This is a genomic window from Streptomyces sp. NPDC057900, from assembly GCF_042887885.1.
In the GTDB taxonomy this organism is placed as follows: domain Bacteria; phylum Actinomycetota; class Actinomycetes; order Streptomycetales; family Streptomycetaceae; genus Streptomyces.
In genome coordinates this window covers 1-55,194 of the sequence record NZ_JBHVOI010000004.1, presented here as the reverse complement: position 1 = coordinate 55,194, position 55,194 = coordinate 1, and the positions used below count along the sequence as shown (strand labels likewise).

Here is a 55,194-nt window from a genome sequence, read left to right as displayed (position 1 = left end):
GACGATGTGCGGGCCGCGGTCGGGTCCGCTGCGGCCGTCGCGCACCGTGCGGTGGAAGTCCGCCATGATCCCGGCGTACTCGTGGTCGAGGGAGGACTTGAACGCCTCGAATCCGTCCAGCATGTCGGCGTACAGCTGCCGGCCGTCCTTGAGGTGCACGGTGATGTCCTTGCGCTCACCGGTCTCCAGCGCCCAGTCCAGGTCGACCAGGACCGGGATGCCGTCGTTGGTGGCCAGGTGCAGTTCGGCGCAGAACTCGACGCCGGTGCGGACGTCTCCGATCGTGGCGTCCGTCAGGGTGAGCGGGCCGAGCACGGTCTCCAGGGCGTCCAGCGCGTTGGGGCCGTTGTCGATGACGCAGCCGCCGCCGCAGCGGTCGAGGTCCTGGTACCAGCCCTCGCTGCCGCTGTGCTCCTCGATCTTCTCCTGGTAGCGGCTGGTGACGTGCGAGATCTCCGAACGGTCGGCCAACTGGGCGGCCAGTTCCTGGACATGGGTGTTGTAGCGGCGGTGGAAGGCGGTGAACAGGGTGGTCGCGTGCTCCTCGGCCAGCCGCACCAGGTGGTGGGCGTCCTCGGCGCGGACGGTCAGCGGCTTCTCGCAGCAGACGTGCACACCGGCCCGCAGGGCGTCGGCCACGACCGGGGCGTGCGCGTGGTTGGGCAGGGTGACGACGACGCCGTCCACCAGTCCGGAGGCGAGGAGTTCGCGGTGGTCGGCGAAGACCTCGGTCCCCGGCGCGAATCCGTCCAGTTTCCGGCGGTCCAGATCGCAGACGGCGGTCAGCCGCAGCTCCGGATCGTCCTCGATGGCCTGAAGGAAGAAGGGGGCGATGACGCCCAGGCCGATCACTCCGATACGCATGACGGTTCGGTCCTTTCCGTTTCCCGGGTCGTTGGGGGTCAGGCGGCGGGCGCGAGGGTACGGACGGCCAGCGCGTCCGGCGCGGCCACGGACAGCTGCTCCGCGAGCGCGGCCAGGCCGTCGGCCACCGGTCCCGGCAGCTCGACGCCCTCGCGCCGCGACTGCTCGTACCGCGCGGCCTCCGGGGCTCCCGGGTAGGTGACGCCCCGCGTGGCGTACCCGGCGGCCGGGGAGTTCACGACCGTGTCGAGGAGGCGGCGGTTCTCCGCGGCGATGGCGTGGGCCGAGCCGAACGCCGAGGGGTCGATCACGATCGCGGTGTGGCCCACGTTGTCGTCGCCGGCCGGTTCGCCCTTCAGCACGCCGGGCCGGGGGCCGTAGGCGGCGCCGGACAGCGGGCCGCACAGCAGGTCCACCAGCAGGGCGAGGCCGAAGCCCTTGGCGCCGCCGGTCGAGGCGGGCCCGCCGAGCCAGGCGACGTCCGCCTCCTCCGCCATGAAGTCGGCCGGGTCGGAGGTCGGGGTGCCGTCGTGCCGGACCAGCCACTCCTGCGGGACCTGCCGGCCCTCCCGGTGGGCGGCCTTGATCTTTCCGGTGGCGACCACCGTGGTGCTCATGTCGAGGACGAACGGGGCGCCCTCGGTCACCGGCACGGCCGCGCTCAGCGGGTTGGTGCCGAGCATCCGCACGGTGCCGCCCAGCGGCGGGGCGACGCCCTGGGCGCCGCAGTTCGTCATCGCCAGGCCGATCAGCCCGGCGGCCGCCGCCTTCTGCGTGTAGTAACCGGCGCTGCCGAAGTGGGTGCTGTTGCGGACGGCGACCATGCCGATGCCGGTCTGCCGCGCCTTGGCCATGGCGATGTCCATGGCCAGGTCCATGGTGACGAGGCCGAGCCCGCGGTCCCCGTCGAGCAGGGCGGCCCCGGCGGTCTCCTGGACGACGCGCGGGGCGGCCGCCGCGGCTATCCGGCCGTCGAGCAGCCGGGGGGCGTAGATGTTCACCAGGCCGTTGGTGCCGTGGGTGGTGAAGCCGTTCGCGTCGGCGTAGGTGATGACGTCGGCGGCGGTGCGCGCCGACTCGGTGTCCAGGCCGCACTCCGTGAGGACGTCGTTGACGAAGGTGGTGAGCTCGGCGAGGGGGACACGGACGGTCATGGCGAATCCTTTTCTGGGTGAGGTTCTCCGGAGGGAGGTGGAGCGGGAGGACGGGTCAGGCGGCCTGGGCGGCGAAGGCGTGCACCAGCTCCTTGATCCGCCGGGCGTACGTGTCCAGGTCGTCCAGGTGCACGAACTCGTTCGCGGTGTGCGCCCCGTTGGCGTCGAGCTGGCCCGGCCCGCAGGCCACCACGTAGCGGCCGGGGCCGGGCGCCCAGATCGCGTCGCAGGTGAACGCGGAGCCGTCGGCAAGTCCGTCGTGCCGGTGGAACCCGGCCTCGTTCAGGACGAGTTCGGCCTCCGCGTCCCGGTTGTTCAGGGTGGGCAGGCCCTGCTTCAGCCAGTCGAGGCGGACGATGCGGCGCCAGTCCTTCACCGTGCGGCGGCTGAACGGGTCGTGGGCGTGCAGATGCGCGAACTCGGTCCTGGCCTCCTCGATCAGCACCTCCAGGGAGGCGGCGAGCAGTTCGGCCTGCTCGGTCGCCGGGTAGGCGATGTTGAGCAGCAACTGCCCACCGCCGTAGACCCGGTTGTGCGCGGTGCCGGTGTGCAGACCGGAGACGCAGAGCTTGGCTCCCATGCCGTGGGCGAGCGGGCCGAGCCGGCGGGCGAGGAAGTCCGCGAGGAAGCCCAGCAGCACGGTGGCGTTGTGGCCGTCGGCGGGGTGGTCGTCGGTGGAGTCCTGGCCGAGCACCGTGATCCGGGGGGTCATCGCGGCGGTGCAGCCGTCCATGAAGGTGTTGCCGGTGGGCTCCGCGAACACCATCAGGCGCCCGGTGAACCCGGCGTCGACCAGGGCGCGGGTGCCGTACGTGCCCATCGCGCCGCCCTCCTCGCCGGGCACCGAGGCGATCTGCACCTCGATCCGGCCGTCCAGCCCGGGGTCCTCCGCGAAGGCGGCGGCGATCCCGGCGGCGGCGGCGACACCCGGGCCCTTGTCGTCGACGGCGCCCCGGCCGTACAGGATCCGCCCGTCCAGCCGGGGCGGGACGTGCGGGCCGACCGTGTCCACGTGGAAGTTGACGACCAGGCGGCGCTCCTGCGGCTGCGGGGCCCCGTGGGCGACGACCACGGAGGGCTGCCCGGCCAAGAACGCGGGCAGATCGCGGGCGGCCGCCTCCCGGACCGGTGCGGGCACCTCGGGGCGCTCCAGGAGTCCGGGCGCGGGTGCCCGGTGCAGTGCGGTGCGGAATCCGCGCTCGGCGGCACCGGCCAGGAAGACCTGCTGCGCGCGGGCCGCCCCGTCCATGGGGCCGCCCTCCAGCGGCGAGACCGAGTCGACGGCCATCAGCTCGGTCAGCCACTCCAGGTCACCGGCGCCGAGGCCGCCGTGGGTGCGGGTGGTGCGGGCCGTCTCAGCCATGGTGGCTGCCCTCCCAGTACATGGGGCTGTCCGTGGATTCGATGAACGCGCGGCTGTCCGTGGTGTCGATGCCGAGCAGCGATGTGCAGCGCCGGGTGTACTCGCGGTAGCCGTCGGCCAGTGCGGCGGGGTCGCCGGCCAGGCCGAGGTGCGGGATGCGGGCCAGGTGGGGTTCCAGGCTGTAGAAGCCCCGGTAGCCGTGGTGCTCCAGCAGGGCCACGCACTCCGCGACGTGGGCGGTGCCCTCGCCGGGCATCGTGAACTCGGCCTCCGAGCCGGTGCGGACGCCGTCCTTGATGTGCACGTGCTCCACCCACGGCAGCACGCCCCGCAGGAAGTCGAGCGAGTCGTAGCCGTAGGCGAGGCCGTTGCCGGTGTCGAAGAGCAGCCGCAGCCGGGGGCTCGCGACCTCCTCCAGCATCCGCACCGTGTGCGCGGCGCTCTGCCCGGCCCAGCCCTGGCAGTTCTCGTGCAGCAGGGTCACGCCGAGCTGCTCGGCCTCGCGGGCCAGCGTCTTCATCCGGCGCAGCGACTCGGCGCGCCAGTCGCGCTCCGGGCGGCCGTCGCCGGGGTACGACATGACCCGCAGCCGGTCGCAGCCGAGCAGCGCGGCCGCCTTGGCGGAGCGCTCCAGGGCCGCCAGCTCGTCGCTCATGGGGGTGGCGACGGTGGTGGACCAGGAGCCCACCGGGGTGTCGACGACGGGCACCCGCAGCCCGGCGACGATGGTGCGCCGGGCCAGGTCGGCGGCGTCACCCGGCTCCAGCTCGTGCAGGCCGAGGCCGCCGACGGTGCGCAACTCGATCGCTCGCATGCCCAGTTCGTGGTGGATGGCCAGCTGTCCCGCCAGGTCGGGGGCGGCCTCGTCCCCGATCCCGCACAGCCGGTCCGCCGTGATGACCAGGTCCTTCGCTGCCGACATCCTTCTCAACCCCCGGCTCGGCAGAAGCGGTTGACGGCGGCCACGACCCGCTCGGCCGCGCCCGGCGCCATGTCCGGGTGCAGGGGCAGCGCGAGGGACTCGCGGGAGAGCCGTTCGGCCACCGGGAAGTCGCCGGGCCCGTGGCCGAGGTGGGCGAACGCGGGCTGGAGGTGCAGCGGGCGCGGGTAGTAGACGGCCGTCTCGATGCCCTCCCGCGCCAGCCGGTCGCGCAGCTCGTCGCGCTGCTGGGCGCGTACGACGTACGTGTAGACGGAGCGCTCCTCGAAGCCGGCCGGCGGCGGCAGCAGTGCCGGGCCCAGCGGGCGCAGCCCCTCCTCGTAGATCGCGGCGATCTCGCGGCGGCGTTCCAGCAGCCGGTCCAGGTGCGGGATCTTGCGGAGCAGGAAACCGGCGGTGATCTCGTCCATCCGGCAGTTGAAGCCGAGCAGCTCGTGGTAGAAGCGCTTGCCGGCGGGCTGGCCGTGGTTGCGCAGCATGCGTGCGGTGCGGGCGAGTTCGGGGTCGTCGGTGACGATCATTCCGGCGTCCCCGATGCCGCCCGCGGGCTTGGCGGGGAAGAAGGAGTACACCCCGGCGTGCCCGTGCCGGCCGGCGGGCCTGCCGTCGACCGTGGCGCCGAGCGCGATCGCGCTGTCCTCGACCAGGTGCAGTCCGCGCCGGGCGGCGAGCTCTGCGAAGGCGCCCATCTTCGGGGAGTTCGAGAACAGGTAGGCCGGGAGCAGCGCCCTGGTGCGGTCCGTGACGGCGGCCTCGGCGGCGGCCGGGTCGAGCAGGCCGGTCTCGTACTCGACGTCCGCGAAGACCGGGCGGGCGCCGCGCAGGGCGACGGTGGAGGCGGTGGAGACGAAGGAGAACGCGGGGGTGACCACCTCGTCGCCGTCACCGAGGCCGAGGGCGGCCAGGATCACGCTCAGCGCTCCGGTGCCGCTGGCCACCGCGATGGCGTGCGCCGCCCCGGTGCGCGCGGCGATCTCCGACTCCAGGCGCTCGACCCTGGACTTCAGGATGAACTCATCGCTCAGTGCGACCTCTTGGAAGACCTCCACGATGTCGTCGGCCCAGTCGGCCGAGCGGGCGGGCCAGTCGAAGTAGGGGATGGCAGTGGTCACGATGCGGCTCCGTAGAAGGCGAGGATCAGGGCGGCGACGCGGTCGGCCTGCTCGTCGGTGAGGTCGGGGTACATCGGCAGCCCCAGGGCCCGGGTCGCCGCGGCGGCGGCGACCGGGACCGGGTGGCGGGAGCCCGGCAGCGGGGCCAGCAGCGGCTGGTCCGTGAGCGGGCGCGGGTAGTACGCCTCGGTGCCGACGCCGTTCGCTTCGAGGTGGGCGGCCAGCTCGTCCCGGCGGTCGCACTCGATGAGGTAGACGTAGTAGACCTGGTTGCTCGGGGTCTTGGCGGGCGCCATCCAGGGGGTGTCGACCGTCCCGGCCAGCGGCGCGAGCAGCCGGTCGTAGCGGGCGGCCAGCTCGGCGCGCCGCTCCGTCTCCTCGCCGAGCCGCTCCAGGCGGTGCAGCAGGAACGCCGCGTGCAGCTCGTCGCACCGGCTGTTGTAGCCGAGCTCCTGGTAGACGTAGGCGCCGTCCGTGGCGTACGCGCCGTCCGTGCCCTGGCCGTGCAAGCGCAGCCGCCGGGCGGCGGCGGCGATCCCGTCGTCGTCGGTGAGCAGCATCCCCGCGTCGCCGAGCGAGCCCAGCGTCTTGGTGGGGAAGAAGGAGAGGACGCCACCGCTGCCCCACAGGCCCGCGTGCACCCCGCCGGCCCACATGTCGATGCCCTCGGCGCTGTCCTCCAGCAGGATCAGCCCGTGCCGGTCCGCCAGGTCCTTGAGCACCTCCATGTCGGCCATCTGCGAGAACAGGTGGACCGGCATGATCGCCCTGGTCCGCTCGGTGATCGCGGCCTCGGCGCGCCTCGGGTCCATCGCGTAGCTGCCGGGCAGCACGTCGACGAGCACGGGCTCCGCGCCCACGTGCAGGACGGCGGAGGCGGTGGCGAAGAAGGTGTACGCGGGGACGATCACCTCGTCGCCGGGGCCGATGCCCGCCGCCCGGAGCAGGATCACCAGGGCGTCGGTCCCGTTGGCGACGGCCACCGCGTGCCGGGCGCCGGTGCGGGCGGCGATCGCCGCCTCCAGTTCCGCGGTGACCGGCCCGGAGGTGAACCGGCCGGAGGCGGCGACCTCACGGATGCGGGCCTCAAGCCGGGGCCAGTCGCGGCGGACGGAGGCGGCGCCGCTGAAGAAGGGGATGGCGGTGGCGTCGCTCATCGGGTGGCCGCCTTCAGGGAGGAGATCAGCCCCGTGACGGCCTGGCGGCGGCCCGCCGCGTCCCTGGCCGCGCCGATCGCCTGGAGCAGCGCGCTGCCCACGATCACGCCGTCCGTCCTGCCGTGCAGCGCGGCGACGTGGTCCGGGCGGGAGATGCCGAACCCGACGGCCATCGGGGTGTCGCCGGCCGCCCGCACCCGCTCCAGGTAGGCGTCGATGCCGGGGTCGAGCTCGGAGCGGACCCCGGTGACGCCGTTCGCCGCGAGGACGTAGAGGAAGCCGCGGGAGGCGGCGGCGGAGGCGGCCATCCGCTCCGGTGAGCTGCCGGGGGCGGTGAAGAAGGTCTGGCCGAGCTCGGTGGCCTCGGCCTGCGCCAGCCATTCGGCGCCCTCACCGACCGGCAGGTCCGGGACGACGAATCCGTCGGCGCCGGCCGACCTGGCGTCGTCGTACAGCTGGGTGAGGCCGTAGCGCAGGAACGGGTTGCAGTAGCCCATCAGCACGATCGGCGCCTCCACCCCGGCGGCCCGCGCCTCCGCGACCACGTCGAGGGTGGCGGCGGTGGTGGTGCCGGTGTCCAGGGCGGCCTGTCCGGTGGCCTGGATGACCGGGCCGTCGCCGAGCGGGTCGGAGAACGGGACCCCGAGCTCGATCACGTCGGCGCCCGCGTCCACCGCGGCGGAGATCAGGCCGACGGTCTCCCCGAGGTGCGGGTAACCGGAGGTGAGGTAGGCGACGAGGGTGGTCTCTTCCTTGGCCCGGTTGTCGGTGAAGGTCTGTTCGAGGCGCTTCATCGGGTGGTCTCCTCACGCTGCTTCAGGGCGGCCATGGCGGAGGTGAGGTCCTTGTCACCGCGGCCGGAGAGGTTGACGAGGATGGTGCTGCCGGGTGCGGACTCGCGGGCCACCTTCAGGGCGCCGGCCACCGCGTGCGCGGACTCCAGGGCCGGGAGGATGCCCTCCTGCGAGCTGAGCGCGGCGAACGCGTCCAGCGCCTCGTTGTCGGAGGCCGAGATGTACTCGACCTTCCCGGTGTCCTTGTAGTGCGAGTGCTCGGGGCCGACGCCCGCGTAGTCGAGGCCGGGCGCGATGGAGTGGGTCAGCTGGATCTGCCCGTCGTCGTCCTGGAGCAGGTAGGTGCGGGTGCCCTGGAGGACGCCGGGGTCGCCGTAGAGCAGCGGGGCCGCGTGCCCGCCCTGGCCGCCCTTGCCCTCGCCCGCCGCCTGTACGCCGACGAGCCGGACCGGGTCGTCGAGGAAGGCGCTGAACATCCCGGCCGCGTTGGAGCCGCCGCCGACGCAGGCGACGACCGCGTCGGGCAGCCGGCCGTTCTCCTCCAGGAACTGGGCGCGGGCCTCGCGGCCGATGACCGACTGGAAGTTGCGCACGATGGTGGGGAAGGGGTGCGGTCCGACGACGGAGCCGAGCAGGTAGTGCGTGGTGTCGGGGCGGGCGATCCACTCGCGGATCGCCGCGTTGATGGCGTCCTTCAGGGTCGCCGTGCCGAGGTCGACCAGCTCGACGCGGGCGCCGAGCAGCTCCATCCGCTGCACGTTGGGGGCCTGGCGCTCCGCGTCGACCCGGCCCATGTAGATGGTGGCTTCGAGGCCGAGGTAGGCACAGGCGGCGGCCACGGCCACGCCGTGCTGGCCGGCGCCGGTCTCCGCGATGATCTGCTTCTTGCCGAGCCGGCGGGCGAGCAGGGCCTGCCCGACCGAGTTGTTGATCTTGTGGGCGCCGGTGTGGGTGAGGTCCTCCCGCTTGAGCCACAGCTTGACGCCGTTCTCGGTGACGCCGAGCCGGTGCAGCTCGGTGATCGGGGTGGGTCGTCCGACGAACATCTTGAGCAGCCGGTCGAGCTCCGCGTTGAACTCCGGGTCGATCAGGGCCTTGTGGTACTCCTCCTCCAGTTCCTGCAGCGGGCCCACCAGGGTCTCCGCGACGAACTGTCCGCCGTACTCGCCGAATCGGCCGTTCACGAGGCCACCTCCAGAATCGGGACCCCGGTGAAGGACCGCAGCTGGGCGGCGGGGTCGGGGCTGCTGAGCAGGGATTCACCGATCAGCGCGGCGTCGAAGCCGTGCGCCGCGATGCGTTCGATGTCGGGGCGGCCGCCGAGGCCGCTCTCGCTGACGGTCAGCACGCCGCGCGGGATGTCGCGGCGCAGCCTGGCCGAGTTGTCGAGGTCCACGGAGAAGGTCTGCAGATCCCGGTTGTTGATGCCGATGATGCGGGCCCCGGAGCGCAGCGCCCGGTCCACCTCGTCCTGGGTGAAGGTCTCCACCAGTGCGTCGAGGCCGAGTCCGTGCGCGGTCTGCACCAGATCGGTGAGCAGCGCGTCACCGACGGCGCGGGCGATGATCAGGACGCCGTCGGCGCCGCTGTCGTGGGCCAGGTGCATCTGCCGGATGTCGACCATGAAGTCCTTGAACAGGACGGGGACGGTGACGTCCGGGTGTTCCGCGACGGTACGGACCAGCTCCGGCGAGCCGCCGAAGAAGGGCGTGTCACCGAGTACGGAGATGGCCGAGGCCCCTCCGTCGATGTACTTCCCGGCCATGGGGACCGCCATCGCGGGGTCGAGCAGCTGTCCCTTGGAGGGGGACTTCGGCTTGATCTCGGCGATGACCGAGATCTCGGGGCCGCTCAGTGCGGCGGCGAACCGGCCGGGTACGGCGGCCGTACGGCGCCCTCTGGCGGCCGCGTCGGCTGCCGCCGGGCCGCTCCAGGCGGCGCGTTTGGCGGCGACTATCTCGTCGAGGTGCGTGGCCATCAGAGGCTCTCCCGGGTGGTCGAGGTGCGGTCGGTGCGGGCTGCGGGCCCGGCCGGGGCGGGCTGCCGCGCGGCGAGCCGGGCGGCCAGTTCGGCCGGTGCTCCGCGCTGTACGGCGTGCCGGGCGAGGTCGAGCGCGGCGGGCAGGTCCGGTGCCTGCCCGGCGAGGTGGAGCACGGCCGCCGCGTTCAGCAGCACCGTGTCGAGCAGCGGGCGGGGCGCCGTGCCGGCCAGGACCTGGCGGGCGAGGACCGCGTTGCGTGCCGGGCCACCGCCCGCCAGTTCGGCGCGGCCCGCCGGGCGCAGGGGCAGCCCGGCCGGGTCCACGGTGGACTCGGTGACGTCGCCGCCGTCCACCTGGAGGACCCGTGCGGGGCCCGCCGTGGTGAGTTCGTCCATCCCGTCGTAGCCCTGGATGACCCAGGTCCGCCGGTAGCCGAGGAGTGCCGCGGCCTGTGCCATGACCTCCTGGTCCTGCCGGGTCGCGGTGCCGATGAGCCGGCCGGTCAGGGGTACGGGGTTGGCGAGCGGCCCGGACAGGTTGAACAGGGTGCGGAAGCCGAGCCTGCGGCGGACCGGGGCCAGCCGGCGCAGCGCCGGGTGGAGCGCCGGGGAGAAGAGGAACGCGAACCGGTCCGCGTCCAGCAGCTCCCCGATGCGCTCCCCGGGGTCGAGCTCGATGCCCAGGGCCTCCAGCAGGTCGGCGCTCCCGCACTGCGAGGTCGACGCCCGGTTGCCGGCCTTGGCGACGGTCGCCCCGGCGGAGGCGGCGACCAGGGCGGCCAGCGTGGAGATGTTGACCGAGCCGCTGCCGTCACCACCGGTGCCGACCACATCGACCGCCGGGCCCGTCCAGCCGACCGGCCTGGCCACCGCGAGCACCGCCCGCACCGTCGCCGCCACCAGGACCGGGGTGGCCCCGCCCACCGCGACGGCGGTCAGGAAGGCAGCGGCCTCCACCTCGTCCGTCGTCTCGTCCAGCAGCTCCGCGACCGCGTCCTCGGCCGCCTGCGCGGAGACCGTCCGGCCCGCGACCGCGTCCCTGGTGACGGCCGGGAGGGCACGGCCGCCGAGCAGGGTGGCCGCCATCAGAGCACCGCCACATTGCTGGCCGCCTCAAGCTTGTTGTGGGTGTCCAGGACGACCGGCGGGATGCCCCACAGCAGGTCCTGCTCCAGCCCGGGTACGGCGGTGACCATGACCGCGGCGTCCAGCTGCGCCAGCTCCGCCGCCGCCCACGCGGCGGCCGCGACCGGCTCCCCGTCCACGACGAGGTCCGGGACCAGCGGGTCGTGGTAGGAGACGGTGGCCCCGGCGGCGCGCAGACCCCGGATGACGTCCAGGGCGGGGGCGTTGCGCAGGTCGGCGACGCCGGATTTGTAACTGACCCCGACGACGAGGACCTTGGCGCCGCTCAGCGTGGAGTCGCGGGCCCCGATCAGCTCCGCCAGCCGCTCCACGACCTGGCCGGGTCGCTTCTCGACCCGGTCGAACGCGGCGGCCACCAGCTTCATGTCGGTGCCGAGGCGGTCCGCGGCCTCGCGCAGGAACAGCGGGTCGACCGGGATGCACTCGCCGCCCACGCCCGGTCCTGGGTAGTGCGGGAGGAATCCGTAGGGCTTGGTGGAGGCGGCGTCGATCACCTCGCGGACCGGTATGTCGAGCTGGCGGCAGAGGTCGGAAAGCTCAAGCGTGAGGCTGATGTTGACCAGTCGGAAGGTGTTCTCGAAGACCTTGGAGAGCTCGGCGACCTCGGTGCGCGAGACCGGCACCACCGTCTCGCAGACCAGTCCGAACAGGGCGGCGGCGCGGCGGGTGCACTCCTCGGTGAGACCGCCCACCACCTTGGGGGTGTTGGTGAGGTTCCAGCCGTTGGTGTTGGCGGGGTCGACCCGCTCCGGGGCCATCGCCACGTGGAAGTCGGTGCCCGGCTCCAGGCCGGTGGCGTCCGCGAGGGCGGCCGCGGCGGCGGCGGTGGTGCCCGGCGGGACGGTGGACTGGAGGATCAGCAGCGTCCCCCGGCGCAGCAGCGGCGCCACCGAATCCATCGCGGAGTTGACGTAATCCAGGTTGGCCTGCTGGTCGCCGGTGACCGGGGTCGGCACGCAGACGATCAGCACATCCGAGCCGGCCAGCTCGCCCGGCTCCGTGGTGGCGCTCAACCGCTCGCTCACCGAGGCCAGTTCGGCGTCGCTCACATCCGGCAGATAGGAACTGCCGCGCGCCACCCGGTCGACCCGCTCGGCGTCCGTGTCCAGCCCGCGGACCGAAAGGCCCGCCGTGGCGAAACCGAGACCGAGCGGGAGACCGGTGTAGCCGAGTCCGACGATTCCCACGCGCAGGGTACGGCTCTCGATCTTCTCGTCGAAGACCTGTGCGCCGTCCCGCCCGTGAATCGCGGGAGCGATTACGCCAGTCATTGCAACCATGGGATTCTCCCTCTGAGTGCTATAAATAAAGGCCGTTGGCGTGATCAATTAGGCCAGTGGGCCGGGGGGACCACCCAGACCACTGCGGGGGAGACGGAGCAGACCAGATGGCCTGGTACCTGTCGGTCCAAGTGGACCGAGACTCGGCTGTACCGCTCACCGCGCAACTGCAGAACGCCATCAAGAGCCGGGTCGAGGACCGGGTTCTGCACCCCGGATCACGATTGCCTTCGAGCCGTCAACTCGCCCTGGACCTGGGGCTTTCGCGCAGTGTGGTGGTCGAGGCGTACGAGCAGCTGATCGCCGAGGGATACCTCGACGCGGTCCGCGGCTCCGGCACCCTCGTCGCGCGGAAACTGCCCGAGAGCGCCGGCGACACCTCGCTGCTGGATTCCCGTCCGGCGACAAGTGCCCGCTGGGACCTGCGGGTAGGGATCGCGAACCTCTCGAATTTCCCGCGCCAGGAGTGGCTCAACTCCTATACGAAGGTGCTCCAGAATGTCGGCCGGGAAGGCATGGACTACCCGCCGGTCGCCGGGATCGCGGAGTTGCGCAATGAACTCTCCGCCTATCTGGGCCGGGTGCGCTCGGTGCACACGGAGCCGGGGCAGGTGATGGTCACCGCGGGATTCGCCCAGGGCCTCGCGCTGCTGGCCGACTCCTTCCAGCGGCTCGGCATCCATGAGCTGGCCATCGAGGAGCCGGGGCACAACGGACAGCGCCGGTTCATCCTGGACACCGGGATCACCCCGGTGGGGGTGCCGGTGGACGAAGAGGGCCTGATCGTCGAGGCGCTGGAGCGCACGGGCGCCCGCGCGGTCCTGGTCACCCCCGCGCACCAGTTCCCGACCGGGGTGATGATGTCGCCGGAGCGCAGGCAGCAGCTGCTGGCCTGGGCGCGGGCGCGGGACGGCTGGATCATCGAGGACGACTACGACGGCGAGTTCTGGTTCGACCGGGGGGCCAGGCCCACCGCGCTCCAGGAGGGCGACCCGGAGCGGGTGGTGTACGCGGGCACCACCAGCAAGGTGCTGGTGCCGGGACTGCGGCTGGGCTGGCTGGCGATACCCCCGAAGCTGTACCCCCTGATGGAACGGGTCCGCTCCCGCCAGGACCAGGGCTCCGACACCCTCACCCAGCTGGCCTTCGCCGAGCTGATGCGCAGCGGACTGCTGGACCGGCACCTGCGCCGGGTCCGCTCCCGCTACCGCTCCCGCCGCGAGGCACTGGCGGCGGCGGTCCACGAGTCCCTGCCGGAGGCCCGGCTCATCGGCTGCGCGGCCGGACTGCACAGCTACGCCGTACTGCCCCCGGGCACCGACGAGGCGGCCGTGGTGCACGGCGCCCAGCGCCGCTCGGTCCTGGTCCGCAGCGGCCGGCAGTTCCGGTTCAGCGGGATGCCCGGCGCGCCGGGGCTGCTCCTGGGGTACGGCTCGCTGCCCCTCACCGGCATCTCGGACGCCATCGAGGCGATCGGCGCGTCCTACCGCGAGGCCGCGCGCGGCTGAAAGCGGCTGAGACTACGGGACCTCAGCGCATCGATCGGCCGCGCGGGGCGGCGATCAGCTTCTGGGCCAGCGCCTTGTTCACCGCGTCGATGCGCGAGACAGCTTCCAACTTGTCGAAGATGTTGCGCAGATGACGCTTGACGGTGCCTTCTGTGATGCCGAGCCGGGCCGCGATCTGCCGGTTGCTCATGGCCTCCGCGACGCACGTCAGCACCTCGCGCTCGCGCGGCGAGACCGGTCCGGCGTCCTGCTCCTGGGACTGGTACCCGCCCGATGTGTAGCCCGAGCGCGGCACCAGGATGGTGATCTGGTCGTCCTCCCGCGCCGCGTTGCGCACCGCGCTGAGCAGCGCCGCGCGCGACACGCTCTTGTGCAGATAGCCCCGGGCGCCCAGCTGGAGCAGTTCGTGCACGAGCGGCTGGTCGTCATACATCGTCAGGATGATGATGCGCAGGCTCGGGAAACGCTCCAGGAGCCCGCGTACGGCCGCCCTGGGGTGGTGGTCCGGCATCTCCACGTCGAGCAGCACCACGTGCGGCTGGTGGCGCTCCACCAGCTCGACGAGGCCCCGCCCGCTGCTCGCCTCCGCCACGACCTGGAGGTCGTCCTCCGCGTTGAGCAGTTCGGCCAGCGCGGTGCGCAGCAGGGTGTGGTCGTCGGCCGCGAGGATGCGGATCAGTTCAGGTCGCGCGTTCAACGGAATCACCTGGGAGGTCCATCAGGGGGATCGTGATCGTGACCCGGGTGCCGACGGCATCGGGAGCGCTGGTGAACAGGATGGTCCCGCCCAGGAGTTCGACCCGTTCGGTGGCGGAGGCGATGCCGTTGGCCTTGCCCGCGACAGCGACCGCCGAGACGTCGAACCCCCGGCCGTCGTCCTCGATCAGGGCCTGCAGTTTGTACGGGGCGATGTCGATCGCCGCGAGCACGTGCTCGGCCTCCGCGTGGGCCAGTGAGTTGCGCAGGCACTCCCGCACTACGAGGAACACCTCGTCGAGGACGTCCTGCGGGGCCCACTCCTCGCTGCCGTTGACCTGGATGCGCACCTTGGAGGGGGTGATCTCCATCGACTCCAGGAACGCGGTGAACGCGGACTCCAGGGTGCCCTCGCGGTCGGCCCGGCGCAGCTGGGTGACCAGGTCGCGGATGATCCCGAGCGACTCGGTGAGGGTGTCCTTGACGGAGCCGATGCGGGCGGCGACCTCGTCGGGTCTGGACTCCCAGGTCAGTTCGTGCAGTTCGATCCGGCGCAGGGCCAGGCTGACGTGGTTGCCCAGGTGGTCGTGGATCTCGCGGGCCAGCTGCCGCTGGGTGGCGGCGTTGACCTCGCGCACGGTGTTCAGCAGGTAGGTGTCGTGCCCCAGCGCGCCGGCCTCCAGCCGCCTGCCGATCCCCCGTTGCAGGGTGCGCACCCCGGCCTGGAACCCGTCGAACGCGGAGGGCGAGTTCACCATGGCCTTGCCGAGCGCGTCGAAGACGATGTCGAAGAGGAGCAGCCCGGCCCGGATGGAGTGCACGGCGTCGATGCCCTGGGTGGCGCGCTGCACCCCCAGCCCCGCGACCTGCTGGATCAGCGTGTCCCGCACGTCGGCCCGGCCGTGCTGCAGGCTGTCCGCGCAGTCCCGGATGATCCGCTCGGCCTGCAGCGCGCACGTATGCCACGCGCCGTCAGTCGCGACCAAGGGGCTTTTGATCTCTTCGAGCCGGCTCCGGTAGTCGGACAGTAATTCCGGAGTCCGAGCCAGAAGTTGTTCGGCTGTGTCGGATTCAATAAAACCTGAATGCATCATTAAAGAGCCCCCACCCTCACCAGAAACCGACCCTCGGATCATCATCGTACGGTTACGGCATGTCAACACGGCTCCTCCCGTCCCACATCCCGGACTCAGTCTTCCGGCGGCCATGAGAATGCGCTTACTTCGGCCCCGGGCATCGCAGTGGCGACGGATCCGACGTATCCATCGGGGCAGTCCACAGCGTGTACGTACCACTCGACCGGATCGCCGGAACGGCGCGCGCGACGCAGCCCGTCCGTTCCCGGCTCACCGACGGAGACCGGGGTCCGGAGTCCGGTTCCGGCGGCTTTGCCCACAGCTTCAATCGCCGTCCACATTCGGAATCCGTTTATCCGGTCTTTTTTTCCCACCTCCGGCACCCGCCGCCAGTCGAACACCGGGCGGACCCGCTCGACGTCCACCCCGACCGGACCCGGCGGCCCCGTCACACCCACCAGGGCGGCCGCCCCGGAGTGCGACAGGCTGAACCCGAGGTCCGGCCAGGGCCCGTCCACGAGCACCGGCCGGCCGCGGCCGCAGTCGCCGCACACCTCCGGCTCCGGGCAGCGCCGGGTGAAGCGCGGCAGCTCCGGAGGGACGCCGAGATATCCGGCGAGCACGGCGCGCAGGGCGAGATGCGCGCGGCGGTAGCGCCACTGCGCCACGGGGTGCCGGATCCGCGCCGCACGGGCGCGTTCGGCCAGGTCGAGGACCGTGTCCGCGCCATCGGGCGGGACCCGGTCCAGGGAGACGGACCAGACATGGATCTCGTCCGGCGCGAGGAGCGCGCGAGCCGGACTCAGGGACAGGGGCGTAGGGGTATGCATGTCGGCTTCCCGGGGTCGGAAATGGACCAGGGCTGCCAACGGCCCGTTACGGGAAGCGGGGTGCCGGAAAGGACGGCGCCCGCCTGCTCACCAGCGAAGCGCTGGGGCGGGGCGGGCGGGGGGTCCACTTCGGCGGTGGTCCGGCGTACCAGAAGGGCGCAGCCGCCTCCCGGACGGGGAGAACGGCCGGGACGAACGGGACACCGGGCGCGGGGTGCGGGACCTGGGATTATTCGGAATCCGACCAACCGGTCTTGCGTGCCTCTTTAGTGGTAGCCATGGCTCATTTGCGGAACAGTCAGGGCGGACCGCTAATGCCTAGGCTCCTGGACATGCCTACGGCGACGATACGGCCACTGCCTGTGACTGCACCCAGCGGCCCGAAGCACGGAATTCCTCGAAATCCTCGGACTCCTCGAATTACTCGAACCAGTCGGATCGCTCGGACTTCCCGGATTCTTCGGCTCTGCTTCGAGGAATCGCGCCCCGCCGTCCTGGCGGCATTTCAGCTCCGCTATTTCGCCGGAACAGCCCTGGCGATCGCATCGGTCCCGGAGATCAGCGGCCGCTCCGTACTCCAGGCGGTATTCGGTTCCGCGGCATGGTTCGGCGCCATCTTCTACACGTACCTCTACAACGGGTGCATGGACTACCGGGAGGACCGGGTCAACGGCTCGGCCCGGCCGATAGCGAGCGGCCGGCTGTCCCGCGGTACCGCGCTGAACGTGGCACGCTGCTCCGCCGCCGCCGCACTGCTGTCCGCCGCGGCCGCCGGCCTCGGCACGCTGGTGCTCTGCGCGGCCATGCTGCTCCTCGGGCACGCCTACTCCTCGCCGCGCACCGCCTGGAAGAACCGGACTCCGTCCGTGATGGCCGTGGTGTTCGTGTCCGGGCTGCTCACCTACGCCGCCGGTCCGCTCACCCTCGGCGTCCAGCCCCAGTCCCCGGCCCTGCTCCTGACGGCCCTCGCCATGTCCCTGTGGATGGCGCTGGTCGGGGCGGTGGCAAAGGACTTCTCCGACATCGCGGGCGACGCCGCGGCGGGCCGCCGGACATGGGCGGTCGCGCTGGGCGAACGCCGCACCCGCGTCCTGGTCGCGCTGGGCGCCTGCGCCGTCGGCGGCGGCTTCACCGCCGGAGCGCTGCGCTGGGCCCCGGAACAGCTGCCGACCGCGTGCGTGGTCCTGGTGGGCGGGCTCGCGCTGTCCGCCGTGACGCTCGCGGGCCGCGCCACCGACAGCCGCCACCAACGGCGGCGCCCGTACCGCTACTTCATGGTCACGCAGCACGCCGCGCATCTGGCGCTGCTCACCCAGGCCCTCGTCTGACCGGCACGGTCTCCGCCGGTCAGAGGCTCTTCGCGGCCGCCCCTGCCATTCGGCTCAACGCCCGTACCCACCCTGGAAACACAAAGGAACACCGCCCCCGTTCCAAAGGCACATTCACCCACCACTCAAGTGCAACGTACCTGCTGTACGGGGTGGTTGAGGTGATTTCATCACCGGAGAAAGCAACGGATCGCAAAAATGCGGTCCGGACCGCGGACTCCGGGAATGAAAGTGTCGCTGACGCCGGTGGAGAAATACTCGCGTAACGGCGGAGCGGAACGCGCTCCTCACCGTGTGTCAGCACCACGCCCCGGCCGCAGGAAGGAGACGGAAGACGATGACGAGCACCCGACTGGCACTCACATTCCCCGGCCAGGGAGCCCAGCGTCCCGGTATGGGCCTGCCCTGGACCCACACCCCCGGCTGGTCAGTGGTGGCGGAGGTCTCCGAGGCCGCGGGCCGGGACATCGAGACCCTGCTGCTGGACGCCGACACGGCGACGCTGCGGCGCACCGACAACGCCCAGCTGACCACCTTCACCCTGGCGCTGGTCGCCATGACGGAACTGCGCCGCCAGCACCCGCTGGCCACCTTCCCCGGTGCCTGCGCCGGACACAGCCTGGGCGAGTACTCCGCGCTCGTCGCCGCCGGAATCCTGGATCCGCAGGACGCGGTGCGCCTGATCATGGCGCGCGGCGACGCGATGCGGGCGGCCTGCGAACGTACCGAGGGCGCGATGGCCGCGGTCCTCGGCCTGGACACCGACCGGGTCCAGGAGCTCGTCGACGAGATCCACGCGACGGGCGGGCAGGTGTGGCTGGCCAACCTCAACTCCCCGCAGCAGACGGTCGTCGCGGGCCGGACCGCCGACGTGGAGCGCTGCTCGCGGGCGGCGCAGCGGGCCGGGGCGGTCAAGGTGGTGGCGCTGACGGTCGACGGCGCCTTCCACACCCCGCTGATGGCCGGGGCGGTCGAGCCCTTCACGGCGGCCCTGGCCACGGCCCGCTTCATGCCCGGCCACTCCGCGGTCGTCGCCAACGTGGACGCCCGCGCCTACCGGGGCGGGCCGCACTGGGCGGAGCTGCTGCGCCGCCAGCTCACGGCACCGGTCCGCTGGTCGGACACGCTCCACACGCTCACCGCCGAGCTGGCCTGCGACCGCCTCATGGAGATCGGTCCCGGCCGGACCCTGACGGGTCTGGCCAAGGCCACCGTCCCCCGGGTACCGCGCGACACGTTCTCGGACCCGACGAAGTCCCTGGCCGCCGCCCCGGCCGTCTGAGAACGACGGAGTGACAACGCGAAGGGCCGCCGGAAACCGCCGGCGGCCCTTCGCGTCGTCGTCGGGTCAGCCGCCGAGCAGCCCCCGCACCCGGTCCGCCCCGACCGCGAGCAGCAGCGTGGGCAGGCGCGGCCCGGTGTCCCGGCTGACCAGCAGCCGGTACAGCAGCGCGAAGAACGACCGCTGCGCGGTCTTCAGCTCGGGCGTCGGCTTGGCGTCGGGCTCAAGCCCGGCCAGCGTCTTCGGCACGCCGTAGACGAGCGTGGTCAGCCCGTCCAGCGACCAGTGCGAGTCCAGCCCGTCCAGCAGCAGCCGCAGCGAGGCGCGGCCCTCGTCGTCGAGCGAGCCGAGCAGCTCCTTGTCCGGCTGGTCCCGGACGATGGTGCGGGCCTCGGCCGGGACCTGGGTGGTGATCCAGTTCTCGGCCCGGTCCAGCCGGGGCCTGGCCTCGTCCAGCGAGGTCAGCGGGGACGAGGGGTCCAGCTCGCTGAGGATGCGCAGCGTCTGGTCCTCGGCCCCTGCGGTGATGTCCGCGACCGAGGCGAGGGTGCGGTATGGCAGCGGGTGCGGGGTGCGCGGCAGCTCACCGGCGGCCGTCCCGATCGCGCGGGCGTGCGCCGCGGCGTCGGCCGGCAGCACGGAGCCGTCGGCGACCTTGCGCTCCAGCGAGTCCCACTCGTCGTAGAGCCGCTGGATCTCCTGGTCGAAGGCGATCTTGAAGGACTGGTTGGGCCTGCGGCGCGCGTACAGCCAGCGCAGCAGCGGCGCCTCCATGATCTTCAGCGCGTCGGCCGGGGTCGGCACCCCGCCCTTGGAGGAGGACATCTTCGCCATGCCGGAGATCCCGACGAACGCGTACATCGGACCGATCGGCTGTACGCCGTCGAAGATCTCGCGGACGATCTGGCCGCCGACGACGAACGAGGAACCGGGCGAGGAGTGGTCGACGCCGCTCGGCTCGAAGATCACGCCCTCGAACGCCCAGCGCATCGGCCAGTCGACCTTCCAGACCAGCTTGCCCCGGTTGAACTCCTTCAGCCGGACCGTCTCCGCGAAGCCGCAGGCCGAGCAGGTGTAGTTCAGCTCGGTGCTCTCGTCGTCGTACGACGTGACCGTGGTCAGGTCCTTCTCGCAGTTGCCGCAGTAGGGCTTGTACGGGAAGTAGCCGGCCGAACCGCCGCTGCCGTCGTCCTCGCTCGCGGCACCGGAGCCCGCCTCTGCCTCCAGCTCGGCCTCGTCGGCCTTCTTCTGCTGCGGCTTCTTGCCCTTGGCGCCCGCCGCCCCGTCCTTCTTGGTGCGGTAGCGGTCCAGGACGGCGTCGATGTCGGCGCGGTGCCGCATCGCGTGCAGGATCTGCTCGCGGTACGTCCCCGCCAGGTACTGCTCCGTCTGGCTGATTCCGTCGTACTCGACGCCCAGCTCGTCCAGCGACGCCAGCATGGCGGCCTTGAAGTGCTCGGCCCAGTTCGGATACGCGGACCCGGCCGGGGCGGGCACCGAGGTCAGCGGCTTGCCGATGTGCTCGGCCCACGACTCGTCGATCCCCGGGACGCCGTTCGGCACCTTGCGGTACCGGTCGTAGTCGTCCCAGGAGATCAGGTGCCGGACGGTGTACCCGCGGCGGCGGATCTCGTCGGCGACCAGGTGCGGGGTCATGACCTCGCGGAGGTTGCCCAGGTGGATCGGGCCCGACGGGGAGAGGCCGGAGGCGACGACGACCGGTTTGCCAGGCGCACGACGCTCCGATTCGGCGATGACCTCGTCCGCGAAGCGGGAGACCCAGTCGGTCTCGGTGCTGCTCTGACTCTGAGCCACGGTCGGCACGTCCTTCTCTCTTGTAGGACTCATAGGGGCAGGGGCCATTCTCCCAGGTACCACCCACAGCGCGAAAACGGCTTTACACACCGTGGGATACTTGGGTCCATCCCTTGTTACTCCTACGGAAACGGCAGCCATCCCATGGCCTCGGTCCATTCCCTCGCTTCCACGCTCCAGCAGCAGCTGGCGGACGCCCTGACGGCAGCCCTGCCGGATGCCGGTACCGCGGACCCGCTGCTGCGCCGAAGCGACCGGGCCGACTTCCAGGCCAACGGCATCCTGGCCCTCGCCAAGAAGCTCAAGGGCAACCCGCGCGAGCTGGCCGCCCAGGTCACGGCCGCCCTCCCGGCGAGCGAGCTGATCAAGGACATCGAGGTCTCCGGACCCGGCTTCCTGAACGTCACGCTCTCCGACAGGGCGATCACCGAGACGCTCGCCGCCCGTGCGGCGGACAGCGAGGACCGGCTCGGCGTCCCGTACAACAGCGCCGCGGGCACCACCGTCATCGACTACGCCCAGCCGAACGTGGCCAAGGAGATGCACGTCGGTCACCTGCGGTCCGCCGTGATCGGTGACGCGATGGTCAAGATCCTGGAGTTCACCGGCGAGTCCGTCGTCCGGCGTCACCACATCGGTGACTGGGGCACCCAGTTCGGCATGCTCATCCAGTACCTGATCGAGCACCCGCACGAGCTGGACCACAAGGACGACGAAGCGGGCCAGGCCGACGGCGAGGCCGCCATGTCGTCCCTGAACCGGCTGTACAAGGCCTCCCGGGCGCTCTTCGACTCCGACGAGGAGTTCAAGGCCCGCTCGCGGGACCGGGTGGTCGCGCTCCAGGCCGGTGAGCCGGAGACGCTCGCCATGTGGCAGCGGTTCGTCGACGAGTCGAAGATCTACTTCTACTCGGTCTTCGACAAGCTCGACATGGAGATCGCCGACCCCGACATCGTCGGCGAGTCCGGCTACAACGACATGCTGGAGGAGACCTGCCGGATCCTGGAGGAGACGGGCGTCGCCGTCCGCTCCGAGGGTGCGCTCTGCGTCTTCTTCGACGACGTCAAGGGCCCGGACGGCAACCCGACCCCGCTGATCGTCAAGAAGACGAACGGCGGCTACGGCTACGCGGCGACCGACCTCTCCGCGATCCGCGACCGGGTGACGAACCTCAAGGCGGACGCCCTGCTGTACGTGGTGGACGTGCGGCAGTCCCTGCACTTCAAGATGGTCTTCGAGACGGCCCGCAGGGCGGGCTGGCTGAACGAGGACGTGAAGGCGCACCAGCTCGCCTTCGGCACGGTGCTCGGCAAGGACGGCAAGCCGTTCAAGACCCGTGAGGGTGTCACGGTCAAGCTGGAGGACCTCCTCGACGAGGCGGTCGAGCGGGCGACGGCCGTGGTCCGGGAGAAGGCCGAGAAGATCGGCCTGTCCGAGGAGGAGATCGTCGAGAACGGCCGGTACGTCGGCATCGGCGCCGTGAAGTACGCCGACCTGTCGACCTCCGCCGTGCGGGACTACAAGTTCGACCTGGACCAGATGGTGGCGCTGCACGGCGACACGTCGGTCTACCTCCAGTACGCGTACGCGCGTATCCGGTCGATCCTGCGCAACGCCGGTGAGGCGAAGCCGGTCGCGCATCCGGAGCTGGAGCTGGCCCCGGCCGAGCGCGCGCTCGGCCTGCACCTGGACCAGTTCGGCGAGGTGCTGTCCGAGGTGGCGGCGGGCTACGAGCCGCACAAGCTGGCCGCGTACCTCTACCAGCTGGCCTCGCTCTACACGACGTTCTACGACCAGTGCCACGTCCTGAGCAAGGACAACCCGGCCGAGGTCGTCGAGAACCGGCTGTTCCTCTGCGACATCACCGCCCGCACGCTCCACCGGGGCATGGCGCTGCTCGGCATCAGGACCCCCGAGCGGCTCTGAGCACCACACGTTCCCGGCGTACGGGGCCGCTGACACCTCCTGACCCGGAGTGCTGTCAGCGGCCCTTCGCGTGCGTCCGTGCCGGGCACGGTCCCGGCACGGCGCCGCCTCAGGAGGGCGAGACCCCCACCTTCGTCACGTCGGCGCCGATGTCGCACCAGGTGGTGGAGGTACCGCCGGACACCGCGCGGTTGCCGAAGTGCCGGTACGTGCCGTATCCGGCCTTGTAGCAGTCGATGAACTCGGTGAACGCCCCGCCCGTACAGCTGACGGAGGCGCCGTGGTGTCCCCCGCTCCCGGTCAGGAGCTTGGGGGTGCTGCAGGAGAGCCCGGCCGGGGCCGCGGCGGCGGCCGGGGCCAGGCCCAGCAGCCCCCCGCCGGCCAGCACGAGGGATGCGGCGACAGCTGCGACGCGGTGGTGACTACGCACGTTCGACTCCTCTGAGGATCGGGCAGAAGCGATCGGTCCGATCCAGCCTGATCGACTTCCGGACCGGCCCACCAGATCACTCGGACCAACTGGCCGAAACCGTCATACCGCCCCGGACGGGGACATCGTCACGATCGCGCGCTGAAGCCCCTGACACACAGAAGGAGTGACGGGCGGTCAGCCGAAAATCGATTACGGACAGTCATTCGAGGACGGCGCACTCGCGGCACGGAGTCACCACTGCCGTACCACCGGGCGCGTAGCCGTACTACTCGGGCCGGCCGAGCGCCCACCCGGACACGTCGGACAGCCGCCCGCGCCACAGCGGCAGCCGCAGCGGAGCCGTACCGCCGAAGACGAGCGTGGCGTCACGCAGATGGATCCACCGGGGCAGCTGCCGGCTGTCCTCGCCGCCGCGGAGCTCCTGGATGCCCTGGTCCACCGTCTCGGGGAACGCCGCGATGAGGTTGGCGCCCTCACCCTCGACCTGCCGCAGACTCCTGGACCACTCGGCCTTCCAGGCCTCGTGCCCGATCACGTCACCGTGCAGCACCCCGGCCGGGATGGTCAGCGTGAGCGGCAGACCGGAGCGTGTCTCCCGGTCGAGGAGCTGGATCAGCAGCTGGAGCTGGAGATCGGGCACCGCCTCGGTGATCACCGCGGTCGAGTCCGGTGCGAGATCGACGGACTCGTTCATGGGTTTTTCCCTTCGCAGCACTGTCTGGTCCCGCTCATCTGCCCCGGGAAGACCGCCGCACGCCTCGGAACAAACGGCCACCCGTACGGCCCAATCCCGTATATCCGGCACCGTCCCGGGTACACGCAGCGAGGACCGGCCACCGCGCCACGTTCCTCAGGGGTGAATCCACATGACCGACCAAGGTATCGCGCCCACGTTCTCCGCAGAGGAAGTCCGCTCGGAACCCGCGCCTCCGCCACTGCGCGCCTCGGAGGCCCGCGCGGCCGCCGCCGCCTTTGTCGCACGGCTGAGCCCGGCGCCGTCCGCCCGTGCCGTCCAGAACCTGGTGCTGCTCGTCTCGGAGCTGGTGACGAACGCGATCCGGTACGCCGGAGGCGTCACCGCCCTCTCGTTCGGGGCCGACCACGGCGCCCTGCACGTCCGGGTCGTCGACCCCAGCCCCGCGCATCCGCAGTGCCGCGTCCCGGACCTGACCGGCCAGGCAGGCGGTTTCGGCTGGCCGATGGTCCTCCGGCTGGCCAGCAGCGTCACCGTCCACCGGCACGGAACCCAGGGGAAGACCATCCTGGCGACGCTGGCCCGCTGAGCTGTCCCGCTGACCGGCTCGGCGAGCGGCTCTACAGGAAGCGGCGGAACGGCACGACCGACGCCTCCCGGATCCGCTGCACGACCGACCGCCGCTTCCACCGGCCGCCCTTGATCAGGACACTGGACTCCAGATCCTGATCGAAGTGGCCGTCGAGGGTCGCGGTGAACGCGCTGTCCATCACCGCGAGCATCACTTCCTCGTCGTGGTCCAACGAGCGCCGGTTGAAGTTGGTCGAGCCGATCAGCGACGCGACGCGGTCGACGGTGATGGCCTTGGTGTGGATCATCGTCGGCTGGTACTGGAAGATCTTCACTCCGCAGGCGGTGAGGTCCTCGTAGTGGAGCTGTCCGGCCAGCTGGCAGACCCGCTTGTCGGTGTGCGGCCCCGGCAGCAGGATCTCCACCTCCACCCCGCGCCGCGCGGCGGCACAGAGCAGCTCCACGAAGTACGCGTCGGGCGCGAAGTAGGCCGTGGTGAGCCGCACCCGCTCCTCGGCGGATTCCAGTACGACGCGGATCAGCGTCTGCATGTCCTGCCAGCCGAAGCTGGCCGAACCGCGCACGACCTGGACGACCGACTCCCCGCGCGACCGCGTCCGCATGAACCGGTCGCGCTCGTCGAACAGCTCCTCGTGGCACTCGGCCCAGTTCTGCGCGAACGCCGCCGCCAGCCCGTCCACGGCCGGTCCGCGCACCTGTACGTGGGTGTCGCGCCACTCGTTCTCGTTACGGGCGTCCCCGCACCACTCCTCCGCGATGCCGACGCCCCCGGTGAACGCGGTCTCCTCGTCGACCACGAGGACCTTGCGGTGGCACCGGTGGTTCTGCTTCAGCGGCGAGAGGTAGAGCGGCTTGCGGAACCACGCCACCTGGACACCCGCCGCCTCCATCGCCGCGAGCTGGTCCTTCTCGATCAGCCGGCTGCCGAACCCGTCCAGCAGCAGCCGGACCCTGACCCCGGCGCGGGCCCGGTCCGCCAGCGTCCGGGCGAACTCCCCGGCTATGTCGCCGCGCCAGTAGACGAAGGTCATCATGTCCACGGTGTGTTCGGCGCTCCGGATGCTCTCCAGCATCGCGGCGAAGATCGCGTCCCCGTTGCGGAGCGGGACCAGCTCGTTCCCCTCGGTCGCGGCGATCCCGATGAGCCGTTCCAACCGCCGCCGCAGCCTGAGCGCACGTCCGGTGAGGAGATCGGTCTCCTGCTCCTCGGGACCGACGCGCTCCGGTCTGCTGTCCACGGTGCTGGTCATACGTCGCCTCCGGCGGTCGTCACTGGGTTCCGTGCTGCCGCTCCCCGCGGAAGCAACCCCGCTCACCTTCCCGTGACCGTGTCGTTCAAGCGTTCGTACCCATGTGACGGGTCAGACAGCACCCAGGAGCCCGAGCACCTTCCGGACCGCCTCCACCACCGGCTCCCCGACCGTCGACACGGTGGCCGCGATCCCGGCAACCGCCAGCAGCGCGCGGTGCCGCTCCTCCGGCGCCTGCGCCGTGTCGGCCCCACCGGTGAGGGCGGGCAGATTGTCGTCGAGCGCGCGGGCGCTGACGGGCGGCAGCTGCGCCCGCAGCTCACCGACCAGCCGCAGCAGCTCCCGTACCGCCTCCTGCAACTCGGGAGAACCGGAATCGGCGGCGGGCGCGGCGAAGTTGTTGTTCTGGATGCCCGTGTTGCCCGAGCCGCCGTACATGTTGACGTTGTCGCCGCTCATGATGAATTCGCTATCCCCACGTTCCCGGTTCCGCCGTACATGTTGACGTTGTCCCCGAAGTGATAGATCTGGGGACTGACGCTGACGCCCTCCACCCGCACGGTGAACTCGGCCTCCGGATGGTCGATCGCGTACGCGATCCGGCCCACGAGCTCGATCAGATGCGCCGGGTCATGGCTGGTCACCATCGCCGTGGACGGCCCCGACGTCTCGACGGCCAGCACAAAGTAGGAGGGCGCGGAGAGCACCTTCGTCAGTTCGAGCAGGTAGTAGATCAGCGCGCCGACCGTACCGAGCCAGACGATGGTGATGAACGGGCCCCCGCTGCTCTCGTCCCGCCCGATGGACGCCACCGTGTCCACGAGCAGGATGAGCACGGTCATACCGACCGCCAGCGCGAGCGTCAGCGCCACGCGCTTGCAGAAGAGCGCGATGGCCTCCTTGCGGCGCGGGCGCAGCACGAAGGTGAACACCCGGGCGATGTTCTCCAGCGGGTACGCGGCCGGCCCGACCCACAGCAGCCGCTTGCTGACCCGGAGATCCACCGCGTGCGCGAGCGGCGGCGGAGGCGCGCCCATGGGGCGCGGCGGTACGGCCGGTGGCTCCATGGCTCCCCCTTGAATGATCCGCTCGGCGCGAAGGACCATTAAGCGCCGCACCCTCGATCAACGCAAGCCAAAATCATTCAAATATGCTCCCGAGCAGAGCAGTTGGCGAAATCGCGCCGCCGCCACCGCCCCGGCTCACGGCTCACGCCTCCCTGCGGAACTGGCACCAGACCACCTTGCCGGGGCTGCGCTCCCCCACCCCCCACCCGTCGGAGTACGCCGCCACGATGAGCAGCCCCCGCCCCGACTCCCCGGCGGGCTCCCGTGCCACGGGCGTACCGTCCCCACTGTCGTGCACCTCCACCCGCAGCAGCCGCCCCGACTCCTGAAGCAGCAACCGCACCAGGTACCCACGCCCCGGCGGCACCCCGTGCACCAGGGAGTTGGTCGCCAGCTCGCTCACGCACAGCAGTACGTCGTCGGCCCGCGCCCCGTACCCCCAGTCATCGGCGGCGGCCCGCACGAACTCCCGCGCCGCCCGCACCGATCGGCGCTCGCGCCGGTAGAACCGCTCGCGCAGGAGCACGAGTTGCATCGTCTCGTTCATGAGACAAGAGTCACACTCTGTGACTAGGCTGTCGCCCTGCGCGCACCCGTACACCTTTCTTGTACGGGCCGATCATGCGTGAAGTACGGACGAGAGTGGGGAGTGGGGCCGCATGCACCCCAGGAATCGGCAGCGCAAGAACGCGTCGGCAATGAAGCTCGTAGGAGCGCTGGTAGCTCATTTCCGCAAAGCGGCAGGAATGACGCAACGCCAACTGGCCGACCGCTCCAACACCCAGCCGGAAACCATCGCCTCCATCGAACAGGGCCGCCGCGCCCTCCTCCCACCGCTGGCCTGCCTCCTGGACGACGTCCTGGAGACGAAGGGAGCGCTGAGCACGGCCCTGGAGTACATGCCGGAGGTCGACCTGATCCCGGCGTGGGCCGAGCAGTACATGGATCTGGAACGGACGGCGCTGGCGCTGTCGTGGTTCGAGAACCAGGTACTGCCCGGTCTGCTCCAGACGGAGAACTATGCGCGGGCGGTGTTCCGCACCGACGTACCAGCGCTGAGTGAGGAGGAGATCAACCAGCGCGTCGCCGCGAGGATGGAGCGCCGGGAGATCTTGCATCGCAGCGAGCCTCCGACCACATCCTTCATCATCTCGGAGGCCGTCCTGATCGACCGCCTCGGCGGCGACGACGTATACGCCGAGACGTTGCGCCACCTGCTCGCATGCGCCGACATCCCCGGAGTCGCGATCCAGGTGATGCCTCTGGGACGGCAGACACACGCAGGGCTGTCCGGTCCGTTCATCCTGCTCGAAACTCCTGAGCATCAACGCCTCGGATACACCGAGACGCAGCGCGGCAGCCAGCTCATCTCCTCGCCAGATGAAGTAAGCATCCTGGAACGCAAATATGCGATGCTGCGGACGCAGGCTCTCAACACCGAGGACACGAAGCGCCTGCTGCACCGGCTGCTAGGAGAATTATGAGCACCGCATACACGTGGTTCAAGTCCAGCTACAGCGGCAGCGAGGGCGGCGAATGCCTCGAAGTCGCCTACGACTGGAGGAAGTCCAGCTACAGCAGCGAACAGGGCGGAGCCTGCGTCGAGGTAGCCGCTCACCCCCTCGCCGTGCACGTCCGCGACTCCAAGAACCCCGAGGGCCCCGCGCTCACCGTCGCGCCGACCGCCTGGGCGGCGTTCACCGGGCACGTAGGTAACTGACGGGTTGACTGTCAGTGGGGGCGCCTAGGGTTTCGGCATGGCAACGCTCCCGAACCCTCTGCGCTCCCCGGCCGCTGCCGGGCTGGAACTCCCGCCCGGCAGACTCGTCGACGACACGGTCGACGGCACGTGGACCGAACCCCTGCTCTGGTACGGGGACGAGTCCGCGTCCCCCGGATCGTGGGCCGCGATACGTGCGGCGGGGCGGCCCGTCGGGCTGCTGCCGGTACTGATCGACGGCGGGATGCGCACCCAGTGGCCCGAGCGCTGGGACCTGGCCCCGGCGCGGACGACGTACGCCGGGGATCACGACGCCGAGGACGTACTGAGCGAGGCGTGGGAGGCGTACGCCGAGGACGAGTTGAACGACGCACCGGCCGACTGGCCGGGCCTGGCTCCCGTGCCGGCCGAGGCGGGCCCCGACACCCCGGACGGACTGGCGGCCGAGATCGCGGACCAGCTGACCGGGATGGGCTTCTCACCGGCCGGAATGCGGGCGGGGCTGGTGCCCGCACGGCGCAGCGCGGACATACCGGCGGCGATCGGCTGGTCGGGACCGCTCAACCACGAGAACGACGTGGCCCGGCTCTGCGCGGTGCTGCGCTCCTGGGAGGACCGCTTCGGGGCCAGGGTCGTGGTGCTCGGCTTCGACACGATGGTCGTCTCCGTGAGCCGCCCGCCGACCACCCCCGCAGAGGCCGAGGCACTGGCGGCCGAGCACTTCGCGTTCTGCCCGGACAACATCCAGCAGTCGACGCTCAACACTCTCCAGGCCTACGCGGAGAAGGCGCTCCTCAAACAGGAGACGTGGGCGTTCTGGTGGGACTGAACCCTCGATGATCGCGTAGAAGACCCGCGAGGTGCTGAGGGCCGTACGTCGCCAGTGCCCACAGAGCGCTGTTCTCCCGTGCTCCTGTCCAGGCGCCTTCACCGGTCGGAGCGCGGAAGAGGTCAATGTCTATGCCGTACGCGTCAAAGGGGTCGGAGCATAGGTAGCGAGCGCCACCGGTTCCGCAGAGGTACGTGTCAGCACCGACCGCCCTGGCCAGGTCTGCGAGCCTCTGTGAGCGGCCGGCGCGTGCGGGGTGAGCGCTGCTGTGGACGACGGAGCCGCGCCAGCCGAGCAGTTCGAGCAGCAGTCGGGTGGAGGCTTCCGCGATCACCGCCGTGCGGTCGGAGACCGCCATGAGTTCCAGGACGGGTGTGATCACGGAAGAGAGCGTGGGCCAGTACTGGCTCCGGCCGTAGTACTGCCGCAGCAGCAGGTCCACTCTTTTGCGACTGAGCCCTGGGTCCACGATCAGGGCTTCATTGATACGGCTCTGCCGTCCGTGCGGCAGGTGGGTCGCGAGAGTGAGCCACTGCCGCTGTGCCGGTTCCTCCAGTGTCGCGAGACGGGCTCGGTGCTGGAAGTCCCGCCGGGCGAACTGCACGTCGTCGAGCACGACCCAGCAGTCTGCCGAGTACAGCTTCGCCAACGTGGAGAGTCGGGGGAAGAGATTGGGCTGATGGATGGCGCAGCGCGTTGCCTCCGGCGTCGCGGAGCACTCGGGGTCAGTCGCGGAGGAGCCAGGCGTCGTAGCCGCGCTTTGACAGTCGCTCGAAGGCGTCGTGGACACGCTCCGGCACCTCCTGCTCGATGGCGAAGCCCCGTTGCGGGTACTCCATGACGCGTTGCGTGTCGCCCACCATCATGGCGACGAACGCTGCTTCGTCCTCCTGATACTTGGCGTACTCGTCGAAGGACACCGTCTCGGATACGCAGACGACCTCCACCTCCGGCCACTGCCTGCGACACGTGGCGTACGCCCGGCGCTGCATGTAGGGCATACAGACCAGCAACACCGAGTCCACGTGCTTCCCGGCCTCCTCCAGTACAGTGCGGGCAAAGGTGATGTTCTGCCCGGTGTTGGTCGCGCGCGGTTCCAGGAGGATCGCCTCATCCGGCACGCCGAGGGCTAGAGCCTCTTCTCGGAAATGGACGGCTTCGCCCCGGGGGAAGCGCCCCAACGTGGCCTCGGTCACGGCCCCTGTGAAGACCACCGTCGGAAAGAGGCGCGCACGGTAGAGCGTGGCCACCGCGGTGACGACCCCGATGTCGCAGCCGCCCAGGGCGACAGCGGCGGAGACAGGACGGGCGCGCTGATTCAATGTGTTGAAGTCCCATAGCGTGCGAGCGTCGTCCCGGTCCGCGTCGTTGATCGGGGCCATGCGTACTCCTCGGTGTCGCGGATGGTTTCGATGCTGCGCAACTGGTGCTTGAGCCCATACTTCCCAGCCATGTTGGCGGCCCCAACCAGGATCGCCCGCCCCTCGTCGGCGGTGGCGGGGTCGGAGAGCAGAATGTGCGCCCGCGCGGTGTCAATCTGAACGTGTTCCAAAGGTGAGTTGGGGCGGCCGACCGAGCGCGCTGTGTCCATGAAACACAGAGCACGGGTGAGGTCGCCGACGCCCCGGTGAGCCAGGGCCAGCTTCTGCTGCGATACTGCCCACTCCTCGGGTTCCGCGAGATCGTGAAAGTCTTCTGCGGCCGAACGCATGAGGGCGATCGCCGGCTCGGCATGTCCCTGCTTGGCCAGTGCCGTACCGATCCAGAGCCGGGCCCGCGCACGATCGCGAGCACTCAGCCGCTCGTCGCTGGTGAGGTCCTCATACCGGGAGGCCGCGGCCGACAGCCGTCCTGACATCTCCGCGACCACGGCGAGTGTCAACTGAATCTGAGCCGCCCGGCGCGGAATACCGAGTTCCATGAACATGCCGTGTGCGTCCCGGTACAGGGATGTCGCGGTGAGCAGATCCTGCATGCTGCCTTCCAGGCGCCGCCTGTCCCCGGCCAGCGTCAGGGACCGGGCGTAGAGATACCGCCCCTTCTCGTCGAGCTCTCGGGGAGTACACCGCAGCCACCGGCCCAGGAGGGATCCGGCGAAGCTGAAGTCCTGGCGGCTCAGGCAGACTGCGGCTCGTTCCAGGTCGTCGGCCCAAGTCTCGTACTCCCAAGCTTGAGGGCCGCTAGCGGTGACCCGCCGGACGGAACTGGCACCAGGTCTTCCAGCCTCGGAGAGGTTGGTCTCGAAGCGAAGGTGCACGGCGCCCTCCGCGCGCGCCAGCGCGGTGTCCAGGATGGCCTGGGTGTCTTGCCTCGGCGCGGTGGAGGAGAGGAGCTTCTCCCACTTCGAGACCGTCCGGGTGCCTACGCCGAGATGAGCCGCGAAGGTCCGGACACTCATCCGGAGGGCAAGCCGCAGTGCTCTGGCTTCCAAGCCGGTCCAGTGGTGCACGGTCGCCACGGGCCCCTCCTCTCCTGCTCTCATGCAAGCACGCCGACCGACGGCAGGGGACGAAAGTGCCACGAAAGTGCGACAGGCGGCCCTTGGAACAGGACGCTGCTCACGACAGGCTCGACGGACCAGCCACCGCTCACGAGACGGCCTGCGATGGAACCCATATCCGAGAACGAGAAAGGAGAACTGCCATGGAGTCCTTCGAGCGCGCCAGACTGGACGCTTACTTCACGAAGATCGCCGCTCATTTCCTGCCCCGGGAACGCACCACCGCCTTCCTGATCACCCACCTCCTGGCCGAACGCCCCAGCTTCGTCCGCGCGGTGGCGTCCCTCAGTGATGTGCGTGCCGTACTGCCCAAGCCCAAGTCGATCGACGCGGCAGCGCGGCGTGACGTCGAGCGGTCCGTCACCGTCGACGCCCTCTCGCGCGATCTCTTCAACGACCCGGACTCCGCGCTCGACTACATCGAATCCCGTGCTGGGGGTGAGCGCACGGTTCTGCTGGATGTCGGCGGTTACTTCGCACCCGTTCTCGCCCATCTCCACGAGCGGTTCTCCGGGGAGATCACCGGTGTCGTCGAGGACACCGAGAACGGACACCGCCGGTATGCCGCGCTGGACAAACTCCCCTGCCCGGTCGTCTCGGTAGCTCGCTCACCGCTGAAGGACCCCGAGGACTACCTCGTCGGTCAGTCGGTCGTCTTTTCCACCGAGGCGGTGATGCGCGGCCGGGGCGACATCCTCCACGGCCGGCCCTCGCTGGTCATCGGGTTCGGCAAGCTGGGCAGTTCCATCGCGCGGCTGCTCCAGGCGAAGGGCGTGCACGTGACCGTCTTCGACATCGATCCCGTACGACGCACACAGGCGCTCTCTCAGGGCTTCGCCGTCGCGCGGGACCGCGAGGCCGCCCTGACCGGAGCCGGCCTCGTCCTCTGCGCGACCGGTGCGGTCTCATTGCGCGGGGAGGACTTCGGACACCTTCGCAACGGGGCGTACGTAGCCACCGTGACGAGCAGCGAAGACGAACTGGAACTTGACTCCCTGCCGGAGGTATACACCCGGACAGCCGTCGGCGACCACGTCACCCGCTACCGGACCACCGGCCATTACTTCTATCTGGCGAACGGCGGGAACGCCGTCAACTTCCTGCACGGCGCCAGCGTTGGACCGTTCATCTTCCTCGTTCAGGCGGAGATCCTCGCAGCGATCAGACTGCTCACCGACCAGCACCTCGCTCCTGGACTCCACGAGATCCCCGCATACGACCGCGCCGCGATCGCGACGACCTGGCTCTCCTACTTCAACAGGTGACAGACATGCCCATCAGCAAGGACCACATCCGCACGACCCTGAACGGCTACCTCGGCGTCCACCCCGAGGACAAGCCCGGTCTGGCCCCGGTGCTCGCCCTCCTGAACACGGACGCGGACCTCACCTCCCGTAAGGAATTCCGCGCCCATGCCACTGCGGGCGCGGCCCTCGTCGGCCCCGACGCCCGTGTCCTCCACATCCACCACTTGGCGCTCGACAAGTGGCTCCTGCCCGGCGGTCATCTGGAGCCGGAGGACACCACCCTTCAGGCGGCCGCCCTCCGGGAGCTGTGCGAGGAGACCGGTATCTCCTCGATGTCGGTGACCCCTGCGGGCTCCGCCCCGATCGACATCGACGTACACCCCATCCCGGCAAACGGCGCCAAAGGAGAGCCCGACCACCAGCACGTCGACTTCCGCTTCCTCTTCCGCACGGAGAACGCTGACATCAGCACGCTCCAAACCGAGGAAGTCACGGCTGCGGCGTGGCTGGGAGTGGACACCATCACGTCGCGGAAACTGAGCCGCCGGCTGATGAACGCCCTGCGCTGAATCGCGCGCCAAACCCTCCAGGCCTACGCGGAGAAGGCGCTGCTCAAACAGGAGACGTGGGCGTTCTGGTGGGACTGACGTTGCGACGCCGTCGGACGAGTACGACGATCAGGGCCACCTGGAGCACGACGAGGAGGACGGCGCCGGGGTACACGGCGGGCTCGGCGCCGATCATGCTGGAGAACAGGCTGGTGTCCCACAGCCCGTGGACGAGCATCGGCAGCAGGATCACGCCGCCCACGCGCAGGCACAGGTAGAAGAAGTAGCCCGAGGTGCAGACGACCAGGGCCTGGAGGATCGCCTGGGCGCCCTGGCCGATGGCGTTGCTGACGTGGGCCAGGCCGAAGATCACGGATGACCAGAGGGCGACCTTGCCCTCGCTGAGTCCGGCGCGTTTGAACACGTGGACGCCGACGCCCCGGAACATCAGCTCCTCACCCACACCGACGAACAGCCCGAGCAGCAGGAGGCATACGACCAGGGAGCCGCTCTGGTCCCCGAGGTGGCCGTAGTTCATGGCGACAAGGGAGGCGAGGAGCATGGAGACCGGGACCCAGCGCACCCAGCGCCGTACGGGTACGCGGTAGCGCAGCACCACGCCCCACCAGCCGAGCCAGGTCACCAGTGCGGCCACGAAGACGATCGAGGCACCGATCGGGATCAGCGCGTTGCGGACGAGCGACTCGGTGGTCGGGAACCGGCTGTCGGAGGACGAGGTGTCCACGCCGATCAGCTGTCCGAGTCCCTGGATGATCCCGAGGTAGACGAGCACCGCCACCAGGAACCACGGCCACGCGAACCTGCGCCCGGCCGTCTGCTTCTCCGCCTCGGCTGCGTCCACCGGCCCACGCCCACTCTCACTGTCAGCGGCCTTCGCACTGCCGCACCCGCCGCGCGTCGTGCCACTTACAGGGTGGCCCGTTCGCGGTCTTCCCATGTCACTTCACTCGCAGACGACTCCGAGGAAGCCCGGGTCGCTGCCGTCGAGCTGGACGCACGTGTCGCGGTACAGGCCCAGGAGTTCCGCCATCGGCACCGCGCGACGGCTGGTCGCCGACAGGTCCCCACGGGCCTCGGCCGACCACAGCGGCGGGACGAACGAGAGCCCCTGCCTGCCGTTCAGCGCGGAGACCTCTGCGCTCCAGCCGTCCCACCGCAGCCCCTGGCAGAACTTCCGGAGCCCTCCGGACAGGATCCAGGACAGCCACGCCGAGTGCCCGGCGCCGAGGGCCTCCCAGCGGAGCGTATCGGGGGCGAAGTAGAGCATCTCGCCAGGCCGGGCAGCCCGGCGCCGCGCGGGCTTCCGAGGATCCTCAGCCGGCCACCGTCCACGAGCAGGCCGCCACAGTTCAGTACGATGCCGCCCAGGTTCGACCGGGCGGACACCCCCAGCTGGAGCAGGGCGGCCTGGCCCTTCCCGACGTCACCGGGCAGCACCTCGACCGGTACCTCGGCGCCGGACAGCTCCTTGAGGAGCAGCGGCCAGGCCGGATCGTCGACGTCGATCAGTTCATGGTCCTCGCGCATCCCCGCATCGTCGCACCAGCGCCCACCGGACCGGACCGCCGGGGGCACCCGCACCGCGTCAGGAGGCGGCGGCCTCCCACTTGGAGCTCTGCCTGTTGTAGAGGTACTCCGGCCGCCCCGCGATGCTGCTCGTACGGAACGGCTGGCCGCCGTCGTCGATGCGCAGGGTGCCCGTCTGGCCGCCGCTGCTCCACTCCAGCTCCAGGTACCAGGTGACGTCGTGGCCCTCCACGTGCGCGTCCAGGTCGAAGACCTCCACGTCGTTGGAGGAGACGCGGAACGGGAAGTCCTTCGCCGGGACCTTCTTGCCGGCCTGCAGCCCCGGCACGGGGGTGAGCGCGGGGCGGCTGTTGTCCAGGCCGATGTCGAAGGACTGGGGCTCGATCCCGCTCCCGCAGCCCTCGCCCATCGAGAACGCGGACCGCTTCAGGGGCGCGCTGCGGTTCAGCACCCGTACGTTCAGGTCCTTCAGGACGACCGCCTGCTCCGAGGTGCCCTGCACGGTGAGTTCGAGCCGCATCCGGCCGCCGTCCACCCCGCCCAGCGCACGGGCCCAGCCACGGGTGTCCTGCGGTACGGGCGGCGGCGGCACGTTGGCGGCGGGTTCGTCCAGCAGGTAGTACTGCCCGCAGGGCTCCTCCCAGTTGTACGAGCTGATGGTGACGGTCGGCGGCCGGCCGGTGGCGGTCTTCGGCTCGCTCCCCGCCTCGGGCGAGGAGACGGCCTTCGATGGATCCGTGGACGGGCTCGCGGACCCGGTGGTCGCGGAAGGGCTCGGCTTCCGCGACGGGCTGGACGACGGCGAGGCGCTCTCCGAGGCGCCGGACACGGCGTCCGCCTTCTTGCCGTCCCCGTGGCCCGTCGCGCCCGGGGCCGCGTTCACGGCGGGGTCCTCGCTCGATCCGGCGAGCTGGTTGGCGACGACGGCGGTGGGGACGGTGAGCGCGACAACGGCGGCCGCCGCCAGCAGCACCCGCGTACGGGCGGACGCGCGCCGCCACCGGTTGCCCGAGGCGGCGGGCTCGACCAGATGCTCACGTTCCACCTCCGAGACCGGCGGAACGGGCGCGGGCTCAGGTGCGGGTACGGGCGCGGGCTCAGGTGACTGAACCGCATCGGGCTCGGGCCCGGGCTCGGGCTCGACAGCCGGAACCGCCGGAACCGCCGGAGCCGCCGGAGCCGCCGGAGCCGGAACCGCGGCCACCGGAGCCGCCGAAGCCGCCCCGCTCTCCTGCTTTCCGCGCCGCCGGGCCGCCTCCGCGACGATCCACCGCCGGTGCAGCTCCACGAGTTCGTCCGACGTGGCCCCGCACAGCCGGGCCAGCCGCTCCACAGAGCCGTACTCGTTGGGGACGGCGTCCCCGTTGCAGTACCGGTGGAGCGTGGACGTGCTGACGTGCAGTTTCGCGGCGAGCACCCCGTAACTACGTCCCGAACGGTCCTTCAGTTCCTTGAGCAGGGCCGCGAAATCCTCGGCCTCCGGCGTCGCCACTGCAGCGTTCCCCCTCCTGGTCCGTCCCGGAACACCGTTCCAGGGACGTGGAATCTGCCCAGGTCACAGTACGCGCAGGCGTTCCAGCATCCCCAATGGATCGGCAGGTGTTGCGGCCGGAATCCGCCGCCCCGCAATCTGAGACCACACCGCAGCGAACACGGGGGACGAGCAAATGCGAACCCTCTTCCGCATCGAGCTCATCGATGTTCTGGCCATCGGGGTGGTGATCGTGGCAGGCACGGTCGTCATGATCCTCATCCACCGCCAATGACCTACCGCCACTGATACACCAGCACTGATCACCAGCGCTGATCCGATTCCGCTGATCCAGCACCTTTACTTCACGGGGAGCACCACCATGCGCAGCAACCGCATCCGCACCACTGTCATCGCCGCCACCGCCCTCCTGGCCGCTCTCTCGCTCACCGCATGCGGTGGCGACAACGACGGCACGAGCGACAACGGCAAGGCGGCAGCGTCCGTCCCGGCATCGAACAGCAGCGCGAAGCAGTCCCAGTCCCCGGACGCCGCACCGCAGAAGGACGGCACCGACGCCGACGCCGCCGCCGAAGGCACGACGGGCGGCACGTCCAACGGCACCTCCAACGGCACGTCGAACCCCGACGCGGACGCCGCCAAGGCCGGGAAGACCGACAAGGGCTCCACCGGCTCCACGGGCCAGGCGGGCAGCAGCTCCAAGGTCACGTCGGACGCATGCACCGGCGGCAACACCAAGACCCGCGTCAGCAAGGTGACCCGCCCCATCAACCACCTGCTGCTCACCGTGACCAACACGGGCAGCACCGCCTGCAACGCCTACTACGCGCCCAAGCTCCGCTTCGACGACGCACAGGCCGTCTTCCCGATCCTTGAGGACAGCAAGCCGCAGGCCGTCGTGACGCTCAACCCGGGCGAGTCCGCCTACGCCTCCATCGGCCTGACCGGCGAGCCCGGCGCCGGCCCGGCCCCGCGCAAGGCCACCCACCTCCAGGTCAACTTCGCCGGCCGCAGCAACGTGGGCTCCACCGGCAGCCCGGCCCAGCTGAACCTTCCGGCCGACACGGTCTGGGACGACAACGGCTTCGTCACCTACTGGCAGGCCGAGATGTCCGACGCCCTCACCTACTGAGCCCGCTGAACCCGCAAAGCGCCGTCACCGAGCCCCCGCACTCCCGGCCCGGCCGTCCACGTCGACGGCCGGGCCGGGAGTGCGGGGCCGTCCACGGGGAAGCCACAACCAATGGACCGGACACAGAGCCTCATCGACCAGTTCCGCGCACAGCCCCCCGAGAGCGACCGGAGACGCGAACTCGTCGCGGGCATAGGCGGCATACTCGCGGACCGGCCCGACCACCCGGCGGCCCTGACGTTCCTCGCCTCGGTGACCGAGGACACCGAGGAGTACGAGCTCGCCAGGATCGAGGCCGCGACCGCCCTGCGGCTGTGGCCGCCCACGGACAACACCCACCGGCAGCGGGCCGCCCGCGCCCTGCTCGCCGTGATGCGCGGACCCGACGAGGACCTGGTGCGGCAGTACGCGGCCATGGCGCTCGGCCCCTACGCGGACGACCCGGCGGTCCACGACGCGATGGCCGCCGCCGTCCTCACCGACGAGGACCAGCTCGTCCGGGACAACGCCCTGGCCGCCCTCAGCCACGCGGGCCCGAGCGAGGACCGGGCCGAGGTGCTGCACCGGCTGGCCGGCGACCGGACGCTGGGCCGGGAGGCCGCCCGCATCCTCACGGCCTGGGGCGGCGAACCGGCGCTCTGAGCACCCGTATCCGCGCCCTCAGGCTCCGACGCGTCCCAGCTTCTGCGCGACCTCCGTCGCCCAGTACGTCAGGATCATCTGCGCGCCCGCGCGCCGGATCCCGGTCAGGCTCTCCAGGATCGCCGCGTCCCGGTCGATCCATCCGCGCGCGGCGGCGGCCTCGATCATCGAGTACTCGCCACTGATCTGGTACGCGGCGACGGGCACGTCCACCGACTCGGCGACCTTGGCCAGGATGTCGAGGTACGGTCCGGCCGGCTTGACCATGACCATGTCCGCGCCCTCGGCCAGGTCGAGCGCCAGCTCGCGCATCGACTCACGGGCGTTGGCCGGGTCCTGCTGGTACGTCTTGCGGTCGCCCCGGAGCGAGGAGCCGACGGCCTCGCGGAACGGGCCGTAGAACGCGGAGGAGTACTTCGCCGTGTACGCGAGGATCGACACGTCCTCGTGGCCGGTCTGGTCCAGCGCGTCGCGGATCACGCCGACCTGGCCGTCCATCATGCCGCTGGGGCCCACCACATGGGCGCCCGCGTCGGCCTGGACCTGGGCCATCTCGGCGTACCGCTCCAGCGTCGCGTCGTTGTCGACCCGGCCGTCCTCGGTCAGCACCCCGCAGTGGCCGTGGTCGGTGGTCTCGTCCAGGCAGAGGTCGGACATGACGACGAGATCGTCACCGACCTCCTCGCGGACCGCGCGCAGACCGAGCTGGAGGATGCCGTCGGGATCGGTGCCCGCCGTGCCCCGGGCGTCCTTCTTCTCGTCCAGCGGCACACCGAACAGCATGATCCCGGAGACGCCCGCCGAGACCGCGTCGACCGCGGCCTTCCGCAGGGTGTCCAGGGTGTGCTGCCGCACGCCGGGCATGGCCGAGATGTCGACAGGGGCGTCGATGCCCTCGCGCACGAAGGCGGGCAGGATCAGGTTCGCCGGGTCGAGCCGTGTCTCGGCGACCATCCGCCGCATCACGGGGGTCGTCCGCAGCCGCCGGGGGCGGGAGCCGGGGAAGTTTCCGTACACAGTCATCCTTCGAGATTAGACCCGTACACATCACGCTCTTACCGACACCGGTGTTGGGAAAGCGAGGGGCCCGGCCGCTTCACGAAGAAGCGGCCGGGCCCCGCACACAGCACGCCGGACGGTCAGGTCGTCGTACGACGACGCCGCGCGCCCGGACGCCGCTCGCTCGGCCTGGTCACCGGGTCACCGGCCTCCTTCGCCGCGTCCCGGCGCTGCGCGCCGAAGGCCGCGAGGGCCTCGGCCAGCTTGTGCACCGAGGGCTCCGGGGACAGCACGTCCACACGCAGGCCGTGCTCCTCCGCGGTCTTCGCCGTGGCCGGGCCGATGCACGCGATGACGGTCACGTTGTGCGGCTTGCCGGCGATGCCGACCAGGTTGCGCACCGTCGAGGACGAGGTGAAGAGCACCGCGTCGAAACCGCCGCCCTTGATGGCCTCACGGGTGTCGGCGGGCGGCGGCGAGGCGCGGACCGTGCGGTACGCGGTGACGTCGTCGACCTCCCAGCCGAGCTCGATGAGACCGGCCACCAGCGTCTCGGTGGCGATGTCGGCGCGCGGCAGGAACACCCGGTCGATCGGGTCGAAGACCGGGTCGTACGGCGGCCAGTCCTCCAGCAGCCCGGCGGCGGACTGCTCACCGGAGGGCACCAGGTCCGGCTTCACACCGAAGTCGACGAGCGCGGCGGCGGTCTGCTCACCGACGGCCGCGACCTTGATCCCGGCGAAGGCACGGGCGTCGAGCCCGTACTCCTCGAACTTCTCCCGGACCGCCTTCACGGCGTTGACACTGGTGAACGCGATCCACTCGTAGCGCCCCGTGACCAGGCCCTTGACCGCGCGCTCCATCTGCTGGGGCGTACGCGGCGGCTCGACGGCGATCGTCGGGACCTCGTGCGGCACCGCGCCGTACGAACGCAACTGGTCGGAGAGCGACGCCGCCTGCTCCTTCGTACGCGGCACGAGCACCTTCCAGCCGAACATCGGCTTGGACTCGAACCACGCGAGCTGGTCGCGCTGGGCGGCGGAGCTGCGTTCCCCGACCACGGCTATGACGGGCCGGTGCCCCTCCGGCGAGGGGAGGACCTTGGCCTGCTTGAACAGCTGGGCGATGGTGCCCAGCGTCGCCGTCCAGGTGCGCTGCCGGGTCGTGGTGCCGCCGACCGTCACCGTCAGCGGGGTGTCGGGCTTGCGGCCCGCGGAGACCAGCTCACCGGCGGCCGCGGCCACCGCGTCGAGCGTCGTCGAGATGACGCACGTGGCGTCGCTCGCGCCGACCTCGCTCCAGCAGCGGTCGGAGGCGGTACGGGCGTCCACGAACCGGACGTCCGCGCCCTGCGCGTCCCGCAGCGGCACCCCGGCGTACGCGGGCACCCCCACGACGTTGGCGACACCCGGCACGACCTCGAAGGGAATCCCGGCCGCGGCGCAGGCCAGCATCTCGCCGCCCGCGTTCCCGTCCAGGCCGGGGTCACCGGCGACGGCACGGACGACCCGCCTGCCGCCCTTCGCGGCCTCCATGACAAGATTGGCCGCGTCCCTGAGAACGGGCACTCCGACGGCTGTTGACTGCGCGTCAACAACCGTCAGCTCAGGCGTGCTTACACCTGCGCGCGCATGGCAGCGGACGACGCCGAGAACGTCCGGCTCTGCGACAAGAACGTCCGCGCTCGCAAGCGCCTCGACGGCGCGCAGAGTCAGCAGTCCCGGGTCGCCGGGACCGGCGCCGAGGAAGGTGACGTGCCCTGCGGACAGGACGGGAAAATCGGATGCGGCGGGGCCGGTGGGGCTCAAAGTGCTCGCTCCCCCATAAGACCGGCCGCACCCTTGGCGAGCATCTCGGCCGCGAGTTCGCGACCGAGGGCCGCCGCGTCGTCGTGCGACGTGGGGACGGGACCGGTGGTGGACAGCTGTACCAGCGAGGAACCGTCGGTGGACCCGACGACTCCGCGCAGGCGCAGTTCGTTGACAGCCTGACCGTCGGCCAGGAGGTCGGCCAGCGCACCCACAGGTGCGGAGCAGCCGGCCTCCAGGGCGGCGAGCAGGGCACGCTCGGCAGTCACGGCGGCCCGGGTGTACGGGTCGTCGAGCTCCGCGAGCGCGGCGGCGAGGTCGGTGCTGCTGGCAGCACACTCGATCGCCAGTGCTCCCTGGCCGGGAGCGGGCAGAACGGTGTCGACCGACAGGAAATCGGTCACCTCACCGGTCCGGCCGAGACGGCTGAGTCCGGCCGCGGCGAGTACCACCGCGTCCAGTTCACCGCTTCGTACAAAACCAATACGCGTGTCGACGTTGCCGCGGATCGGCACGGTCTCGATGCCGAGGCCGTGACTGCGGGCGTACGCGTTGAGCTGCGCCATGCGACGCGGCGAGCCGGTGCCGATCCGGGAACCGGGCGGCAGCTGCCCGAAGGTCAGCCCGTCCCGCGCCACCAGCACGTCACGCGGGTCCTCGCGCGCCGGCACCGCGGCCAGCACGAGCCCCTCGGGCTGCGCGGTCGGCAGGTCCTTCAGCGAGTGGACGGCGAAGTCCACGTCACCGCGGAGCAGCGCCTCGCGCAGCGCGGCGACGAACACGCCGGTCCCGCCGATCTGCGAGAGCTGCTCCTTGGAGGTGTCCCCGTACGTGGTGATCTCGACGAGCTCCACGGCCCGCCCGGTCACCTCGCTGACGGCCTCGGCCACCAGGCCGGACTGCGCCATGGCCAGCTTGCTGCGCCGGGTCCCCAGCCGCAGCGGCTCGGTGGCCCCCGCGCCCAGGGGTGAGTTGTCGGTCATGACCGCCCTCGATTCGGGTCGTTCAGGTCTGCCCGGGAGACGGCGGCGACCGTCTGCGGGTCGAGGTCGAAGAGTTCCCGCAGCGCGTCGGCGTACCCGGCGCCGCCGGGCTCGCTGGCGAGCTGCTTGACCCGCACGGTGGGCGCGTGCAGGAGCTTGTCGACGACGCGGCGCACGGTCTGCGAGATCTCGGCGCGCTGCTTCTCGTCCAGGTCGGGGAGGCGTCCGTCCAGCCGTGCGATCTCGCCCGCGACCACTCCGGCGGCCATCGTGCGCAGGGCGACGACGGTGGGAGTGATGTGGGCGGCGCGCTGGGCGGCACCGAAGGCGGCGACCTCGTCGGCGACGATGGTGCGCACCTGGTCCACATCGGCGGCCATCGGGGCGTCCGCGGACGCCTCGGCGAGCGACTCGATGTCGACGAGGCGCACACCGTCGAGGCGGGCGGCGTCCCCGTCGATGTCGCGGGGCATCGCGAGGTCCAGCAGGGCGAGCCTGACCGGTCCGGTGGACTGGGCGGGCACGGTGACCCGGCGGACGGCCTGCGCCTGCGCGGTCGCGGTGGCGGAACCGTTCTCCACCCATGCCGCGTGCTGGTCCAGCTCGACGGCCGGTGCGGCGACGGGCGCGGTGGGCGCCTCGTGCGGGGCGAAGTCGAGGCCGAGCGCCGCGGCGACGGCCTCCGCGCTCAGCACCAGACCGGTCGCGCCGGTGCAGGACACGACGACATCGGCACGTGTCAGTTCGTCGGAGACCGAGGCCATCTCCACCGCGTGGGCGGCCACCGAGGTGCCTCCGGCCTGGCTTCCGGCCTGGCTGAGGATCTCCACCAGCCGGTCGGCGCGGGCCCGGGTGCGGTTGGCGACGACGATCTCCGCGACACCGGTACGGGCCAGCGTCGCGGCGGCCAGCGAGGACATCGAGCCCGCGCCGATCACCAGGGCGCGCTTGCCCTTCGCCCAGGCGGCGGGGTCGCGTCCGTCCGCGAGCTGCTCCAGGCCGAAGGTGACGAGCGACTGCCCGGCCCGGTCGATCCCGGTCTCGCTGTGGGCGCGCTTGCCGACCCGCAGGGCCTGCTGGAAGAGGTCGTTCAGCAGCCGTCCGGCGGTGTGCAGCTCCTGCCCCAGCGCCAGCGCGTCCTTGATCTGGCCGAGGATCTGCCCCTCGCCCACGACCATCGAGTCCAGCCCGCAGGCCACCGAGAAGAGGTGGTGGACGGCCCGGTCCTCGTAGTGCACATAGAGATACGGAGTGAGCTCGTCCAGACCGACGCCGCTGTGCTGGGCGAGCAGGGTGGACAGCTCCGCGACGCCCGCGTGGAACTTGTCCACGTCGGCGTACAGCTCGATGCGGTTGCAGGTGGCCAGCACGGCGGCCTCGGTCGCGGGTTCCGCGGCGAGCGTGTCCTGGAGGAGCTTGACCTGGGCGTCGGCGGCCAGCGAGGCCCGTTCCAGTACGGAGACGGGGGCGCTGCGGTGGCTCAGCCCTACGACGAGGAGACTCATGCCGGCATCACGGCGGGCATGTCCCCGTCAGGTCCCTTCCGGCTGGTGGTCGTGGCCCGCACGGGCGGCGCGGCCGGGTCGGGGCCGTCGTCCGCGGCGGCGTCCTCGCCCGCCTTGCGCTGCTCGTGGAAGGCGAGGATCTGGAGCTCGATGGAGAGGTCGACCTTGCGCACGTCGACGCCGTCGGGCACCGAGAGCACGGTCGGGGCGAAGTTCAGGATCGAGGTGACCCCGGCGGCCACCAGGCGGTCGCAGACCTGCTGCGCCGCGCCGGGCGGGGTGGTGATCACACCGATCGACACGCCGTTCTCGCTGATGATCCGGTCCAGCTCGTCCGCGTGCTGGACGGGGATACCGGCGACGGGCGTTCCGGCCATCGCCGGGTCGGCGTCGATCAGCGCGGCGACCCGGAAGCCGCGGGAGGCGAAACCGCCGTAGTTGGCGAGCGCGGCGCCGAGGTTACCGATGCCGACGATGGCGACCGGCCAGTCCTGGGTGAGGCCGAGTTCGCGGGAGATCTGGTAGACGAGATACTCGACGTCGTAGCCGACGCCGCGCGTCCCGTAGGAACCCAGATAGCTGAAGTCCTTGCGCAGCTTGGCGGAGTTGACCCCCGCCGCCGCGGCGAGCTCCTCGGAGGAGACCGTGGGGACCGAGCGCTCGGAGAGCGCGGTCAGCGCACGGAGATACAGCGGAAGTCGGGCGACGGTGGCCTCGGGAATTCCTCGGCTACGGGTCGCCGGTCGGTGGTTTCGGCCAGTTGCCACGGTGCTCCTGCGGGATGAGCGGGGCTGCAGGCGGCCGTATGTCCCATGGCCGCCCCGTCGAATGCAGGCTATGTCTTTGTGAACGCGTGCACAAAGATAGTGTCCGATTTGTCCGGTCAAAGTGACCGGGGTCACGCGCATTCGTCGCGCGATCCAGGAACCGCCGATCGCATCAGCCCGTTGCAGGCCCGAAGGGGGCAAGGTGGTACACACTCCTCACAACTACGCCCCCGGGACCACTCAAAACGCCCACGATGGTAACCGGGTTTCACTCAGGAAATCAGCGCACTGCGCAGTCTCGCCGGGTCCACCCGCCAGAACGTGTGCTGTTCGTTATCAATGAGGACCACGGGGATCTGCTCCCAGTACTCCCGGTACAGCTCATCGTCCAGGGTGATGTCCTTCTCCTCCCAGGACGCGCCGGTCTCCTCACAGACCTTCCGCACCACCAGCCGGGCATCGTCACAGAGGTGGCACCCCGGCTTCCCGACCAGGGTCACCACCCGGTCCGCGGGCTTCTTCTTCGTACGTCGCAACAGGGGACTCATACCTCTCATTCTGCGCCGCGCGCGGAGCCGGACGGCGCCTCGTCCCCGGTGCCCGGAATCACCCGTTTAACAATCCGGTCCCCGAGAGTTCACGCCTTCGCATCCCGGCAGGTCGGGAAGGGCCGAACCGACTGGCTATGCTCACGACATGGCCGCTCTTGGATGGCTCACACCCCGTAGGCGCTCCGCGACAGCACGGAGCGTGCTGGCAGGCGAGGCGGCGGCGGAAGCCGCGCGGAAGTCGTCGCTCGACGCCGAGCGCCCCGACGGCACCGAAGCCGAGGCCGGCGGCGCGCCCGACGCGCCCGCCGAGGAACCGGAGTTCCCCGTCGTCGGCGACGACCGGGCCGCCGCCTTCTTCGACCTCGACAACACCGTGATGCAGGGCGCCGCGATCTTCCACTTCGGCCGCGGCCTCTACAAGCGGAAGTTCTTCGAGCGCCGCGAACTGACCCGGTTCGCCTGGCAGCAGGCCTGGTTCAGGCTGGCCGGCGTCGAGGACCCGGAACACATGCAGGACGCCCGCGACAGCGCCCTGTCCATCGTGAAGGGCCACCGCGTCTCCGAGCTGATGTCCATCGGCGAGGAGATCTACGACGAGTACATGGCCGACCGCATCTGGCCCGGCACCCGCGCGCTCGCCCAGGCCCACCTGGACGCCGGACAGAAGGTCTGGCTGGTCACCGCCGCCCCGGTGGAGACGGCCACGATCATCGCCCGCCGCCTCGGCCTGACCGGCGCGCTCGGCACCGTCGCGGAGTCCGTCGACGGCGTCTACACCGGACGGCTGGTGGGCGAGCCGCTGCACGGCCCCGCGAAGGCAGAGGCGGTACGCGCCCTGGCGGCGGCGGAGGGCCTGGACCTGGCGCGCTGCGCCGCGTACAGCGACTCGCACAACGACATCCCGATGCTGTCACTGGTCGGCCACCCGTACGCGATCAACCCCGACAGCAAGCTCCGCAAGCACGCGCGGGCCCGCGACTGGCGGCTGCGCGACTACCGGACGGGCCGCAAGGCGGCCAAGGTCGGCATCCCGGCCGCGGCGGGAGTGGGCGCCCTCGCGGGCGGCACCGCCGCAGCCGTCGCCCTGCACCGCCGCCGTCGCTGACCCGGGCCGCCCGGTCGACGGGGCAGCCCTCGCCCGACCACAACCTGTCGCGGCTCCTGGCAGATCTCGAAATAATTCGATCAATAACCGGTCACCATGTGCTACTTGATGTGTCGAATAGTCGCTAGAGAAGCGACGTAACCGGTGATTTGAGCAACTGGGTGTAGCACTGCCTGTACGAAGCGTTATTCTCCTCAGACGCATTCCGGAACCCACCACTCACTACGACGAGTGACGGTTTCGCACTGCACGTGATGGAAGCTCTGCCTCTGGGAGTCCCGTGTACCCACACGTCGGGGTTGACGCCTCGGGCCTGGCTACGCTGCGCGCAACGGTCGGCGACCGCTTGCGCGGCTTCGTCCCCACCGCGTACGCCGTACCCGCCTTTGCCACCCCTGCACCTGCCGGCCCTTGCTACGCCCTGGCCGAACGCGGTGCGGCGGTCGGAAGACGCAGCAACCGCGGCGCAACGACCACGTCCACCGTTCGTCGGCCGACGGCCGACAGCGACAGCGCGCGCATGATGGATCTCGTCGAGCGCGCACAGGCCGGTGAGGCTGACGCCTTCGGCCGCCTCTATGACCAGTACAGCGACACCGTGTACCGCTACATCTACTATCGCGTGGGCGGTAAGGCGACGGCGGAGGACCTCACCAGTGAGACCTTCCTGCGCGCCCTGCGGCGTATCTCCACGTTCACCTGGCAGGGCCGTGACTTCGGCGCCTGGCTTGTCACGATCGCTCGAAACCTGGTCGCCGACCACTTCAAATCCAGTCGGTTCCGGCTGGAAGTGACCACCGGCGAAATGCTCGACGCCAACGAGGTCGAGCGCAGCCCCGAGGACTCCGTCCTGGAGTCCCTCTCCAATGCCGCACTGCTGCAAGCCGTGCGCCGACTCAACCCCCAGCAGCAGGAGTGCGTGACCCTGCGCTTCCTGCAAGGGCTCTCGGTCGCCGAGACAGCCCGGGTGATGGGCAAGAACGAGGGCGCGATCAAGACCCTTCAGTACCGCGCCGTCCGCACCCTTGCCCGCCTCCTACCGGACGATGCCCGCTGATCCCACCCGAGCCGAATCACTCTCGGCGATACGTTCATCACGCACTGGTCCGATCATCCTTCGTGCGTAACCCAAGTGCCGCGCCACTCGTTGTGCCGGTTGCAGGCCCCCTGTCGTCACCCCCTGTCCGCAGACACTCACTCAATCGTGTGGATGCGCTCAAGGTGTGCAACCTTCCGGACCCTCAGGGGAGTCGACCGTCATGACGAGAGGAGGTGCCGCCAGTGATCGCAAACGTTTCGGCACACCGGCGGGCGAACGCCTTCGCCCAGGCCGTGGAGGAGCAGTCGCTCCGCGGTGCGGCGGCCGTACAGCCCGAGGACCCGGCCGAACCGGCCGACCGCGGACCGCTGTTGGCCCTGGCGAACGGCCTCGGTGAGCTACCGAAGCCGGCGTTGGATCCCGAGGTCAAAGTGGTGCAGCGAGCCCAGCTCGTCGCCGCCATGGAGGCCATGTTCGCCGCGGGCGGCACGCCCGCGGCCCCCGCAGTACCCGAACAGCGGAGCAAGGGGGCCCACCGGGCCTCCCCCCTCCGCAAACTGCGCCCCAAATCGCGCTGGACGAAGGGCCTCGCGGCCGGCGGACTCACCGTCGGCGTGGCCGCGGGAGCCTTCGGCGGAGTGGCCGCGGCCAGCTCCGACGCGCTCCCGGGCGATTCGCTCTACGGGCTGAAGCGCGGCATGGAGGACATCCACCTCAACCTGGCGGGCAGCGACACCAGCCGGGGCGAGGTCTACCTGGACCAGGCATCGACCCGGCTCAGCGAGGCCCGCAGGCTGATGGAGCGCGGCCGCTCCGGTGACATGGACCACGAGCAGCTCGGGGAGGTCAGGCGCACGCTCAACGGCATGACGCACGACGCCACCGAGGGCCACCGCCTGTTGCACGCCGCCTACAAGCGGGACGGAGCCATCGGCCCGATCCAGACCCTGGACTCCTTCTCCCGCTCGCACCGCGAAAGCTGGACCAGCCTCCGCGACCGGCTGCCCGTCCAGCTCACCGAACTCGGTGACGAGGTGAGCTCGGTCTTCGCGGCCATAGACGAGGAAGTGGCGCCGTTGCAGTCGCTGTTCCCCCGCGCCCCGGAGAAGAACGGCGGATCCCAGCGGTCCGACTCGACCGACTCGGGCACCGGCACCGGTACCGGCTCAGGACCCTCGTCCTCGTCGCACAAGCCGTCGCCCTCTTCGTCCTCACCCGCGGGCGCGCACGAGGGCAAGAAGGGCAGCAGCACCTCGCCCCACCCCTCGGACACGGGCAGTACCCCGGCGGACGGCCTGATCGGGGGCAGCGCGGACGACCTCTTCGACCCGCCGTCACCGGAAGCCGGTGAACCGTCGGAGGACACCCCGAGCACCGCGCCCACACCGGACATCACCCTGCCCCCGCTGATCCCCGGCCTGATCGGAGGCCTGGGAATCGACAGCAGGCCCGACAAGAACTGACCCCGAACCACCTCGAACGACCGCCGGACGGGCCCCCGAGCCCGTCCGGCGCCCTCAGAAGAACACCGACCGCCGCTGCACCAGCAACTTGTACAGCGTGTGCTGAATCTGCTCCCGCACCTGATCCGTCAGATTGAACATCAGCATCGGATCCTCCGCCGCCTCCACCGGATACCCATCCGTCGGAATCGGCTCACCGAACTGGATCGTCCACTTCGTCGGCAACGGCACCGCCCCCAGCGGCCCCAGCCACGGGAACGTCGGCGTGATCGGGAAGTACGGCGTGCCCAGGAGCCGCGCCAGCGTCCTGGAGTTGCCGATCATCGGGTAGATCTCCTCGGCCCCCACGATCGAGCACGGCACGATCGGCACCCCGGCCCGCAGCGCCGTCGACACGAAGCCGCCCCGCCCGAAGCGCTGGAGCTTGTACCGCTCGCTGAACGGCTTCCCGATGCCCTTGAAGCCCTCCGGCATCACGCCGACGACCTCGCCCTGCCTCAGCAGCCGCTCCGCGTCCTCCGCACAGGCGAGGGTGTGCCCCGCCTTGCGGGCCAGCTCGTTGACGACCGGCAGCATGAACACCAGGTCCGCGGCGAGCAGCCGCAGATGCCGCCCCGCCGGATGGTTGTCGTGCACCGCGACCTGGAGCATCAGCCCGTCCAGCGGCAGCGTCCCGGAGTGGTTGGACACGATGAGCGCCCCGCCGTCCGACGGGATGTTCTCGATGCCCTTCACCTCGACCCGGAAGTACTTCTCGTACAGGGGCCGCAGCGCCGACATCAGCACCTGGTCGGTGAGTTCCTCGTCGTAGCCGAACTCGTCGACGTCGTACTCGCCCGTGACCCGCCGCCGCAGGAACGCCAGACCGCCCGCGATCCGCCGTTCCCAGCCGGACCGCCCCACGCCCTCCGGTGCCGCCTCCTGGGACGCGTCCGGCTCACCCGCCCGCCTCTCCGGCAGCCCGGCGTCCGGCCGGCCCGGCAGGGCGCTCACGGACCCGCTGCCGCGTCCGGGTCCGCGCCGTCGCGCTCCACGCGGCGAGCCCCCGGACCGCGAACGGTCGTCGTCGAACGGAATGACCTTGGCATCCGCCATCGTCGGTGCGCTCCTCTACCTGCCGCTCGGGGTCGGGTGTGTGTCGTCGCCGGCCCCGGTGATCTCCGGAGCCCCGCCGGTCGTCCCCCCGGCGAACGGCATCGCTGCCACTCTGCCGACGGCCCGGCCCACCGCTTCGGGCGGCAGCAGACCCGGTCCCCGGCTGCGCGCGAACTCCGCGAACGTCTCCACCGTGGTGAACCGGGGCCGGAAGCCCAGGGTCTCGCGCATCTGGACCGTGGAGACCACCCTGCCATGGGTGAGCAGCCGGATCTGTTCCGGCGAGAAGTCCGTCATACCGACCGCACGGAGCGCCTGGCCGACCCAGGTGACCGCGGGCAGCAGCACCGGCAGCGTCGGCCGCCCGAGCCGCCGCGAGCACTGCGAGAGCAGCAGCACGCCGTCCCCGGCGATGTTGAAGGTGCCGCTGTTCAGCGTGCCCCGCCTCGGCTCGCTCGCGGCGATGCCGAGTACGTCGATGACGTCGTCCTCGTGCACGAACTGGAGCCTCGGGTCGTACCCGAACACGGTCGGCAGCACCGGCAGCGACAGGTAGTCGGCCAGCGGCGAGTCCGCGTCGGGGCCCAGGATGTTCGCGAACCTCAGCACGCACACGGCCACGTCCGGCCTGCGGCGCGCGAAGCCCCGTACGTACCCCTCGACCTCCACCGCGTCCTTCGCGAAGCCGCCGCTCGGCAGGGACTTGGGCTGGGTGGTCTCGTGGAAGACCGCCGGATCGCGGGGCGCGGAGCCGTACACACCCGTACTGGACTTGATCACCAGGCGCTGGACGGCCGGGGCCTTCTGGCACGCTCCGAGCAGCTGCATGGTGCCGATGACGTTGGTCTCCTTGACCGCGCTGCGGCCCTGGGAGCCGAGGCCCATCGCGCTGACGTCCAGATGGACGACCGTGTCGACCGAGTGCTCCGCGAGGACTCTGGCGATGGCGGGCTGGCGGATGTCGGCCGTCACGAAGACGGCGTCCCCCAGCTGGTGGCCGGGCGCGACCGCGTCGACCGCGATCACCCGGTCCACGTCCGGATCACGCTGGATGCGCCGCACGAAGCGGCCGCCCAGCTGCCGGGCAGCTCCCGTGACGAGCACGACCTTCCCCAAGATCAGCGCCTTCCGTCGGTCTCCCGTGCGAGAGGTGAGTACGCCCCTCGCACGTCACCGTAGCGGTTCGACACCCCCCGTACACAGCACCGCAGCCCTCCCGCCTTGAACGGCGAAAGGGCTGCGGATTTCACGAACTGCGTTCGCTTACTTCTTGTTGCGACGCTGAACGCGCGTGCGCTTGAGCAGCTTGCGGTGCTTCTTCTTGGCCATCCGCTTGCGCCGCTTCTTAATGACAGAGCCCACGACTACCCTCGCTCACTTCTTCTTCACTGGTGCGGGGCGTCTGGGCCCACACGACCTACGTCGGCCTAGCCTACCCGCCACCGGGTGAGGGACGTAATCCGAGGGGAATGTCAGGCCGACCCCACCCCCACGAAGGACTCCCGGAGATACTCGTGAACCGCTTGCTCCGGCACCCGGAAGGACCTGCCCACCCGGATCGCCGGCAGATGACCGCTGTGCACCAGGCGGTACACGGTCATCTTCGACACTCGCATGACAGAGGCGACTTCCGCCACGGTCAGAAACTTGACCTCGTTGAGAGGCCTCTCGCTGTCAGCAGCCATGATCCACCTGTACCTTCCGCACGCGACGCGCACCGGCTTCCCCTCCGGTGACTCTTCGTCGATGTGCGCTCACTGCCCAGATTAGGGGCGGGTGATGCGAGTGGGGAAGAGGAGAGACGATCGGCCGCCTACTGTGACAGAGCCGCCCGATTGAGTACATAGCGCGTGAGCGGCAGGTAGTAGGCGGACCGCACGGCGTCGTCCACCGGGACGACGGCCGACACCCTTCCCTCGGCCTCACCGACGAACAGCGCGGGATCGTCCGTATCGGCCAGCCCGATCGCCTCAATGCCCAGCTGACCTGCCCCGCAGACCCATCCGTGGTCGCCCACCACGAGTTCCGGGAGCGGCCCCCGGCCCACCGCGGCGGCCTCCAGGACGACCCTGACCGGCAGCGGGGAGTGGGAGTGTGCGCCGGTACCACCACCGGGCAGCCGCACGCCTGGTTCGCGCACCAGCGCGACTCCCCGTACGTAGTCCAGGTTGTACGTGCGTACGCCGAACCGGGTCGTTATGTCGATACATCGCCCCTGCGCGGGGGTGAGTACGGTGCACCCGACCGACGACAAAGCGTCTGCCAGCGCTGCGTAGAAACCGATCAGCCGGTGCGGGTGCCCCGTACCGAACAGCACCGGAGCCCGCCGCCGGGCCGCGTCCGCCAGCCGGCCCGCGAAGGCGTCCAGCCCCGCCAGCGTCCGCTCCGGGTCGATCACATCGGGACCCGATACATGCGCGGGATCGGCCGAGACCCCGCACTTGTCGGCCATCAGCCGGAGCAGGTCCAGCTCACCCCAGCCCCGTCCGGGGTCGAGGCCGAGCGTCACCCGGGGGTCCCTGGCCGCGAACAGCCGATAACTCCGCAGGCTCACCTCCCGCGAGGTCGCCACGGGGCCGGCCAGCCGGGCCGCCAGCAGATGCGCGCGCAGCGCTCCGGTGCTCAACACCCTGCCGATGCTCCCGTACCCGCACCGCCCGGGGGCCAAAAGCCGGAATACGCCCCACAGTTGGAGTAACCCGTGCCGGACCGCCGGTCCGCGGGCCGGAACAGGCCGGCAGCCTCAGGTCAGCAGCCCCCGCAGCGGGAAGGCCGCCCGTCGGCTCGCCAGTACCGCCTGGTCCAGCCGGTCGGCCGGGTCGTACCCCTCGTCCCACGACTTCCACGACGGGGTGCGGCCGTCCGTCATCCGGGCCGGACCGAGCTGCCGGGTCCGGGCGTAGACCTCGTCCCGCCAGGAGGACGGGATCACCGACTCCGGGTCCACGGGCGCGTGGGCGGCGATCCCCACCAGATGCGTCCAGGACCTCGGCACCACGTCCACCACCGCGTAACCGCCCCCGCCGAGCGCCACCCAGCGCCCCTCGTCCGCGTACTCGTGGGCGAGGTCGTGGCAGGCCGCCATCACCGCGCGCTGGGCGTCCAGCGAGACCGCGAGATGGGCCAGCGGGTCCTCGAAGTGCGTATCGGCCCCGTGCTGCGTCACCAGGACCTGCGGCCGGAAGTCCGCCAGCAGCTCCGGTACCACCGCGTGGAACGCCCGCAGCCACCCCGCGTCCCCCGTCCCGGCGGGCAGCGCCACGTTCACCGCGCCGCCCTCGCCCGCCCCGGCGCCGGTCTCCTCCGGCCAGCCGGTCTGCGGGAAGAGGGTGCGGGGGTGTTCGTGCAGCGAGACGGTCAGCACCCGCGGGTCCTCCCAGAACGCCGCCTGTACGCCGTCCCCGTGGTGCACGTCCACGTCGACGTACGCGACGCGCTCCGCGCCGAGCTCCAGCAGCCGGGCGATGGCGAGCGCCGGGTCGTTGTAGATACAGAAGCCCGACGCGCTGCCGGGCATGGCGTGATGGAGCCCGCCGCTGAAGTTCACCGCGTGCGCGGTCCGCCCGCGCCACACCGCCTCCGCGGCGCCCACGGACTGCCCGGCGATCAGCGAGGACACCTCGTGCATCCCGGCGAACGCGGGATCGTCCACCGTCCCGAGTCCGTACTTCTGGTCGGCGTGGGCGGGGTCCGCGGAGGCCGCCCGCACGGCGGCCACGTAGTCGGACCGGTGGACGAGCCGCAGTGTGGACTCCCCGGCGGGCTTGGCCGCCACCACGTCCACCGCGCGGTCGAGGCCGAACGCCCGCACCAGGCCCATCGTCAGCGCGAGTCTGACCGGGTCCATGGGGTGGCTGTCCCCGAAGTCGTATCCCGTTACTGCGTCATCCCACATCAGCTGTGCGCGGCCGCTCATGCCCGCCACCGTATCGGGCGGGCTCCGCGCCGAACGATCTGGCGTACACGAGCATCGCGAGCACCAGCACCATCGGTACGAGCATCGCGCCCCGGTAGCTCCAGGCGTCCCCGATCGCCCCCACCAGTGGCGAGCCGACCAGGAATCCCACGTAGTTGAAGATGTTCAGCCGGGCGATCGCGGTGTCGCTGTCGTCGGGGAACATCCGCCCCGCCGCCGCGAACGTCTGCGGCACGATCACGCACAGCCCGAACCCCAGCAGGGTGAACCCGAGCATCCCGATCCAGGCCCCGCCGGCGACGGCCACCACACCGAACCCGGCCGCGGCCACCACACTCCCGAGCCGCACCACGGCCACCGCCCCGAACCGCCGCACCCCGAAGTCCCCGACGGCCCGCCCCAGCAACGTCGTCACCATGTAGACGTTGTACGGAAGGGTGGACAGCTGCTCCGAACTCCCCAGCACGTCCTGGAGGTACTTGGCGCTCCAGTTGGAGACGGTCGAGTCCCCGATGTACGCGAAGCTCATCACCAGGCACAGCGGCATCAGCAGCTTGAACGAGACAGCCCCGGCCTTCCCCTTGGGCGCGGCCGGCCCCTCGTCCTCCTGCTTCCCCTCGACGTACCACCGGCTCCCGACGAACGCGGCGGGCAACAGCACCACCACGACCGGCAGGTACGAGATCAGCAGCGACAGGTCCCAGTGCGCCCCGGCCCACGCCATCGACGCCCCGGCGATCCCGCCCAGGCTGTACGCGGCGTGGAAGCCGAGCATGATGGAGCGTCCGTACGCCCGCTGGAGGCTGACCCCCATCATGTTCGTGGACGCGTCCAGCGCGCCGACGGCCAGCCCGAACACGCCGAGCGCCAAGGCCGCCGCCCACAGCTCGTTCCCGGCACCGACGCCGAGGAGCGCCAGCAGCACTACGGGCTGCGTCCACCGCAGAACCACGCGCGGCCGTACCCGTGCGACCACCTTCTCGGTGACCACGCTGCCCACACCGGCCAGGATCGGCACGGCGGCGAGGAACACGGGCAGCAGGCCGTCGGATATCCCGTACCGGTCCTGAATGGCCGGGATCCGCGTCACGAGCGAAGCGAACGTGACCCCTTGCACGAAGAAGCTCAACGCGAGGGAAGCTCTGCCGTGCCGCAAACGTGCATCTGTCATGGGCGCGAGCGTAGAGCCACTTTCTACCCATGGGTAGACGCGTCAGGCAAGCAATTCCCGCAGCTGTCCCATGTCGGAGAAATGCCCGGTCACCCCGGCCAGCCGGTCCGCCGGCATCATCGACGTGAACCCGTACACATCCATCCCCGCGGCCCTCGCCGCCTCCACTCCGAGCGGGCTGTCCTCGATGACGACGCACCTCTCCGGCGGCACCCCCATCCGGTCCGCGGCGTAGAGGAACAGGTCGGGGGCGGGCTTCCCGCGCCCCACGTCCTCGGAGCTGAAGATCCATTCCTCCTCGAACCACTGGTCGAGCCCGGTCGTCCGGTGCCCGACCCGGATCCGCTCGTGGCTGCCGGAGGACGCGACGCAGTACGGGACCCCTTCGGCGACGAGATCCCCCAGCACCTCCTCGACACCGGGTACGGGCCGCAGTTCCTGCCGGAACGCGGCGAACACCCGCGAGTGGAACGTGTCGTCGAAGTCCGCGGGCAGCTTCTCCCCGCCCCGCTCCTCGACGAGGTCGTGCACCCGGTGCATGGCGGCCCCCATGTAGTCGCGGAGGGACTCCTCGTACGTGGTGGGGTGGCCGAGTTCCGTGAGGTAGCCGGCCAGGAGGGTGTTGGAGATCGGCTCGCTGTCCACGAGCACACCGTCGTTGTCGAAGATGACCAGTTCGTAGCGCATGTCACGACCTTAAACTGTAGGGAACGCAGAAAAGCCCCGTGCCACAAGGGCACGGGGCTTAACTATTTAAAAGGAGTTCGGCGGCGTCCTACTCTCCCACAGGGTCCCCCCTGCAGTACCATCGGCGCTGAAAGGCTTAGCTTCCGGGTTCGGAATGTAAC

56 protein-coding genes, 1 rRNA gene and 1 pseudogene (1 of these 58 only partly in view) are annotated in these 55,194 nt (G+C 70.7%); 15 read left to right on the top strand and 43 right to left on the bottom strand.

What is annotated here, in order from left to right; translation table 11 throughout:
* The 11 genes in view from ACFVQ0_RS17760 to ACFVQ0_RS17710 are tightly spaced (at most 55 nt apart) and all read right to left on the bottom strand, a layout consistent with a single transcriptional unit that may run on beyond the window.
* Window positions 1–864: the 5' portion of a Gfo/Idh/MocA family protein gene (locus tag ACFVQ0_RS17760; protein ID WP_390088991.1), read on the bottom strand. Its footprint begins 450 nt before the window's first position; 864 of the gene's 1,314 nt are visible here — the first part of the coding sequence; the start codon lies at window positions 862–864; its stop codon lies beyond the left edge, outside the window.
* A gap of 38 nt (window positions 865–902) precedes the next feature.
* Window positions 903–2,018, bottom strand: a complete 1,116-nt coding sequence (locus tag ACFVQ0_RS17755; protein ID WP_390088989.1) for an Ldh family oxidoreductase — start codon at window positions 2,016–2,018, stop codon at window positions 903–905.
* 55 nt (window positions 2,019–2,073) lie between these two features.
* Window positions 2,074–3,381: a M20/M25/M40 family metallo-hydrolase gene (locus ACFVQ0_RS17750; protein WP_390088987.1), complete on the bottom strand. Its 1,308-nt coding sequence runs from the start codon at window positions 3,379–3,381 to the stop codon at window positions 2,074–2,076.
* A complete protein-coding gene (locus tag ACFVQ0_RS17745; protein ID WP_390088985.1) occupies window positions 3,374–4,303 on the bottom strand; it encodes a sugar phosphate isomerase/epimerase family protein in 930 nt (309 codons plus the stop codon). Before ACFVQ0_RS17745 ends, ACFVQ0_RS17750 begins: the two co-directional genes overlap by 8 nt.
* A gap of 5 nt (window positions 4,304–4,308) precedes the next feature.
* Entirely contained in the window at window positions 4,309–5,433 is a 1,125-nt protein-coding gene (locus ACFVQ0_RS17740) for a DegT/DnrJ/EryC1/StrS family aminotransferase (RefSeq protein WP_390088983.1), read from the bottom strand.
* Complete coding sequence (locus tag ACFVQ0_RS17735) at window positions 5,430–6,590, bottom strand: DegT/DnrJ/EryC1/StrS family aminotransferase (protein WP_390088981.1); 1,161 nt, start codon at window positions 6,588–6,590, stop codon at window positions 5,430–5,432. The genes ACFVQ0_RS17740 and ACFVQ0_RS17735 overlap by 4 nt, the downstream gene beginning before the upstream one ends.
* On the bottom strand, window positions 6,587–7,384 hold the full coding sequence (gene trpA, locus ACFVQ0_RS17730) for a tryptophan synthase subunit alpha (protein WP_390088978.1): 798 nt from the start codon (window positions 7,382–7,384) through the stop codon (window positions 6,587–6,589). Before trpA ends, ACFVQ0_RS17735 begins: the two co-directional genes overlap by 4 nt.
* Window positions 7,381–8,568: a tryptophan synthase subunit beta gene (trpB, locus tag ACFVQ0_RS17725; RefSeq protein WP_390088977.1), complete on the bottom strand. Its 1,188-nt coding sequence runs from the start codon at window positions 8,566–8,568 to the stop codon at window positions 7,381–7,383. Before trpB ends, trpA begins: the two co-directional genes overlap by 4 nt.
* Complete coding sequence (locus ACFVQ0_RS17720) at window positions 8,565–9,362, bottom strand: indole-3-glycerol-phosphate synthase (protein WP_390088976.1); 798 nt, start codon at window positions 9,360–9,362, stop codon at window positions 8,565–8,567. The genes trpB and ACFVQ0_RS17720 overlap by 4 nt, the downstream gene beginning before the upstream one ends.
* Window positions 9,362–10,450 carry an anthranilate phosphoribosyltransferase gene (gene trpD, locus ACFVQ0_RS17715; RefSeq protein ID WP_390088974.1) on the bottom strand — a complete coding sequence of 363 codons (1,089 nt, stop codon included), beginning with the start codon at window positions 10,448–10,450 and terminating at the stop codon, window positions 9,362–9,364. The genes ACFVQ0_RS17720 and trpD overlap by 1 nt, the downstream gene beginning before the upstream one ends.
* A complete protein-coding gene (locus ACFVQ0_RS17710; protein WP_390088972.1) occupies window positions 10,450–11,781 on the bottom strand; it encodes a nucleotide sugar dehydrogenase in 1,332 nt (443 codons plus the stop codon). Before ACFVQ0_RS17710 ends, trpD begins: the two co-directional genes overlap by 1 nt.
* 116 nt (window positions 11,782–11,897) lie before the next feature.
* Here ACFVQ0_RS17710 and ACFVQ0_RS17705 point away from each other — a divergent pair, with 116 nt between their 5' ends.
* Window positions 11,898–13,298 carry a PLP-dependent aminotransferase family protein gene (locus tag ACFVQ0_RS17705; RefSeq protein ID WP_390088970.1) on the top strand — a complete coding sequence of 467 codons (1,401 nt, stop codon included), beginning with the start codon at window positions 11,898–11,900 and terminating at the stop codon, window positions 13,296–13,298.
* Between the two features lie 22 nt (window positions 13,299–13,320).
* Here the strand turns inward: ACFVQ0_RS17705 and ACFVQ0_RS17700 are convergent, their stop codons facing one another.
* The 3 genes from ACFVQ0_RS17700 to ACFVQ0_RS17690 form a co-directional block, all read right to left on the bottom strand.
* Complete coding sequence (locus tag ACFVQ0_RS17700) at window positions 13,321–13,995, bottom strand: response regulator (RefSeq protein ID WP_371632875.1); 675 nt, start codon at window positions 13,993–13,995, stop codon at window positions 13,321–13,323.
* Window positions 13,979–14,980, bottom strand: coding sequence for a sensor histidine kinase (locus tag ACFVQ0_RS17695; RefSeq protein ID WP_390088968.1), 1,002 nt, complete (start codon window positions 14,978–14,980; stop codon window positions 13,979–13,981). Before ACFVQ0_RS17695 ends, ACFVQ0_RS17700 begins: the two co-directional genes overlap by 17 nt.
* A 203-nt stretch (window positions 14,981–15,183) precedes the next feature.
* Complete coding sequence (locus ACFVQ0_RS17690) at window positions 15,184–15,900, bottom strand: 4'-phosphopantetheinyl transferase family protein (RefSeq protein ID WP_390088966.1); 717 nt, start codon at window positions 15,898–15,900, stop codon at window positions 15,184–15,186.
* A gap of 278 nt (window positions 15,901–16,178) precedes the next feature.
* Here ACFVQ0_RS17690 and ACFVQ0_RS17685 point away from each other — a divergent pair, with 278 nt between their 5' ends.
* Window positions 16,179–17,228 carry a UbiA family prenyltransferase gene (locus ACFVQ0_RS17685; RefSeq protein WP_390088964.1) on the top strand — a complete coding sequence of 350 codons (1,050 nt, stop codon included), beginning with the start codon at window positions 16,179–16,181 and terminating at the stop codon, window positions 17,226–17,228.
* Between the two features lie 337 nt (window positions 17,229–17,565).
* Complete coding sequence (locus tag ACFVQ0_RS17680) at window positions 17,566–18,510, top strand: ACP S-malonyltransferase (RefSeq protein ID WP_390088962.1); 945 nt, start codon at window positions 17,566–17,568, stop codon at window positions 18,508–18,510.
* 66 nt (window positions 18,511–18,576) lie between these two features.
* Here the strand turns inward: ACFVQ0_RS17680 and lysS are convergent, their stop codons facing one another.
* Complete coding sequence (gene lysS, locus ACFVQ0_RS17675; protein WP_390089789.1) at window positions 18,577–20,334, bottom strand: lysine--tRNA ligase; 1,758 nt, start codon at window positions 20,332–20,334, stop codon at window positions 18,577–18,579.
* A 135-nt stretch (window positions 20,335–20,469) separates the two neighbouring features.
* Here lysS and argS point away from each other — a divergent pair, with 135 nt between their 5' ends.
* The gene (argS, locus tag ACFVQ0_RS17670) at window positions 20,470–22,251 is read left to right on the top strand and encodes an arginine--tRNA ligase (protein WP_390088960.1); all 1,782 of its coding nucleotides are present in this window, start codon (window positions 20,470–20,472) and stop codon (window positions 22,249–22,251) included.
* Between the two features lie 109 nt (window positions 22,252–22,360).
* On the opposite strand, the gene ACFVQ0_RS17665 is transcribed toward argS, so the two are convergent.
* Both ACFVQ0_RS17665 and ACFVQ0_RS17660 read right to left on the bottom strand, forming a co-directional pair.
* The gene (locus tag ACFVQ0_RS17665; RefSeq protein WP_390088958.1) at window positions 22,361–22,681 is read right to left on the bottom strand and encodes a hypothetical protein; all 321 of its coding nucleotides are present in this window, start codon (window positions 22,679–22,681) and stop codon (window positions 22,361–22,363) included.
* Between the two features lie 268 nt (window positions 22,682–22,949).
* A complete protein-coding gene (locus tag ACFVQ0_RS17660) occupies window positions 22,950–23,378 on the bottom strand; it encodes a hypothetical protein (protein ID WP_390088956.1) in 429 nt (142 codons plus the stop codon).
* Window positions 23,379–23,550: 172 nt separating this feature from the next.
* On the opposite strand from ACFVQ0_RS17660, the gene ACFVQ0_RS17655 reads away from it, so the two are divergent.
* A complete protein-coding gene (locus tag ACFVQ0_RS17655) occupies window positions 23,551–23,967 on the top strand; it encodes an ATP-binding protein (protein WP_390088954.1) in 417 nt (138 codons plus the stop codon).
* A 31-nt stretch (window positions 23,968–23,998) separates the two neighbouring features.
* Here the strand turns inward: ACFVQ0_RS17655 and ACFVQ0_RS17650 are convergent, their stop codons facing one another.
* From ACFVQ0_RS17650 to ACFVQ0_RS17635, 4 genes are all read right to left on the bottom strand, one after another.
* On the bottom strand, window positions 23,999–25,219 hold the full coding sequence (locus tag ACFVQ0_RS17650; RefSeq protein ID WP_390088952.1) for a phosphatidylserine/phosphatidylglycerophosphate/cardiolipin synthase family protein: 1,221 nt from the start codon (window positions 25,217–25,219) through the stop codon (window positions 23,999–24,001).
* 111 nt (window positions 25,220–25,330) lie between these two features.
* On the bottom strand, window positions 25,331–25,678 hold the full coding sequence (locus tag ACFVQ0_RS17645) for a DUF5955 family protein (protein WP_390088951.1): 348 nt from the start codon (window positions 25,676–25,678) through the stop codon (window positions 25,331–25,333).
* Complete coding sequence (locus tag ACFVQ0_RS17640; protein WP_390088949.1) at window positions 25,675–26,286, bottom strand: DUF6232 family protein; 612 nt, start codon at window positions 26,284–26,286, stop codon at window positions 25,675–25,677. The genes ACFVQ0_RS17645 and ACFVQ0_RS17640 overlap by 4 nt, the downstream gene beginning before the upstream one ends.
* Window positions 26,287–26,428: 142 nt before the next feature.
* Window positions 26,429–26,833, bottom strand: coding sequence for an ATP-binding protein (locus ACFVQ0_RS17635; protein WP_390088947.1), 405 nt, complete (start codon window positions 26,831–26,833; stop codon window positions 26,429–26,431).
* A gap of 112 nt (window positions 26,834–26,945) precedes the next feature.
* Between ACFVQ0_RS17635 and ACFVQ0_RS17630 the strand changes: the two genes are divergently transcribed.
* Genes ACFVQ0_RS17630 through ACFVQ0_RS17620 form a run of 3 tightly spaced genes read left to right on the top strand, consistent with a single transcriptional unit; the run spans window position 26,946 to window position 28,835 of the window.
* A complete protein-coding gene (locus ACFVQ0_RS17630) occupies window positions 26,946–27,770 on the top strand; it encodes a helix-turn-helix domain-containing protein (protein ID WP_390088946.1) in 825 nt (274 codons plus the stop codon).
* Window positions 27,767–28,006: a DUF397 domain-containing protein gene (locus ACFVQ0_RS17625; RefSeq protein ID WP_390088944.1), complete on the top strand. Its 240-nt coding sequence runs from the start codon at window positions 27,767–27,769 to the stop codon at window positions 28,004–28,006. The genes ACFVQ0_RS17630 and ACFVQ0_RS17625 overlap by 4 nt, the downstream gene beginning before the upstream one ends.
* Window positions 28,007–28,043: 37 nt before the next feature.
* A complete protein-coding gene (locus ACFVQ0_RS17620; protein ID WP_390088942.1) occupies window positions 28,044–28,835 on the top strand; it encodes a DUF4253 domain-containing protein in 792 nt (263 codons plus the stop codon).
* Here the strand turns inward: ACFVQ0_RS17620 and ACFVQ0_RS17615 are convergent.
* From ACFVQ0_RS17615 to ACFVQ0_RS17605, 3 genes are read right to left on the bottom strand one after another with little or no spacing between them, the layout of a single operon-like run.
* The gene (locus tag ACFVQ0_RS17615; RefSeq protein ID WP_390088940.1) at window positions 28,801–29,625 is read right to left on the bottom strand and encodes a WbqC family protein; all 825 of its coding nucleotides are present in this window, start codon (window positions 29,623–29,625) and stop codon (window positions 28,801–28,803) included. The genes ACFVQ0_RS17620 and ACFVQ0_RS17615 overlap by 35 nt on opposite strands.
* Window positions 29,561–30,217, bottom strand: coding sequence for a YdcF family protein (locus ACFVQ0_RS17610; protein ID WP_390088938.1), 657 nt, complete (start codon window positions 30,215–30,217; stop codon window positions 29,561–29,563). The genes ACFVQ0_RS17615 and ACFVQ0_RS17610 overlap by 65 nt, the downstream gene beginning before the upstream one ends.
* Complete coding sequence (locus tag ACFVQ0_RS17605; RefSeq protein WP_390088936.1) at window positions 30,154–31,293, bottom strand: helix-turn-helix domain-containing protein; 1,140 nt, start codon at window positions 31,291–31,293, stop codon at window positions 30,154–30,156. The genes ACFVQ0_RS17610 and ACFVQ0_RS17605 overlap by 64 nt, the downstream gene beginning before the upstream one ends.
* 185 nt (window positions 31,294–31,478) lie before the next feature.
* Between ACFVQ0_RS17605 and ACFVQ0_RS17600 the strand changes: the two genes are divergently transcribed.
* Window positions 31,479–32,600 carry an adenosylhomocysteinase gene (locus ACFVQ0_RS17600; protein ID WP_390088935.1) on the top strand — a complete coding sequence of 374 codons (1,122 nt, stop codon included), beginning with the start codon at window positions 31,479–31,481 and terminating at the stop codon, window positions 32,598–32,600.
* A 5-nt stretch (window positions 32,601–32,605) separates the two neighbouring features.
* Window positions 32,606–33,151: an NUDIX hydrolase gene (locus tag ACFVQ0_RS17595; protein ID WP_390088933.1), complete on the top strand. Its 546-nt coding sequence runs from the start codon at window positions 32,606–32,608 to the stop codon at window positions 33,149–33,151.
* Between the two features lie 43 nt (window positions 33,152–33,194).
* Here the strand turns inward: ACFVQ0_RS17595 and ACFVQ0_RS17590 are convergent, their stop codons facing one another.
* The 4 genes and pseudogenes from ACFVQ0_RS17590 to ACFVQ0_RS17575 form a co-directional block, all read right to left on the bottom strand.
* Entirely contained in the window at window positions 33,195–33,992 is a 798-nt protein-coding gene (locus ACFVQ0_RS17590) for a CPBP family intramembrane glutamic endopeptidase (RefSeq protein WP_390088931.1), read from the bottom strand.
* Between the two features lie 102 nt (window positions 33,993–34,094).
* Window positions 34,095–34,418, bottom strand: a complete 324-nt coding sequence (locus tag ACFVQ0_RS17585) for a DUF2625 family protein (protein ID WP_390088929.1) — start codon at window positions 34,416–34,418, stop codon at window positions 34,095–34,097.
* Between the two features lie 80 nt (window positions 34,419–34,498).
* A pseudogene (locus ACFVQ0_RS17580) lies at window positions 34,499–34,678 on the bottom strand (DUF2625 family protein); the annotation flags it as partial.
* Window positions 34,679–34,736: 58 nt separating this feature from the next.
* Entirely contained in the window at window positions 34,737–36,170 is a 1,434-nt protein-coding gene (locus ACFVQ0_RS17575) for a helix-turn-helix domain-containing protein (RefSeq protein ID WP_390088927.1), read from the bottom strand.
* Window positions 36,171–36,531: 361 nt separating this feature from the next.
* Between ACFVQ0_RS17575 and ACFVQ0_RS17570 the strand changes: the two genes are divergently transcribed.
* Together ACFVQ0_RS17570 and ACFVQ0_RS17565 are read left to right on the top strand one after the other, a co-directional pair.
* Window positions 36,532–37,302: a DUF4232 domain-containing protein gene (locus ACFVQ0_RS17570; RefSeq protein ID WP_390088925.1), complete on the top strand. Its 771-nt coding sequence runs from the start codon at window positions 36,532–36,534 to the stop codon at window positions 37,300–37,302.
* A gap of 111 nt (window positions 37,303–37,413) precedes the next feature.
* Entirely contained in the window at window positions 37,414–37,944 is a 531-nt protein-coding gene (locus tag ACFVQ0_RS17565) for a HEAT repeat domain-containing protein (protein ID WP_390088923.1), read from the top strand.
* An 18-nt stretch (window positions 37,945–37,962) separates the two neighbouring features.
* Here ACFVQ0_RS17565 and hemB read toward each other — a convergent pair whose 3' ends face one another.
* The 6 genes from hemB to ACFVQ0_RS17535 form a co-directional block, all read right to left on the bottom strand.
* Window positions 37,963–38,967, bottom strand: coding sequence for a porphobilinogen synthase (hemB, locus tag ACFVQ0_RS17560; protein WP_390088920.1), 1,005 nt, complete (start codon window positions 38,965–38,967; stop codon window positions 37,963–37,965).
* Window positions 38,968–39,083: 116 nt separating this feature from the next.
* Entirely contained in the window at window positions 39,084–40,751 is a 1,668-nt protein-coding gene (locus tag ACFVQ0_RS17555) for a uroporphyrinogen-III synthase (protein WP_371772507.1), read from the bottom strand.
* Window positions 40,748–41,734 carry a hydroxymethylbilane synthase gene (hemC, locus tag ACFVQ0_RS17550; RefSeq protein ID WP_390088918.1) on the bottom strand — a complete coding sequence of 329 codons (987 nt, stop codon included), beginning with the start codon at window positions 41,732–41,734 and terminating at the stop codon, window positions 40,748–40,750. Before hemC ends, ACFVQ0_RS17555 begins: the two co-directional genes overlap by 4 nt.
* Entirely contained in the window at window positions 41,731–43,239 is a 1,509-nt protein-coding gene (locus ACFVQ0_RS17545) for a glutamyl-tRNA reductase (RefSeq protein ID WP_390088916.1), read from the bottom strand. The genes hemC and ACFVQ0_RS17545 overlap by 4 nt, the downstream gene beginning before the upstream one ends.
* Window positions 43,236–44,006: a redox-sensing transcriptional repressor Rex gene (locus ACFVQ0_RS17540; RefSeq protein ID WP_073737091.1), complete on the bottom strand. Its 771-nt coding sequence runs from the start codon at window positions 44,004–44,006 to the stop codon at window positions 43,236–43,238. Before ACFVQ0_RS17540 ends, ACFVQ0_RS17545 begins: the two co-directional genes overlap by 4 nt.
* Before the next feature lie 272 nt (window positions 44,007–44,278).
* A complete protein-coding gene (locus tag ACFVQ0_RS17535; RefSeq protein ID WP_327337578.1) occupies window positions 44,279–44,554 on the bottom strand; it encodes a glutaredoxin family protein in 276 nt (91 codons plus the stop codon).
* Between the two features lie 148 nt (window positions 44,555–44,702).
* On the opposite strand from ACFVQ0_RS17535, the gene ACFVQ0_RS17530 reads away from it, so the two are divergent.
* From ACFVQ0_RS17530 to ACFVQ0_RS17520, 3 genes are all read left to right on the top strand, one after another.
* Window positions 44,703–45,662, top strand: a complete 960-nt coding sequence (locus ACFVQ0_RS17530; RefSeq protein ID WP_390088913.1) for an HAD family hydrolase — start codon at window positions 44,703–44,705, stop codon at window positions 45,660–45,662.
* A 280-nt stretch (window positions 45,663–45,942) separates the two neighbouring features.
* Window positions 45,943–46,719, top strand: a complete 777-nt coding sequence (locus tag ACFVQ0_RS17525; protein ID WP_024490754.1) for an ECF subfamily RNA polymerase sigma factor, BldN family — start codon at window positions 45,943–45,945, stop codon at window positions 46,717–46,719.
* A gap of 224 nt (window positions 46,720–46,943) precedes the next feature.
* Window positions 46,944–48,164: a DUF5667 domain-containing protein gene (locus ACFVQ0_RS17520; protein WP_390088911.1), complete on the top strand. Its 1,221-nt coding sequence runs from the start codon at window positions 46,944–46,946 to the stop codon at window positions 48,162–48,164.
* Between the two features lie 54 nt (window positions 48,165–48,218).
* On the opposite strand, the gene ACFVQ0_RS17515 is transcribed toward ACFVQ0_RS17520, so the two are convergent.
* The 9 genes from ACFVQ0_RS17515 to rrf form a co-directional block, all read right to left on the bottom strand.
* On the bottom strand, window positions 48,219–49,259 hold the full coding sequence (locus ACFVQ0_RS17515) for a lysophospholipid acyltransferase family protein (RefSeq protein ID WP_390088909.1): 1,041 nt from the start codon (window positions 49,257–49,259) through the stop codon (window positions 48,219–48,221).
* A gap of 15 nt (window positions 49,260–49,274) precedes the next feature.
* Window positions 49,275–50,375 (bottom strand): NAD-dependent epimerase/dehydratase family protein, encoded by a 1,101-nt coding sequence (locus ACFVQ0_RS17510; protein WP_390088908.1) that lies wholly within the window; start codon window positions 50,373–50,375, stop codon window positions 49,275–49,277.
* Between the two features lie 147 nt (window positions 50,376–50,522).
* Window positions 50,523–50,621, bottom strand: a complete 99-nt coding sequence (locus ACFVQ0_RS17505; protein ID WP_003948845.1) for a 30S ribosomal protein bS22 — start codon at window positions 50,619–50,621, stop codon at window positions 50,523–50,525.
* Window positions 50,622–50,731: 110 nt separating this feature from the next.
* On the bottom strand, window positions 50,732–50,944 hold the full coding sequence (locus tag ACFVQ0_RS17500; protein WP_158072253.1) for a helix-turn-helix domain-containing protein: 213 nt from the start codon (window positions 50,942–50,944) through the stop codon (window positions 50,732–50,734).
* Window positions 50,945–51,072: 128 nt separating this feature from the next.
* Window positions 51,073–51,888 (bottom strand): phosphatase, encoded by an 816-nt coding sequence (locus ACFVQ0_RS17495; protein WP_390088906.1) that lies wholly within the window; start codon window positions 51,886–51,888, stop codon window positions 51,073–51,075.
* A 114-nt stretch (window positions 51,889–52,002) separates the two neighbouring features.
* Complete coding sequence (locus tag ACFVQ0_RS17490) at window positions 52,003–53,175, bottom strand: acetoin utilization protein AcuC (RefSeq protein ID WP_390088905.1); 1,173 nt, start codon at window positions 53,173–53,175, stop codon at window positions 52,003–52,005.
* Window positions 53,144–54,346 (bottom strand): MFS transporter, encoded by a 1,203-nt coding sequence (locus tag ACFVQ0_RS17485; protein WP_390088903.1) that lies wholly within the window; start codon window positions 54,344–54,346, stop codon window positions 53,144–53,146. Before ACFVQ0_RS17485 ends, ACFVQ0_RS17490 begins: the two co-directional genes overlap by 32 nt.
* 42 nt (window positions 54,347–54,388) lie before the next feature.
* On the bottom strand, window positions 54,389–55,033 hold the full coding sequence (locus ACFVQ0_RS17480; RefSeq protein WP_390088901.1) for an HAD family hydrolase: 645 nt from the start codon (window positions 55,031–55,033) through the stop codon (window positions 54,389–54,391).
* Window positions 55,034–55,108: 75 nt separating this feature from the next.
* A 5S ribosomal RNA gene (rrf, locus tag ACFVQ0_RS17475) occupies window positions 55,109–55,194 on the bottom strand; the annotation flags it as partial.

Coding starts and splice junctions, on each gene's coding strand:
- ACFVQ0_RS17515 (WP_390088909.1), bottom strand. CDS start 49,259: ATGGCGGATGCCAAGGTCATTCCGTTCGACGACGACCGTTCGCGGTCC.
- ACFVQ0_RS17705 (WP_390088970.1), top strand. CDS start 11,898: ATGGCCTGGTACCTGTCGGTCCAAGTGGACCGAGACTCGGCTGTACCG.
- trpA (WP_390088978.1), bottom strand. CDS start 7,384: ATGAAGCGCCTCGAACAGACCTTCACCGACAACCGGGCCAAGGAAGAG.
- ACFVQ0_RS17650 (WP_390088952.1), bottom strand. CDS start 25,219: ATGACCAGCACCGTGGACAGCAGACCGGAGCGCGTCGGTCCCGAGGAG.
- ACFVQ0_RS17485 (WP_390088903.1), bottom strand. CDS start 54,346: ATGACAGATGCACGTTTGCGGCACGGCAGAGCTTCCCTCGCGTTGAGC.
- ACFVQ0_RS17530 (WP_390088913.1), top strand. CDS start 44,703: ATGGCCGCTCTTGGATGGCTCACACCCCGTAGGCGCTCCGCGACAGCA.
- ACFVQ0_RS17710 (WP_390088972.1), bottom strand. CDS start 11,781: ATGACTGGCGTAATCGCTCCCGCGATTCACGGGCGGGACGGCGCACAG.
- ACFVQ0_RS17625 (WP_390088944.1), top strand. CDS start 27,767: ATGAGCACCGCATACACGTGGTTCAAGTCCAGCTACAGCGGCAGCGAG.
- ACFVQ0_RS17500 (WP_158072253.1), bottom strand. CDS start 50,944: ATGGCTGCTGACAGCGAGAGGCCTCTCAACGAGGTCAAGTTTCTGACC.
- ACFVQ0_RS17610 (WP_390088938.1), bottom strand. CDS start 30,217: ATGGCCCCGATCAACGACGCGGACCGGGACGACGCTCGCACGCTATGG.
- ACFVQ0_RS17640 (WP_390088949.1), bottom strand. CDS start 26,286: ATGGAGCCACCGGCCGTACCGCCGCGCCCCATGGGCGCGCCTCCGCCG.
- ACFVQ0_RS17490 (WP_390088905.1), bottom strand. CDS start 53,175: ATGAGCGGCCGCGCACAGCTGATGTGGGATGACGCAGTAACGGGATAC.
- ACFVQ0_RS17660 (WP_390088956.1), bottom strand. CDS start 23,378: ATGAACGAGTCCGTCGATCTCGCACCGGACTCGACCGCGGTGATCACC.
- ACFVQ0_RS17680 (WP_390088962.1), top strand. CDS start 17,566: ATGACGAGCACCCGACTGGCACTCACATTCCCCGGCCAGGGAGCCCAG.
- ACFVQ0_RS17685 (WP_390088964.1), top strand. CDS start 16,179: ATGGCTCATTTGCGGAACAGTCAGGGCGGACCGCTAATGCCTAGGCTC.
- ACFVQ0_RS17745 (WP_390088985.1), bottom strand. CDS start 4,303: ATGTCGGCAGCGAAGGACCTGGTCATCACGGCGGACCGGCTGTGCGGG.
- ACFVQ0_RS17755 (WP_390088989.1), bottom strand. CDS start 2,018: ATGACCGTCCGTGTCCCCCTCGCCGAGCTCACCACCTTCGTCAACGAC.
- argS (WP_390088960.1), top strand. CDS start 20,470: ATGGCCTCGGTCCATTCCCTCGCTTCCACGCTCCAGCAGCAGCTGGCG.
- ACFVQ0_RS17620 (WP_390088942.1), top strand. CDS start 28,044: ATGGCAACGCTCCCGAACCCTCTGCGCTCCCCGGCCGCTGCCGGGCTG.
- ACFVQ0_RS17635 (WP_390088947.1), bottom strand. CDS start 26,833: ATGAACGAGACGATGCAACTCGTGCTCCTGCGCGAGCGGTTCTACCGG.
- hemB (WP_390088920.1), bottom strand. CDS start 38,967: ATGACTGTGTACGGAAACTTCCCCGGCTCCCGCCCCCGGCGGCTGCGG.
- ACFVQ0_RS17545 (WP_390088916.1), bottom strand. CDS start 43,239: ATGAGTCTCCTCGTCGTAGGGCTGAGCCACCGCAGCGCCCCCGTCTCC.
- ACFVQ0_RS17480 (WP_390088901.1), bottom strand. CDS start 55,033: ATGCGCTACGAACTGGTCATCTTCGACAACGACGGTGTGCTCGTGGAC.
- ACFVQ0_RS17585 (WP_390088929.1), bottom strand. CDS start 34,418: ATGCTCTACTTCGCCCCCGATACGCTCCGCTGGGAGGCCCTCGGCGCC.
- ACFVQ0_RS17690 (WP_390088966.1), bottom strand. CDS start 15,900: ATGCATACCCCTACGCCCCTGTCCCTGAGTCCGGCTCGCGCGCTCCTC.
- ACFVQ0_RS17720 (WP_390088976.1), bottom strand. CDS start 9,362: ATGGCCACGCACCTCGACGAGATAGTCGCCGCCAAACGCGCCGCCTGG.
- ACFVQ0_RS17735 (WP_390088981.1), bottom strand. CDS start 6,590: ATGAGCGACGCCACCGCCATCCCCTTCTTCAGCGGCGCCGCCTCCGTC.
- ACFVQ0_RS17570 (WP_390088925.1), top strand. CDS start 36,532: ATGCGCAGCAACCGCATCCGCACCACTGTCATCGCCGCCACCGCCCTC.
- ACFVQ0_RS17630 (WP_390088946.1), top strand. CDS start 26,946: ATGCACCCCAGGAATCGGCAGCGCAAGAACGCGTCGGCAATGAAGCTC.
- ACFVQ0_RS17565 (WP_390088923.1), top strand. CDS start 37,414: ATGGACCGGACACAGAGCCTCATCGACCAGTTCCGCGCACAGCCCCCC.
- ACFVQ0_RS17655 (WP_390088954.1), top strand. CDS start 23,551: ATGACCGACCAAGGTATCGCGCCCACGTTCTCCGCAGAGGAAGTCCGC.
- ACFVQ0_RS17535 (WP_327337578.1), bottom strand. CDS start 44,554: ATGAGTCCCCTGTTGCGACGTACGAAGAAGAAGCCCGCGGACCGGGTG.
- ACFVQ0_RS17750 (WP_390088987.1), bottom strand. CDS start 3,381: ATGGCTGAGACGGCCCGCACCACCCGCACCCACGGCGGCCTCGGCGCC.
- ACFVQ0_RS17600 (WP_390088935.1), top strand. CDS start 31,479: ATGGAGTCCTTCGAGCGCGCCAGACTGGACGCTTACTTCACGAAGATC.
- ACFVQ0_RS17595 (WP_390088933.1), top strand. CDS start 32,606: ATGCCCATCAGCAAGGACCACATCCGCACGACCCTGAACGGCTACCTC.
- trpD (WP_390088974.1), bottom strand. CDS start 10,450: ATGGCGGCCACCCTGCTCGGCGGCCGTGCCCTCCCGGCCGTCACCAGG.
- ACFVQ0_RS17645 (WP_390088951.1), bottom strand. CDS start 25,678: ATGAGCGGCGACAACGTCAACATGTACGGCGGCTCGGGCAACACGGGC.
- hemC (WP_390088918.1), bottom strand. CDS start 41,734: ATGACCGACAACTCACCCCTGGGCGCGGGGGCCACCGAGCCGCTGCGG.